Raw genomic sequence first — 57671 nt, 5'->3', positions numbered from 1 at the left:
GCATTATATATCATACCAGATCCTTCTTTGAATTTAAAAATTGCCGATAAAAGAATATCTTTTACGCTAGAATAAATAACTTCACTATGGTATTTTTCTTTGATTTCTTCTATCCACAGATAACCTTTTTTTATCAAATCATCAAGTGAGTTACTTCTTGAATGTATTTCTTGATAAAAATATTTTAGTAATTCAATTGTCGTCAGTAGTTCTTCTTTACTTGCTTCCAATATTCTCTATTTATTAATTGAGTAATACGGCACAATGAAAACATCATCTATATCCTTCTTTTGTCCAGACATGGTATCCAAAGTAGCTGGTATTTCATCTATAGTATTAAAATCTCTTCCGATTTTAGCCCCATCTTCATCTAAAACACGATATATAGTTTTCAAGATTTTCGTTTGCTTCATAATTGTAAAAGCTATACTAATATGACTTTCTGAAAAACCAAAGTTACTTGAGTAAAATGTATCCATAGAAATTGCATTTATTTTAGGATGGTTTTCAAACCACACTAAAACAGCGTCAAAAACATCCGAATATTCGGGAAATTCTTTAACTAAATTCTGCAATTTTTCTTTTGACATATCTATATTCTTGAGGTTTAATTTTTGCAGGAATTATTATCTTATTAATTGCTTCTTTTCCAATTATAACATTTATATCACTTTTCAGTTCTCCGTTTGACCCATCCGCTAAAAACTTAACAGCTATGCCATCTGCTCTTCCTCCGCCTTCTTTATATGCTTCTATCGCTTTTTTTCGGGAATCATCGGATAATAAGTCACTAGTTCCTTGATCATCATAACATCTAATAGATGCCTTACCAAATTCTGCATCTAATAAAGTAACATTTAGTAAAGTGTAAATTTTTCTATTCACTACTGAATTATCTAGGATATTATTGATACAAGAAGTTAAATCCAAAGGTGTAACTTCAGTATGCATATCAATACCGCTACCATTATTATAAATATTTTTTTTGATTAATTTTAGAGAAGATTCTAAACTTTTAGTTGAATCGAAAGAAGTACGGCTAATCTTTATCTCGAGTTGTTTTGCATCATTCCATTCGACCAAGTATATTAATCGACTTTCAATTGTTCTATATGTTACATAACGCTCACGGATTGCGCTGTTAATTTTTTCATCTGCTTTGATTTCACGAACTTTCTTGTCGTATATTTTTATTAGCCATGATCCTGAAATTCCTCTATAAGGATAGCGAAAATCTGCCCATTCAAAAGATGTTGGTTTAAGATTTAACTTTGGAAATCTAGACCGCACTGAAGGATGAATAATTGAATCGGCAATTTTAATACCATCATTATATTTATTAATTACCAAATTATCAATTGGCTTAAAAAAGAATATATATTGATCTCCAAATTCTTCTGAATCCTTAATCAATGATTGCACATCAAATTCGGTAATGATACCACCTTTAACTGCGTCTAAAAGATTATTTATCAGAAAAGTTTTATTTCCTGTTAATTTTATATCATCCTTGTTGTCCTCTTTATATTTTTTAAGTATTTCATGAATGTCAGATTGATTAACAGAATCAAGTAGAGTTATATAATTATTTTTTTGTTCTTCGGTCATTGGTTAATATTTCAGATATGATTAGTAATAAAGTGACAACAGTATTTAATTAGTTTATTTTGACAAACTTATGATTTTTAATATATATTTATTTCCAAGTTTCTCTATTTTTTAACTTACTCCTAACTATTGCTGAAATAGAATCAGTATCGAGATTTACTGACATGGCTTCACATAAAAGCCAATTTCTATCTTTTTTCCGGAATTTTATTTGATGCTCTTCTAAGCACTCTATTAATTCTTCTCTCCATAAAAGTTTAGCTATATATATCGATTCTCTATTTTGGTTTTTGATTGGTTTACGTAATTCGCTAATTGACTTAATCCCTTTTTTTTCCTCGCAAATCAAAATTCCAATCCATTCTGGCACAAAATCTAAAATTTTTTGACCATATTTTCCTTCTGTTACGATTGAAAGATAGTCAAAAACTTTTGTATAAGCTTCAATCTGCGCAGGTAATCTTTGAAGAGTATCAGAAGCACTTTTTATCTCATAACCATGTAGTGAACCATTAATAACTGCAACATCTATTCTAGCTTTCGCAACAGGCAAACTTAATTCTTCGACAATTTTCGAATCACTATCGTCGATATAATGCTTTAGTTCAGTAGTTTTAAGCAATTCACGAATACAAGGATCTTTCATTTTAATAGTAGTTTAGGAGTTACAAAAGTAAGTACTTTAAAGGGATTGAAGAGAATACAATCTTATAAAATAGAGGTTAATAAAGTTATATGGTGATTTTGTGAGATTTCGACCCAACTTCCAGCATTTCCAGTTTTTCTGTTTGGATCGGTAAGTAATTGTGACGCAAAGAAATCAATTCTTTCATCCCCCCAAGAAAATGTTATTCCGCTGTAATCCGCACTTGTAATTAGTTGACCTGCAAAAGTTATATATTGACCATTACCATCAGGGTGGTTACTTGATATTTCTCCTCGATAAATTACATACTCATTTGTAACTGTATATTTAATGCTACAGCTTCCTTGAAAACCAGCTTCACTGTAAATTGGATGTTTAGTTCCATAATCGCTATATTTAATTGTTCCCTTTATTTTAGATTGCATTTGTAAAGTCGACCATAGCTGCCACTCATATCTAGGGAGACGGTAAACTCTTCCCGCAGGATTAAGACTTCCTAAATTATCAAGGAAAGAGCCTGAAGAAATAATTACGTTTTCATAATCATCACGATTTGCAATAGAGTTGATCAAATTTATAGCAAACGCTTCAACTAAAGCATGATTTGTTGTCCTTAAAAATCCAAAATCCAAAAGTAAGGATACTTGGGAAGGAGTTGTTCCTAAAGTATTAATTAATGTTTCAATAGTCGTATTAATATTAAGAAACCCTCCACTTTCATTTGAAAAGCGTATACAGATTTTATCTATTTCTAAGTTATCTATTAAGTTTCCAATTAAAGTTAAATATCTCTGATTACTGTTTTCTTGAACGACCGGAACTACATTAACATTATTAGATTGTAAATGTTTTATAAGTTTTGAAACTGTTGTTGAATTAAAAGATTCAATTAAAGAAAAATCTAACAACAATTCATTGTCTTTGAAGTTCCAATGAGAATGAAAAGCTTCCACTTTAGATATTTGCTCAGATAAAACTTGGATAATTGGAGCAACTTCATTTTTTATATTTTGACTAAGTTTGGAAAGAGCTGAAAATTCTCCTGCTTTAGACAGAAGTATTGGGTAATATTTTTTCATTTTTTATTGTTTATGATTAATAGACAGCTAAAATCTATATTAAATTTTGAATTTATTTACGGATTTCCATAAATAGAAAACAAAAAGTAAACTTGACCAAAGCTATTCATTCAGAAATGATTAGAGTCACGTAGAATTACCTGTTTTAAGAGTTAAGACAGTATAAAAAAATTTACACAGAGTTTTCATTATAATAAAAACACCAAATAAAATATTAACAAAAAAGCCTATAAACATTGTGTTTAAAGGCTTTTTTTAAATATCACAGAATTGAAAATTGAGATATGTTTATTGTAAAATAAGTTTTGTCAGTTTTATTTTAAAAACAGTTATTTGAAAGATCCTATTTCTTACAAAAATCTATTTCACAATTAATATTATTCTGAGAAATCAGAACGTTAATCAACCTTAAAAATCCCTTTATGAACTGTATGTATTATTCTAACTTTAAAAATTTATTAAAATTTAATAAATCCGTTTCGTAGTACATATCTTCAGAAAAACCATAGTAATATGTGGAAATAAAAAATTGAATGATATTTTTAGATTTAAACTTTCTGATTGTTATAAATAAGGTCTTTTTAGTGTATGGCGTTGGATCCTTTATAACTGAATTTATTTCTTTTGCAATTACATTGTCACTTATGGTACTCAGATTAATGAAGTGTTTTTCATCATTTTGCAATAGCAGGATTTCAAATGTGTGAATAGAATCATCATTAATTTTTTTTAAATTTTCTAATTGATTTTTATCAAAGACATAGTATTTATAACTATTCGAATTTACCCAACCTTCTTGGATAGTTTCATATTTATAGAATCCATCTCGGTATTTCTCAATTAGGAGTGAATATGTGGTGTCATTAATTTTTACATCTTTTAATTGATATGAGATAAAATTTTGTCCAGAATTACCCAAAGAATAGACCTCGAAATTAATTAATGACTTGAATTGTTGCTCAATATCGTATGGAATTTTATTTTTAGCCGTTACCCATTTTCCATACTGGTTTTTTTTCCAACCATTTGCCGAAATAATTTGTCCTTTAATTTCTTTTGAAATTATTGGTAACTTATCATCCTGCCTATTTTGGCTAAATATAAATGCTGAACTAACTAATAGTAAGAGAGTAATTATTTTTTTCATGAATATTAAATACATTTTGATTATTCAGTTGTAAACTTTTACAATGTGAAATTGTGGCTTACATTCTTATTTTGATTTTTTGCTACTTTAACTTTATCAATATAAGTTTTTCCAGAAACGTCAGTTATTGTATACCCTTTTCTGTTTTTTGATTTTATATACACATAGTAAACTCCAGCAGGCACATTTATGCTATAATTACCGTTATTATCTATTGTAGTTTCTATAAAAGGCTCTTTTCCATTTTGAAATTGAAATAAAGTGGGAAACAACTCTTTATCTATATTTTTAAATTTTTCATCAGTTTCTGCATTATATTTTTCTAACTCTTTACTATACTTGTCAAGATCTTGCTGAGCGTTTTCCATATCTGCTTTGTACTTTTCTTTTTCACTTCCCTTTGATTTTTTGTATAAGAAAGAACAGTTATCGTACCTTGTCTTGGTCATTTCATAAATGTTTCTGTACGAACTTGCAAAATGATAATTTTTCCACAATTGGTAATCAAAATTTTTGACTTGTGCGGAATCTACAACTACGACAGTCGCTCCAAGATCAGGTTTATCACCTTGGTATTTATTAAAGTAATATGTGACTACTCCTTTTATAATGCTTGTAGCAAAATATGTCTCAACTGGATCTTTTGAGTAAGTAAAAGTTCCATTCTTATTCAAAATAACTTTTCTACCACTTTCAGTAGTTGCAATTTCTTGACTATAAATAAATGATGATGCCAAGAATAAAAACAAAGAAGCAACGTTTTTCATAATGATCATTTTTTACCGAATTTAATTAATCCGGATTGTTATATTTTATGGATTTCCGTAATTATCAGCAACAAATAACATTAATAAAATCATTATTACATTACGGAAAACCATAATAAGTAAAATAATTTCAACAATTCGATAGTAGGTAAAGGGTTTGAATTTCCCAACTATTCAAGATATAAAATGTAATTTCAATTTGACTACTTTTATAGATACGCAAATTATACCTCTTTAATATAAATATATCAACTATAAAAATATACTGTCAAAAAATTATTTATCTATGTTTATTTTTAAATGCTTAGGTAAACTTACATACCATTTTATTATACTAAAGCAAGCTTTATGCATAAATTTATTAAGTTGCGGTAGATCGTTTAAATCAACTTCATATCCTTTACTATCATAATTTGATTTTGCATGCACAATTGAGTTTCGTGTCTGGTATAAAGCCATTCCAAGCTCATTAATAATTTTATCCTTAGTTTCTGCTTTTGAATTATATTTTAGTTCATTTTGTTTTAATTTTTTATGTATAGACTTAGGCAATTCATCATATAAATCTACTAAATCAAAAGCACTATTAATTAAAGATTTAACAAGTTCACTATCTTTAATACTATGGTCGTAATTTCTTGCTAAATCAAAAATTGAAGAGATAAAATTTGCATCATGATTATAAACTTTAGACGAAGATAATTTGAGCTTCATAGATTGAAATGCCTCTATTCTCGCTTGAATTGGAGCAAAATATTCAAAAATTTTGTAGTAAGACATAAACTGAAGGTCTGAGCTCAACCGTTGATTTGCATTAATAAACAATTCCATTCCATAATTATAGTCTTCTAATGGTATATTATAAACAAAATCAGAAGCTTGCATAAAATCAATTTTTGCATCATCCAAATCGTATTCTTTCAATTTATATGTAGAAAATTCAAAACTTATATTATGAGCATGAGATAATTCGAACATAAAAATTTTAATTAATTCATCTTCTTTTAAATCTGAAAGACGAGAATTTGAATCTGGGTAAATAATCTCAATAGCAAGATGACTAGAACATGGCGGAGTGTAATGATCATAATTTTCAGATATTGAAGCTCCAATGCCTATTAACAAGGGATCATCAATAATTTTAATCATGAAGCCTTCTGGTGTTTCTTTCCAAAAAACACCTAACGATATTAAATGATTCAAATTTTTATTTGAAGAAATTTGAATTACTTTTTGAGTGATGCTATCAGTAGTAACCTTTGAGTAATCATCGTAGAATTTTAGTGAGCTTATCTCATTAAGGTATATTTGTAAATTTTCTGCCTCATATTCGATTCCTTCCAAGTCTTCATTAGGAAAATAAATATAAAAGGAATTATGGGTCTTATTGCATCGACAATCAAAATCTTCAATTTTCAACTCTTTTCTTAAATAATTTTTAAAATCTTCTCCTATTCTTTTTTCTTGTTGAGTCATATATCTAACTTATTTAATATAAGCTACATAATTAAAATAAAACATTATAATTCTAAGCTTAGAGATTTAGACAAATATAAACAATAAGCAGAAATAGATTTCTTGAAGAATGCATTACATATGATTATAAAAACATGTATCCTGTTTCGCTAAAATAAACTATTGCATTTTGATTACAAAATTAAATCAAGATGCGTGCAAAATAATATTGTAAAAATCCTCAACAAGATGTTAGATATTACTGTTTCGCGCTTCTACTTTTATATTGATTTAAGTAACCACGGTGGGATTTGAACCATAAAGTTGAATGAAATTTATTCTTTTTTAAATCATTTTGAAAATGGTTCAAGAATTGTTCTGTTATGGCTACTAAGATAAAGCTTCAGAGAAATCTGGAGCTTTTTTCGTTTTAAACTAAAACATAAAATCATAGAAAAATGGATAACACGAAAACCTGTGGAGCTACAAAAAATTAGATTATACACAATTAAATTTCCTAAAGATTGAAGAATACGGAAAACCGTATTTTAGTTCGAATCGAAAAGATTAGATTTGAAAATCAATAACTTTAAACCATTCACAAATGAAAAAGTATGTTTTTTTTCTCCTCATAATCATTTTTTTTATTAGTTTAAGCTCTTGCTCAAATGATCCTACTGACAAAGCAAAATCTGCAGCAAAATCTTATCTAAAAGAGAACTTAAAGAATTTAGATAGTTATGAACCAATTTCATTTTCTATTCTTGATACTTCAAAAATCGTTGATAAGAATACTAAGAAAAGTATATTAATTTACTCAATCACTCATTTTTATTCAATCAAAAATTCTGAAAATGAGGAAGTAAAAATGTCTATTCCTTTTTATTTTGATAAAAATTTTAAAGTCATTGAACCTACAACAAAAAGTTTAAACGGTGACTATGGCATTTTAACCGGTAGCGTCTATTGGAAATACAACAATTTTATTGGCAATAGAGCTGATGCCGGATCGAGAGTAATCTTGTACTCTCTTGATAGCATTCGAAATAAACTAAAATATGAAACAGAAGTTGATGTTCAAGGAAGTTATAAGATTGAAAAGGTTTTAGCCGGAAAATATTTTTTAGTAGTTAATTCCAAAAATACAACTGATTGCCCTGAAATACATCTTGCTAAACTTGAAAGTTATTCCTCATCAATAAAACAATTGTTTGGGTTTGATACAAAAAAATATAAAACACAATTGAATGAAATTCACAAATTAGACAGTCTTTACTTTAAAACTTTAAGTGAATTTCCAACTACAGGAACACTCAGTGAAATGAATAAAAATATTTCAAAAACAGAAACTTTACAAAAAGAAATTAGGGATAAATCCGAAAAACTTATAAGTATATTTCCTGAAAAATTTAGAAGCGAAATTGAATTGTACACAGGTTATAGCAAAGCTAATGATTTTTCAATTATCAATATTGAAGAAAAAAAATCAGCAAATCAAAATACTGATTTTGGTATTACTTGCATTTAAAAAACAGTAAAACTACTATTAACAAATATTAGTTTTTTTTAATCACATATCAAGATGCACATCTTAAAATTCTATTGTAATCTTGAATAAATTGGTTAGATATTTGAATGCTTCCCGCCGCTCGGTAATATCTCTCGTAATTATGATTATAATGTAAAAACAAGTAGTTTATATGTACTTTAAGGATATGTATCTTTTTAGTAGCGGGAAGCATTCAAATATCTAACCAGTTTGTTGAGGATTATTATGCGATTTTTGCATTAGCATCTTAAAATTAATAATGTAAAAAACTAATATATAAGACTTGATTCAAATCCCAGCGAGTGTTGGTAGCGGTGTTTTTTATAGTATTGGCTTTTCAAATCCATTGGTTAATTTTTCAAAATGCTGAGCGATTTCTAATAATTTTTTATCTGTCCATTTTTTGGAGTGTATTTGTATTTCTACCGGCATTCCGTTTTTCTTTTTCCCAATCGGAATAACAACTATTGGATGGCCTGAAAAGGCAGTCGTAAAATTAAACGAAGCGATGGCTTTAGTATATCCTATTTTTTTATCATTAACAGTAAATGGTTTTCCTGCATTTTGATGTTTATAAGCCTCAAAGGAACAAACAGGCGTAATCCAAACGTCATAAGTTGTCAAAAAAGAATTATAAATTTTAGAAAAATCATCTTTATAATCAATTGCTTTTGCATATTTAATGTTGGTCAAACGTTGCCCTAAAGCCATTCCTTTTGCCCACAAATGGTCTCTGTATTTCAGACGAATAAAGGCATACATAAAGCTGGCTAATAATGGCACTTTGGGATTGTTAATTCCTATTTCAAATCCAATAATTTTACTGCATTCTAAATAGGCTTTTTCTTCGTTATATTTTGGGTGATCAATAGTTAAAATGTGATTTTTATTTTTGGCTATAAAACTCCTGAATAATTCTAAATATTCTGCATCTACTTCTGTGCCATTTATGGTTTCAGAATAAGCAATTGTTAAATATTTTTTGTTCCATTCACTGTTGTTTAAGTTGATTGGAGGTAATTCACAGAGTTCATATTTCGTGTTATTTCCTAAAACCCCGCTTTCTCTGCAGCTGGCGCGAGCGTCTCGTTCGTGAACTTAACGATATGTTGACATGAGTGATTAAAAATATAATCATCGCTGTAGTACCAGAACGTTATTCGAAAGCTAACTGTAGACTAATCACAGAATGTTTGTTATTTAACAGTCAATGGCTTACATTTGAATTTTCCTTTACTAAAGAATATGGAGTCAATAGAAAAATCAAACGGTCTACAATTACATTACTATTTCGACGATGATAGTCATTCAATTAATTCTATTGTTAGAAATGAATGCGAAAAAGAAATATTATATATAATTAAAGAAATCTCTGAAACGTTAGGTTTACAACTTGATTTAGAAACGCTACCAACCAAGGAGGGTGGCTTTAAGGAAAAGTGGAAACTTTTAGGTAAAAATTCTACTCAAATTAGTTTAATAGTCGCCATTGCTTTAGGAGTACTTTCTAGATTTCCTGTAGAAAATGAAGAATTAACGACTTTGCAAATTGAAAACTTAAAATTAGATAATGAGATAAAAAGAAAGGAGTTGAAAAAACTAAATCTTGATCAATTAAAAGAAGAGAGTGAATTAGATCAAAAAATTATTTTAGATTCAGTTAACATAGTAAATAAAAATTATAAAGTTTCTTGGCGCAAATCTAATCTTTATAAGAAACTCCAAAACTATCCAAAAGTGGAATATATTGATGTGCTCCGATTACAGGATGATGAGCCTGTAGGAACACCAAGAACAGTACAAAAAAATCAATTTTCTATGTTTATATTACGCACAGATGATTTACCAAAACTTAAATTAGAAAGAGTAAAGATTGATGTTGCTACTCCTGCTATAAAGCGTAATTTCAGATGGAAAGGCTTTTATAATGAAAAGATTATTAATTTTTTAATGGAAGATAATGATTTTAATAACAAAGTATTTAATGGGAAGATGCATTTTTCAAATCGCTATTCTATTGAAGTGGAAATGACACAAGAGAGAAAGATTAACAGCGAAGGTGACATTATAGTTAAAGATTCAATAGTACATAAAGTATTTGCTTCAATAGACGGAGAAAGTAGAATTGAGTATTAATTTTATAAAGTCACCCACTACAACGGATTTGGGCATTTTGCTTAATGGAAAATTGATTTTGTATTTGAATGTTTTGGCAAATCCGAAGAATGGACTTAATTTAATCTCAAATCCGGTACTGCCAGAAAGTTATATGTCATTGCAAAAAAGACTTATTATCTAACGTAAACTATACAAATATGAATTTTTTAGCACAAACTATTTCAATCATAATTCAAGTCATATTATTGGTCTTGTCAATTGTTTGGTACAGACAGGATTATGAAATTGAACCTTTAATTGGGATAATTACTTTGTGTGGAAGTTCAATTATCAGCTTATTAATGAGATTTGTTAAACGTCCAAAAATGCAATTATATCATGTTAAGACACATTATGGAAGATGGACAACTGGTTTAACAAAGAATAATCCACAAGTGATCAGACTAGGGATTGATAAAATTGATCAATATTGGGATCTTGAATGGGATTATAATTTAGAAATACGAAATAATTCAAGTTTTACCGCATATAATATCGTTGTAGAATATAACAACATTCCTGAAAAAACAATTGTCAAAGGTGAAATTGGTAAAATTGAACCTGTTCAATCTCATGATATGAGAGAGTTTAAGATAAAAGTTACTCAAAGCGTTGAGGGAAATCATATTGAAGCAGATAATTATTTAAAGCAAAATGAAGGAGTATTAACTAAAGATTTTACGATAACTCTTAAATATACTGATGAAAATGGAATTCGTTTTCGAACAAAATATTTCTGGCTAAGTCAAAAAAATGAATTTCTAATATTTTAATAACATTACATACCCCCGCTATCCGAGGAGTTCTTATGAAACGCTGTGCGAATGTCTCCTGACTTCGTACCCGCAAACTAAATGTTTTAATTATAAAAACTAATATAAACAAAAAAAGCTCCAGATTTCTCTGAAGCTTTTCTCTTAGTAGCCCTAACAGGACAATTCTCGAACCGTTTTGTGGAAGATTTAAAGATATTGAAAGTGTATAATGATTAATTCAAAAATTTTATGTTTCCAAGAAGTGATGCAATAAAGGAGGATTTTTATCCTGCATTTATTGGCGAATTTTTGAAGGCACTCGCGCAGGCGATGCCCGTAATTTGTGACGAAAATTAAATAAGATATTAAAAGAATAATGAGTTCTTTGGCGTAAGTTTGAAAAGACAATATTTAGTTACTAATATTTTAGATATTAAAGAAAAAGAAAATAATTACGGATAACCGTAAGATATGCAGAAGTCCTTATGGACACTTTTTATTATTAATTTTTGTGTTGAACTTGTTTACGAACCATGTTAGGGGATTTGAAGAAAATTTCTTTAAAATAAATTAATATTTTCTTGGTTAGAGTCAAGTTCCCGCTAAAACAAGGCTGTAGATTTCTATAAAGTTCTTGTTTTATTTTTGCTTTTCAATTATTTTTTTTCAACATGCATTGTAAATTTAAACTTACTGTTTGTTGTTCGATTGAGGTTGAAATTTGTTTTACCTCTTACAGGAATTAATAAGACATAATAATAGCAAAACTACCGAAATTTATACCAATGTTAGTACCAAAAAGCATTCAACAAATTAAAAGTCTTTTTGATGATTTATAGGCTTATTATTATATATTTGATAATAAATAAACCCTGACCTTCATCAGACATATCTACCCAATATTGGGGTAATAAGTCTGATGTTGTCAGTAGTATATACGAGTTATGAGCAATCTTAAAACAAATCAGTAAATGAAGAAACATTTTATAGTAATAATGTTCACAATCTCTCTTTTTGGAAATTGCCAAATTGCAACTAATAAATCAACAAAACTTGAGAAAAAAGTTCAATCAAAAATTGACACTGTTGTTAGTTTTAAAGATTCTATCATATTTAAAAAAAACTCAATTGCAACAACAAAAATTTACCTTGAATCTCCAAAACAAGAAACTGATTATTTTAAATATATTTTTCCAATTATTACATTACTCCTTGGTATAGGTATCAATAAACTAATTGATTACAGAAACGATAATAAGAAAATTAAAAAATCTGGAAAAAGATGGCTCGCAGAATTGAGAGTTCTGAAAAATCCAATTGATAAGCAAATTGAAAATATAACCGAGTTTTTAACTGAGCATAACAATGAGGAAAATTATACATTTCCACGACCACAACTTGTGACAACTTTGGATTGTGAAGTGTTCGGAACTTTAGATAAAAGTGAGTTGGTTGAATATTTAGAAAAAATTAAAAAAAACAAGTTTACTGAAGCGGTTGAAAATTCTAGTGAGATTAATGGTTTTATAAGTATACTTAAAAGTACATATGATAATTTCAAAAGAGTTTTTGAAGAGTATAAGCAGAATACAACAAATCACACTACAAACGTTTCTAGAAACTTGCAAAGTTTCATGAAAGAATTTGGAAATTATAGTGTTTTCTTAGAGCAAGAACTTGGAAGAGATCCTATCGATGATCCAAGATATAGACCAATATTAGATTTAATGGACTCTCAAATTAAACCATATCTTGAAAATAACAAATACGACCTTTATAAACTTGAAAGAGCTTTTTTTAGACCACTTATTGTTGTGTTAAGTCATTTAAGACATGATGAAAGAATTTATGCGATGTTGGAACATGCGAGGAATTGTGTAACTGAAATTAAAGCAATACGAATGGAAAAACATTATCTTGATATAAACTTTAGAAATTTTCAAGATTCTTATAAAGAAAATAAGGAATCGTTACCAAAAGTTCTTAAAATAATAGAATAAAGACTGCCTCTAACACACGCTACAAGCATTTTGGGGATTTGGCTTAATGGAAAAATTGGTTTGTATTTGGAAGATTTGGCAAATCCGAAAGATAACGCTGATTTAGCCCCAAACTGCTTGTAGCGCAAGAACGTTATGCACAATATATAAAAAATGAAAGATAAAATATTAAAATTAAAAGAAAAATTAAAACTAGCAAATGTTCAATTTGAAGAATTTAAATCAGAAAGCACTGATTCATATTCTAAAATTAAATTTGAGGTTTTTGCAGGAAGAGAAAAAAATGAATGTCTTTTAATTTATACAGAAAAATATTTGGATTATGCTTTAGGTTGTGATTTCGAAAAATTTAAATTTGTACAAGGATACGAGGCTATTTGGTCAAAAGATAATAATTTAATTGAAGCTGAAATAACTAGTCCTGAAGCAAATAGATTTAATTTTTTAGAACGCTTAAACAATTTAATTAATAAACCAGAAGATAATGAAAATGAAGAATTTGATGATGACATATTAGACATTATGCTTCCAAATCATCAAGGTTTAGAGATTTCTCTTGGATATTGTTCACAACCCTTTTCTTTAATAACAGGTTCAAGAGAAAGAGGATTAAGACGATTTAATTCTAAAAAAATAACCCTTAAAATTACTAACTCAAAGAAAACCACACACGACAGTTCACGTGATTTATTAGAAAAAATTGCTAACTCAATTTTTTTTCAAATTGATTTAGCTTTTGAAATTCCTATTAGCCTTCAAAGTCAACGTGAAACATATATCGAAACTCGTATAAAAAGAAAGAGAAAATTAATGTTTATTGATAAAGATGCAACTATTTCTGAACCAAAGTACGAATACGATACAGAACCAATTTCATTGTATTGGTATGCTAAAGAGTCGTCAAATATGCCGATATTTCAATATTTAGCATTTTACCAAACACTTGAGTTTTATTTCCCAATTTATTCAAGTTATGAAGCTAAACAAAAAATACAAAGTATAATTAAAGATCCACGATTTAATCCTAACAAGGATAATGATATTACAAAAATAATATCTACAATAAAAAGTTCTTCCAATGGTAAGTCTTTTGGAAATGAAAGAGAACAATTAAAAGCCACTATTTCTGCTTGTACAAACAACATTGAATTAAGAAGTTTTTTTGAAGCAGATGAAAATAGAAAGATATTTTTTACTGAAAATAAAGGGAAACCTCTAATATCGCAAAAAATATCATTAAAAAATGAGACTACTGATTTAGTAGCTGAAGTTTCTGAAAGAATATATCAATTAAGATGTAGAATTGTTCATTCCAAAGGTTCTGAAGCTGATACAGATGTTTTATTACCTTATTCAGTTGAAGTAAAAAATTTAAATTTTGATATAGAATTAGTTGAATTTATTTCAAGAAAAGTTCTAATAACTAGTAGTAGACCAATAGCAATATGATACTGTGCATAATAGCTAGAGTTTCGTTGGGCTTGAAAAGCCAACAATGAAACTCTAGCTATTAGCAGTAGTTTTTATTATAGGTAAAACCCTTAATTTATACCTGCTATCATTCCAGGTATCCTTTTTATTTCTTCTTCGCCTAAATAATTCCTAAAATCACCACATTTATTAGGTTTAAATTTTCCTTTTGTAGAAATCCATTTATTAATGTAAGCTTTGTTTTTATCGATGTTTTTTAAATTAAACATTGAAATACAGTTATCACAAATAATCCACGGTGTAGGAGAAGATGAAATTTCTTTAAAATAATCTAATCGCTGTTGTAGCCCTTCTTTATCAATGCCATAACTATTTTTACTAAAAATGAACTTCCAGTATTTTTGTGATTGTATAATTTCATAGGTTCGTAATAAATGCCCTTCTGGTTCATTCATTGAAGTCAAACAAATATCACATACATATTTCATTTTTTCATCGACCGTATATGGTTTAACTTCATTATTAATATCCGATATCACAGATTTTCCAGCGTCAGAATTCCAAAATTTTTTAGAATTTTTGTTTATTTCAAATAAAATTTTTGCTTGTTCTTCCTCTGATATTCTGCTTAAAGCTAAGTTGAAAACTTTTTCAGCTCGGTCTAGGAAATAAAGAGATATTTTTCCATTGTCGATGTATTGTGCAAATGGAAATCTACTTTTCTCAAAATACACATTTGTTCCTCTAAAATTCTGTTTATTACTATTTAGTTCAGCAAAAACTAGAAATCTTGAAAATTTAGCAAATACAATTATGTCATCATCGATTTCCGCTATATTTGTGTCTGTTGCGCGAGTGAAATATCTATGAACAAATTCATTGGGCTGACTATCCTCTCCCCAAATATCTCCAAGAAATAATAAATGTATTTTGTCATTCTGAAGGACAGTTTTTTTATCTAAATATAATTTCCAATCATTAAATACTTTTTCAAAATATTCTTGACCATTTATTTTATTTAGGAGTAATCTTCTCCATAGAACAGATATAATAAAATTCCCTAAATTTTCATCATATTCGAGAAATCTGGAACTGTTCTGTAAATGAGGAAAAAAAATATTATCTGCAAACCATTTTTCATACTTGCTAAATTTTTGTTCACAAGCGAAACATAACAAATGATTCTTGAGACCATCTTGAATTCGTTGGTTTGGATTTAAAGCGGTTCTAAAATATTGTCCTCCAGTATTTTTCATCCAGCGATAAACAAATTTTGGGATAATATGGCTTTCAGCTAAGTCTTTTTCCTTGTCGCATAAGTGACAGATTCCTTTTCTCATTTTTCCCTCAAATTACTGTCAATGTTCTAGCGATTGGCGATGTTGGAGAATAAAGATGCGAGATTTTTCGGTTAAACACAAATTTTACAATACAAAGCAATCTTTAAATTAAGCCCAAAACAACAATCTCGCCAAACGGCTTATATGTCGTCTTTATTCCCTCAAGAATTTGTGGTCGTGGTGGCGGTGGAAGTACATACTTTGCACTTTCAATTTCAGTTCCTTTTTCTTATTTTTGACGCTTACATCTTACAATCTAAATACATATTAATTTAATACAAAAAACTTAACGCAGATAAAAAATACATTTGATGATTTACATTTTTAAAATTATATATTTGGAATCAGATATTGTGAGATACTTATTACAGATATAAATAAGTTAGGCGCAAGAAGATTAAACTACTATTATGAAAATTAGAAATATATCACGTTCCTCAATTCAGTATATTGTTATTCAGAGTGATTTCTCAATTAAAGATCCAATAAATTTTTCTGCAGATAAAAAGAATAATATCTTTCATTATTTACAAAGATTTCCACGCGATTTTATACAGCTTGAAGATCAACAAAAATATTTTACTTTATCCGAAAATCACACTTTGTTAAATCCTGCATTAAGCATATTAATATTTGAAGAAAAAGGGTTTAAATCAAGAATAAATCCGATAATAGGTTATAGTAAAATTTTGGATTTAGACTATCGCGTAGTTGTGTATATTGTTGATGTCAACTGTAAAAATAAAGATAATATAATCGCTTCTATAAAAAGTACAAACCAGAAGTACTTTTATTTCTGTTTTTTTGGTGAACCGACTTCCCCTCTCGAAATCTCGCTTGAAAAAGATCACTATTTTGAGTCACTTGCACACTTGTTAGCCTCTTTTAAAAGAGATTTTCCAGGTATAAAGCAAATGTTTGCTCAAAAATCACCTAGCTATAAAAACTTGACACTCAATTTAGATGAAAACGAAAACGCTTCTTCTGTTTTGGACTTCAATCCTCTAATACCAAACTTTCTAATATTAATGCAAACATTAAATAAGTTTTGGAAAGTAAAATATCCAGAGAATCGAGAAAATATTCCCGCTGAACGAAGTCATGCTCTCTATAAAATTATAACCGAAATTGACCAAGTTCATAAAAATCTAAGGCAAAACCAGAATGCGCCAATTCTAATTGCAACATTTCCATTCTTTAACCCTGCTATAAAATCTTATCTAAAAAATAAGGAATCCGAGCAGCTTCATAAACTTTTTACAGGGTTTTACGGGATGGAACAAAATCTAGAATATCGTCACGAGGGAGAGACAAAAACTGAAAATATTAATACTGAGCAAAAAATTGCTGAACTTGTATTAGAGGAGCTGGTAAAGCCAAAGCTACTATTCCTAGATGCAATCGCCTATTTGCAGTCCTCTTTTACATTCTCTCCAATATTTCGTGCGCCTCTAATTGGTTATTCTATATATAGAGAGTTATCGATGTTTAACCCCGCAAATGCAAATTTTCAAACGCAGAATTCGTTACGAAACATTTTTAAATCGTTGCTCAAGCTCGGTGAGAAATTATCAAATCATACACTTTCTGAAGAACTCAAAAACTATATAAAAGAAAGAGAAGGTCAATTGCTCGTAATTTCGGATCTTCCTATAGAATGGTTAACTATTGATAGCGTTCCACTTTGTTTTTCACACGATATATGTAGAATTCCTGAGGCAAATTATCAAGGAATTTTAAATAATTATTCCGCCAATAATCGATTAAATCTAGTAGTAACCGATGATGTTTTATCAAAAACCCTAATTATATTATCAGGTGATGCTAAGAATAATTTAGATCATGAGTTTAATAACAGTTATAAAATGATCACCGACAATGCAGAGAAATTGGGTTACAAGTACGTTTACTGCAATTCAATTAAAGAAATCGCAGTGGCTGTTCGTAAATATCAACCAACAATTTTAGTGTTTGACTGTCATGGAAATATTGATGCAAATAGTAAAGAGACTTTTCTAACAATAGGTAATCAGCGATTAACTGGGAGAGAAATTTCTAAACACAAGATTTCTGCACCAATTGTATTTCTTTCTTGCTGTAATACTTCTCCAAATTATGGGTATGTAAATCAAATACATGACGCATTTTTCGAAGTTGGTGCCATTACAGTAACGGGTACTTTTTTACCTATATCAATAAAACGAGGTACTGCATATTATATTCGCATTCTCTACCTTCTCCAGCAACAGTCTACGAAAAGGTTTTATGATAATTGGCTTTCTTTTATTTCTAATTCTATTCGAACGTCCTTAATACATGATGTAATAATTAAAGCAAGTGACAAATTAGGTCGGAGCCTCACAGAAGATGAAATTAATTTTCTAAGTGAATTGATAAATGATATTCAAATATTTTCGAAAAGGAGAGAAATTTTTTTAAAATTGATCAGTATAGGTATTGATATTGGTGAAAACTTAAATATTAAAATTCAAGATACAGATTGCGAATTTCTAATGTATACACACTATGGCAGACCCGACTTAATTACTTTCGAAACTGCCAACAGCTAAAAACTGCAACAATGGAATTTGCCTTAGGCTTAATGAAAAAGTTGGTTTGTATTTAAGATGATCTGGCAAATCCGAAGAATTGCGAGAACTGCTGTAGACAACACCAATATTCTCCTCAGCTCTTATGGCAATGCTACATCTTTGATTCACAATCATCCTTCAGGAAACTCACAGCCTATGAAGCAGATAAACAGAGAACACGAAAAAGAAGCCGGAACACTTGTTGATATCACACTACTGGATTCATTAATTATAACTACCGAATCTAATTACTCCTTTGCTGATGGAGGCGCTTTTCAAAGCGCCTTTATAACTATTGTTGTCTTTAAAAATTCCAAAATAGCTAAAGATTTTTCAATATCTATTTTAAGATGCAAGTGAAATAATCATGAAATAATCTTCAATAAAGTGGTTAGATAATTGAATGCTTCCCCCTACTAAGGTAAAAAGCTTTAGAGAAATCTAAAGCTTTTTTTAATTTTAACTATTTATGGCTTTTTGGTGTGTTCGCAAGACCTTCTAATTAGCTAAGATTAAGAACATTTTACAAAACTCAAAAAAAGAACAACGTAGGTTTTTAATTTGCATTATTCCAGTTTGTAATTATCCAATCTGCAATTTTCTTATGAGTTCTTATCTCCGGAGGGACTGCATAACGTATCATTCTTTCGATTTTATTGTATGTAGACGTATTCGCAGGGGCACTTGTCCAATGTTTTTTACCAATATGATTTATAAAATAAAGAACCTCATAACCTTCAGTTCTGTTTAATTGCGAATAATCAGTTCCTTTTGTGTAATAAGGATCGTCTTCATCCGCTTTTGCAGTCCATTTATAATGCTTCCCATCATCATAAAGCATTTGTGATTTTAAATAACTCATAGTTTGATTTAATTAAATTAATAATAACTTTCCAACCAAGAAAAGTATTAAAAACAAATAACATTAATAAAAACAAAACTTCATTACGGAAAACCATAATGTTAAATAAAAACATTCAAAGCTTTGAAGTATTGATACTCAAATTAAACTTTTCCTGCTAGAGCAAGCCTCTTTCTTATACATATACATGAAGAATCAATTAGTATAAGTTTCTAAAACAATTTTGCGTAAATATTTTGAACTTTTTAGAATAAGACGTTTTTACGTTCACTAGTGTCTGAAGCTTTTTCTTAGTAGCGGGAACAGGACTCGAACCATAGCTTTAAATTTGTTTAAAATCTTTACATAAACATGTATATTTTTCCAAAAGCTATCAAGCTTATTGGCACTTCTTTTTTGGAAGAAGCTTTAAAAATAAACCACCACGAATCAATAACAAAACACACAATTTTTTTCCAAACTGTAAAAATCACATTCCATTTTTATGAAATTTTTCGACTATTTGTCGATTATTTTTACGACATTTACAGAGGTTTAAAAACCCAATAATTTTAAGAGTGCCCTATTGGTGCCCTTCTTTTTTGAAAAAACATAACACCCAGTGTTTACTGGTACTTTCGATATAGGTTGCGGAGCCTCTTTCTCCGCCAGTATTCAAACCCTCAACAAATGTTGAGGGTTTTTCTTTTTTTATAGCTTATTCGTTATAAAAAAAACAAAAAAAATCCAAAGTAAACAAATTGTCAACTTTGGATTTTTAAATTCATTAGGATATCAAACCTCAACTATTCTTTTCTATTTTAAATCTGCTTCAAAAGGTGAAGCCGGTAAATTCTCTTTATTGCATAAATTTACCTCTACAGGATTATCAGCCCAGGCATATCTCACTTTAACAGGATCAATAATAACATCGCTCCAAACTATTACTTTATTACCTTCAATAGTTGTATTTGCCCAAACAAATTTTCCATCATTGCCTGCAATTGCAAATCCTTTTAAAGTTTTTGAATCTTTGGCTGTTAAACCTGATCCTACAGCTGTGAAGCTTAAAATCAATTTATTTTCTTTTTTCTCTATGTGTTTAAAAAGTGGTCCTGAAGCAATTAAATTCTTCTCCCCATACACCAGTTTTCTGGCTTGTAATGCCAGTCTTTTGCCAACATCGTATTTGTTTAGAGGATGAATATCGTTCCATTCTCCTAAGTCAATTGTAACTGCCATTCCGGTGTTGGGTATTTTTAGCATATTGAGTTGCTGCTGTCTTAATTCTGCCCAATTGCTTTCGACGGGTTCCGGTTTTGGTTCCATAAAATTAGTGAGCTGTACATACAAAAAAGGCAATTTTGGCTGTTGCCATTGTGATCGCCAATTTGTAATTAAGGATTCCATTAATCCAAAATACTCGTATGGCTTTTTAGTACTGGATTCTCCCTGATACCACAAAACGCCTTTTATCGAATAATTTTTTAAAGGTGCGATCATTGCATTATACAATCCAACTGGTTTCCATCGTACAAAAGTCTGTGACGGCAATGGCAGCATTTTGGCTCCTAATTGATATTTCCACAACCCTTTTAGGTCAAGCGTATCATTTCCTAGAACCAGCTCGTAAGGTTTGTCGATAACAAAACCTCCTTTACCTGAATTATTAATAATCCGAACGGCAATTTCATTTTTGCCTTCTTTTAAAATACTGGCATCAAAAGAATAAATTCTTGGCGGATATTGATATGAAGTTGTGCCTACAAAATGATTGTTTACAAAAACCGAATCGGCATCTACGATTCTCCCTAAAATAAGTTTTGCGGTTTTTTCTTTTACTTTCGGAATCGTAAATTCTTTTCTAAACCAGACTACTCCATTTATATTTCTTAAATCGTTATCCGCCCAATATCCCGGAACGTTCATTGTTTTCCAATTGGTATCGTCTAAATCCATATTTTTCCAGTTGTTCTTCAATCCTTGATCTGTAGCATTGGCTAATTTGTACCAATCATTGCTTATTTTTCGATCGTTCTCATCGATTTGTTTTTCGAGTGTTCCGTCTTTATATTTTAAAAATTCGGGATAATAATCGGGAAATTTCTTTACGCTTTCTTCGCTGATCCAGGATTCTGCAGGAGATCCTCCCAAAGCGGAATTTATCAAACCAATTGGAATTTTACACTTTTCATAGATTTCTAAGGCAAAAAAATAAGCCACGCCTGAAAACTGCAAAACGCTTACGGGATTTGCCGAAATCCATTCTCCTGAAGTAAAATCTTCTTTCTCATTGGCAAAATAATATTGATCCGGAACCAGAAATTGTCTGATATTTGAATTTTCTGCTTTAGCAATCACATCTTTGTATTTATCCTTCAAACGCTCCATAGGAAGTTCCATATTCGATTGTCCGGAACAAACCCAAACATCGCCAAAAAGAATATTCTTCAAGACAATTGTATTACTTGCTTTTAAAATCATTTCATATGGACCTCCAGCTTTTTGATACGAAAGAACAATCATCCACTTTCCTTCATTGGTAGTTACCGTTTTGTATGTTTTATTGTTGAAAGTAATTTCTATTTTTTCTTTGGCAGAAGCCCAACCCCAAATTTTGACTTTGGTATTACGCTGCAAGACCATACCGTCGCTTATTAAACGCGGCAGTTTTATTTGTGCGTTTATAGCAATACTCGCTAGTAATGCAATTAACAGTATTATTTTTCTCATTTGATATTGTTTTTTTTTGCCAGAGATTTTTTTTGCCCACTGATTGTGCGGATCGAACGGGTTTGAACGGATTTTTTTTAATCATTTTAATCCTCTTAATCTGTGGCTTTTTTTCTCTCGCAGATTTAGCAGATTTTTCTATTCACTTTATTTAAATAATTTGATTTTCTTTTTTTGTTACTAATTATTTTTGCCCACTGATGATACGGATAAAACGGATTTGCACCGGTTTTTTTAATCATTTTAATCCTTTAATCTGTGGCTGTTTTTTGTCTCGCAGATTTGGCAACTTTTTTTATTCTGATATGTAAAAATGCAATTCGTGAAAATTAGTGAAATTCGCGGTTAACTGTTTTTGAATTGATAATACCTAACAGGTTTTGAAAACCTGTTAGGATAATTTAATCGTAGGTGTATAATTTTACTTTTTGAATTTCATAATCGCCTACGGATATTCTAATATGTCTTCCCTGATGGGTTTGGTCTCCATTAAAATGTCGGATCGTTTTCCATTCTCCATTTTCGAATATTCCCTGATCTGTTTTTAAAATCCCTACATTCAGATTTGTATTTTTTAATGGCTTAAATGTGACTACAACTCCAGATCCTGCGATATAAAATTCATCAGTACCTGTTTGAATAATAATTGCACTTGACATTGGCCAGCTTTCTTCTTTTGCATCATCTGACCAATTTAAGGTATAATCGTGTTTGAATGTAAACTCATAATTAGCTAATTTAATGATTTCCAATTGGCTTTCTTTATCTAATAGAACGCCATCAATTTTGCCCTGGCCTTTATTGGCTTCGATAACAGGCGTTAATTGTCTGACCAGATCGTATATTTTTCCTAACGGCTCTTTTTTAGCATCGGTAACGGATTCAATAGAAAAAGGCGAAAAACCAAGCGCTTCGTAATGACCAATGGCGTACAATCCTTTGAAAGGTGCACTGGCATCAAAGCGATGTTCAGGTATAAATAACGGATCTCCCTGACGGATAAATAAATCATTCCAGTGCTTAAATGAAGGATTGTAAAAATCGGGGGCAAGAAAATCTATCGAATTTCCGGCAGCTTTCCAAACATCCATTAGATGAGGCAATGGTCCGGCGCTGGGATATTCTCCCGGTTTTTTCTCCGGTGCATTTAATGCTGCATTTACAAACATTGGGATTGGATAACTTTCTTTTCCGGCTTTGGCTACCTTATTGGTAAATTCAGCAAAATACCACGCCATAAAAACCTCATCGGTGTGCAATCCTTTTCCGAAAATTTGTTCCCAATTACCCGAGGTTCTAAAGCCATTCTTTTTCCATACTTCGAAAAATTCAGGAACTAAATTCTGTTTATTTTTCTGCATGTATTTTATTAATGCTTCGGGAACATTGTTTTTGAAGGCTGCATTTGCCAACGTATGATAATCTCTGGCGGTTGGCAACATACCAATTTCATTTTCGACCTGAACCATAATTACGGTTTGCTCTTTTTGATCGAATTCTTTTATATGCCCCATCAATTTCTGAAAAGCTTGTAAATCTGCCCGTAAATTATTTTCGCTAAATGGCGTTAAGATTTCATGGCTTTTATCTTTGTCGTCTTTTATTCTGGGATATTTTTTCTGGTTTAATTTTACCCATTCGGGAGCATGGCTTGACATACTATTTTTCCAGGATCCAAACCATAAAAAGACTAATTTCAGGTTTTCTTGTCTTGCTCTGAGAATTAAATCATCAACTAATGAAAAATCAAACTTCCCTTCCTCCTTTTCGATCAATTCCCAATAAACAGGAACTAAAACCGTGTTCAGGTTCATATCAGTCAATTTTTGCCAGATAGGTTCCATACTTTCCATACTTGTGGCCGAAGAATTTCCTAATTCGCCGCCAAGTATAATAAAAGGTTTCCCGTTAACGATCAATTGGGTCTTATCTCCTTTTTTCTGAAGGCTGGGTATTTTATCCTGAGAAAATCCAAACTGTACCACCAATAATAAGAGTAAAAACAATCTGTTTTTTGATTCAAACATTCTAATTCATTTATTATTAAAATCAATTATTATAATTTCAGCTTTAACTAAAGATTTAAACTGATTAACAAGGGTAAAAAATCCGTAGTACAAACCCATTTTGGATTCGTTCTACGGATTTATTTATAGAAATACTTTAAGGTTTTACCAATTCTCCTGAAAAGTCTTTACTAACATCTTTTCCGGCAAGTCCGTCAGCAGTTCCTTTGTAGGCATGTTTGCGAACATAGTTGGCATCCCAAAGATTTGGTGATTCATCAGGAAGCCAGAATTCATGTTCCTTAACACTATCTGACACGCCCCAAATAGTGATACCATATTGTTGTGGCGCAGGAATGTATTTTTTATACATATCAATTACAAACTGATACATCTCGGCCTGAGCAGCTTGTTGCGCTACAGTTGGTGCATTTGTTCCTAATCTTACATCTAATTCAGAAATTTTAATCAATTTTCCTGAAGCGGCTAATTTTTGAAACATCTGAACGATCTTGTCTTTATCTGTAGTCAGGCCAATATGCATTTGGGTTCCAATTCCGTCGACTGTTCCGCCCTGACTTTCTATATATTCTACATATTTAATCAAACCTTCGCATTTGTCTAATCTTGATTCGAGATTATAATCATTTATAAATAGCTTGTCTGTAGTATTCCCATTTTGACGAGCTAATTTAAATGCTGTTACGGCATAATCTTTCCCTAGATATTTTGCCCACGAAAAATAATCTGTCGCAGTATCGCCTTCATTACCGGTTCTTAATGTTCCGTCTTCTTTCATTGGTTCATTCACTACATCCCAGGCAAAAACGCTTGTTTTGTAATGAATCATCATTTTAGAAATCCAGTCTTTCATTGCATCTCCTATGATTTTTGTTTTTTCGGCATCGGTTTTTTCAATATTTATTGGCGCTGTTACACCTCCGCCGGAAATTTCTCCGGAAGTCGCTACTACATTATCAATATAATACGTTCCTGAGGCTGCTCCTAAATCAAAATTAAAACCTGTTTCTCCTCCTTTTGCAATAATTTCCCACTTAATTTGTTTCCAGGTTGTCGAAGTTGCCTGATCTCCCTGATAATTGGCTAATGCTTGTGGCGTGATAGAACATCTTACAGACCCAGGTGCTTCAGACCGAATCATATACGAAATTGTATAACTTTTTCCTGCTACTAAAGCTGAACTGAAAAGCCCATTAATTTGAGTTTTATATTGCTCTGTAGGTGTGCTCGTTGCATTTACTACTTTCATGGCACCACTTCCTTCATAAGCATTAGCGGCACTTGCAAGAGTTAATGAACCTGCTGCTCCATTCTGTTGACTCCAGCCTGTAATCCCTGAATTAAAAGTTCCGTTAGGAATTAAATTGACAACACCTGATACAGCATCAAGATCTACAACTGCTATTGTATTTACATCAATCAGATAAGTCACATTTGGAAGATATCCTAAATCCAGATTAAACTGAAAAGTGGTACTTCCTGCTTTAAAATCTCCCGGAGCTAATTTAATTTTAACTTGCTGCCAGACTGCTGTTGTTGCAAAAGCTTCCGTCCATGCTGCTTCGTTGCTAAACCAATCTTTATAAGGATACGGATTCGTTAAAGATGCATTAAAAGAAATCCTCCCTTTACCGGTGACATCTGATTTAATATAGAATGAAATTTCATAGTTATGTCCTGTTACAATTGGAATGTTTGGAGACGTTAGCTGCAAACTATAAGATTGCGCTGAAGCTGCACCAGATTCTAATTTAATGGCCTGCGAGTTACTTGCTAAACCGGAATTTGCTGCAATCGATATTCCTTTTCCCGGATTATTTCTTGCCCAATTGGTAAAAGCGCCACTTTTTAAACCTGCTACGTCAAGGATATTGGTTCCGCTGGAACCCGGAATTACAGTTGGGGCAATAAGACCATTTAAATAACTTGCGTTTTGGTTGGAATGCCAGACTAAAGTATGTCCGAAAACTGTTAGTCCTGCTTTTTTTGTTTCTGCAATAAAGGCATCGATAGTCGCAAAATTTATTTCGCCTTTGGCATTGACCATGGCGCCGTGTTTCATGGCGTAACCTGGTGTTACCTCATCAAAATTTTCGTTTACTATTTTTCTGTAGGCAGCATCACTCATGTATAAATCAGCTCCAATTCCGTTTCCTAAAACAAAATCAGTATACGTTTTTAAAGGTTGATATCTACTAATTTTTTCCACCAGTTCCAGCGGAAGTTCTGCGCCTGTTACTGCACCATGGTCCGGATCTTTTCCCCAGTCCATTTTGTTATCGTCGCATGACACTAAAGTCATTAAGGACGTGGCTATTATAGGAATTATATATTTACATTTCATTTTTATTTTATTTTTTTTAATTACACCATTTGCCTTTTTCTCAATTTAGTATTTGACTACTTTATTAATCAGGGAAAATCATTAGCAACTGGTGTATTTAGTGAAACAATTCTCCAGTTGTCTGTGTATACTTTTACAGCTGTTGCTTTTGCAGGAAATTCTACTTCGCTTGCAGTTCCTAAAACGTCTTTCATTTTTACATCAGAATTTTCAAAATAAATTCCAAAATTTTGATAAGTCTGTGCTTCACGATAGGCTAAAACGGTTTCGAAAGTAAATGCTTCTTTTGACCATGCATAGAATTTGTTTAACGGAATGGTAACTGTTGTCCAGCCTGTTGTTTGAAAAGCAACTGATTTTCCGTCTACTAACCACGGAATGTAATTGTAAACAGCACCTGTCCATTCTCCTCCATTAAAATTATTGACCATACACATTTTTAAGTATCCTGAATCTTTCCACGCATCAGGAACATAAATATCAAATTGAAGCGCTACTTTGTCAAGCGGTGTATTTGCAGGAATATAAGGTGTCAATTGAGTTCTCCAGTTATCAACGCCGGTTCCAGCTGTCCAAACTTCTGATTGACGAACTTTGGTGTCAAAAGCAGGAAGACGCGCTGGATGGTGAGGAACATATTTTCCCTGAGAAGTATTTCCTGTTCCTAACACTACCGATTCTAAATCTCCAGGCTGAATCATACTTGTACTGGTTCCCCAATATCCGTGCTGACCTTGTCCGTCGAAATTTATTAAAACACCTTTTTTGAAATTAAAATAAGCCGGGGAATAAGCACCTCCGTTTGAACTCTGAACAAATATTGAACCTCCGTTGTCTGAAATTCCGTTAGGAACTTTAACGGTGAAAAACTCACCATCAGGATCTGAAGTAATTCCGTTTGTAACATCAATATTACCAGGAAAAGTTACTTTGCTTACTTCTGTTAAACCTGTTCCGTAAACTGTTATGGTTTCTCCGGGATTTGGTAATGTATTTGAAATTCTGTCAATAACGGGATTTGATGAGCGAATTTCAAATGCGAATATGTTTTCATTACTGTCATTCACAAATCGAATAGTATTTCGAACGGAAGCATCGGCATCGATTGTAGGTGTATCTGCAGAAACATTGATAAGCATGGAATTGTCGCTTACAAAAACAACATTAAAATAAGTTGAATATCCATTGATATAAACTTTTCTTAATCCTGTAAATCCGGAACCTTCTATACGTAATGTTTGTCCTAATCTGGCAAAAGAAACTTCTCTATCGGGTACAGTCGAATTTACATCTTCGAGAAATACTCTGCTAATCGTTATTGCTTTACCATTAGAATCATTATTATCACAAGCAGTAAACAGCATACTAAAAACCATCATTCCAAGAAATGCGATGGGCGCCCAATACTTTTTATTTAAAATATATTTCATATAATCTTTCTTTTAGATTTATTATTCTTATGATTAGAAGAGGTCTTTTATTCTTTCCTCGGTAAACTGATACCGAACAGGATTTTCTCTCAATAACGGATTTTGAACGAGCTCAGATTCCGGATAAGGCAAAACAAATATGGTGGCATCAATTACGCCCACAGCACGGGAACTGGTACTTTTTGTGGCATCAACAGAAACTGCATTTGTGGCTGAATCATAAAGAATTGGTGTAATCGTTCCTCTGTTTTGTCCTGTTATATAGTTTACAACTTCTTGTTGTTTATAATAGGATCTTCTAACCAGATCATACCAATACTGACCTTCCATACACAGCTCTACTCTTCTTTCGTGAATAATATCTGTATAGGTAAGTGTTGTTTTAGGATCAAGACCTGCACGTACGCGAAGTTTGTTTACTCCGGATAAGGCAAGAGCGTCTGCGGTTGTTGTGTTATTTCCTAAGGCTGCTTCGGCATAATTTAAATACACTTCGCCTAAACGCAGCATATAGGTATTTAGAGCGGAGTTCATACGGGTAATTTTAGAATTGTCTTTTGTCGATCCTACTACTCCTTTTTTTACGGTAAGAAAATCATTTGCATGATCTACGGTGTAACCTCCATTTGCTTTATTAATTTCGGCATAATGGTCTTTATTTCCCATCCAGGTTGCTTTACGACGGGTATCTTTAGATTCATATTCCTGCAAAACATTATAAGAAGCCCTTGTCCAATATCCCCATGCGGCATCATCACCGGTAATATCAGAACCTAATGCAAAGTAGGCCTGTTGTGTATTGTTTACTCCAAAATCTCCGTTAGCAACCCATTGCAGTGCAAACATTGACTCAGTGTTATTGTTATTTTCTACCATAAATAAATCAGCATAGTTGGGCATCAGACTGTAGGGTCCTGCGGTAATTACTTTTTCTGCTGCTTTTTTGGCTAAATCAAGATATTCCTGAGTTCTTGTACCGCTATTAGGGTTGTCACTTACTCCGGAATATGATAAATATACTCGTGACAACATTCCAAAAGCACTGTATTTTGTTAATCGTCCTGACTGACCGGATGTTTCCGGAAGGTATTTGGCAGCGAATTCGAGATCGCGCATGGCGAATTCGTAAACATCTTTTAACGGATTTTTATTTACAATTGGATTTTTTACTAATTCTCTCGGATCTGTAGAAATAATTACGTCTCCCCACAATGATGCTAAATACCAATATGCGGTTCCTCTCATAAAACGTGCTTCGGCTATGTATTTATTTTTAAGGTTGTCGTTGACACTGCTGCCTGTAATACCAATAATAACATTATTAGATTGCTGCACGACATTATACAAAGATCCCCAGGCCGAAACTAAAGGTCCTGTTAATCCTGTTTCTGTCAGATCTGTAAACGGATAAACATAATCAGAAAAAGGAGCATATAGGTTTGCGGCACGACCATCGCCTAAACCATAATAGAATTTATCATTAAAGTCAAACCACACTTTGTTGTAAAGTGGTCCTGTTGCTGCCTGAAAATCAGATTCGGATTTATAAAAATTCTCTTTTGTAATTCTGTCTTCCGGTTCATTTTCTAAAAAATCACTACAACTCATCCAAATAAATGGCAACGTGATCATAAGAACCCTGTGAAATATATTTTTTGTTTTCATTGTTGGTAGTATTTTAGAAATTAACATTTAATCCAAGAGTTGTAATGATTGGCGATGGGTAACGTCCATTATCAATACCTGTTAAAAGGGCATTTTGATTAATAGATCCTACTTCGGGATCATATCCTTTGTACTTAGTGAATGTCAATACATTTTGTGCGTTCGAATAGACTTTGATATTAGAAATACCATATTTCGAGTACAATTTTTTAGGCAGATTGTATCCTATCGAAATATTTTTTACTCTTACATAAGATCCGTCTTCTACAAATCGATTGCTTAAACGAAAGTTAGAGGCTGATGATGCAGATGACGCTCCTATTCTTGGCATATAGGGATCTCCGCCTACAATTTGAACGTTGCGATAATCATTTGGCCCGTTTGGATCAATTAATTCGAGTTGTGCATATCCTAATGCTGTTTTTAATAAATTGGTGTTTTCTCGTGGATTTTCTAACCAGCGTCTTTGATAATTTAAGACATCATTACCATAAGATCCTGTCAGCAAAATATTAATATCAAACCCAAGAAATGAGAATGTGTTTCCGATACCAAAAGTAAAATCAGGTGACGGATTACCTATATAACCTAAATCTTTTTCGTTTATAACGCCATCTTTGTTTACATCTTCAAACATATAATCACCAATCCAAACCCCATTTTCGCCAATTACCATTCCTTCCGGTAAAGCAGTTGGTTTTACGGCTCCGTCTTTGTCTTTATAATAAAAATCTGTAGCTTTCTCAAAACGGCCAATTACTTTATATCCATAAAATTGCCCCATAGGCTGACCAACCGCAGTACGTGTAACGACAGTTACATCTGAACCTTGCTGAAGCGTTCTGTCATAAACTCCCGATTCTGTATTAAGGGACAGCACTTTATTTCTATTCATAGAAAAAACAAAACTGGATTTCCAGCTAAAGTCATTTCTTTGCATGTTTGTAGTATTCAGCGTAAATTCGATCCCTTTATTTTCAAGAGATCCTATATTGTATGTTGGCGGCGCAGTAGAACCTTGTCCTGATGTACCTGCATAGGCAGGAAGTGCGAGATCAAGTAATAATCCATCTGTTTTTTTATAATAAACATCTGCAACAAGTTCAATTCTGTTCTTAAAAAGACCAAGATCTAAACCAATGTTACTGGATTTTGTTTTCTCCCATCCTAAGTCCGGATTTGCAGTATTTGTTGCAATTTGTCCGCTTCCCCAATTTGTTGCCGATGTACCGTAAACAGAGGTATATGCATAATCAGGAACGCTTTGATTACCAACCATACCCCAGCCTAAGCGTAGTTTCAAATTGTTAATTGTCTGATTGTTTTTTAAGAAATTCTCATTAGAGACTTTCCAGGCTAAAGCAGCTGACGGGAACCAATCCCAACGATTTTCTTTGGCAAACTGAGATGATCCGTCTCTTCTTAATGTTGCTGTTAAAAGATATTTGTCATCAAAAGAGTAAAACATTCTTCCAAAATAAGAACTAAGTGATCTTGTAATGCTCCCGTTCGAATTTCTTGCTGTTGTAGGATCGCCCGCATTCAAATCAGTCGCTCCATTGGTAATGTAACCTGAACGGTAACCATACAAATTCTCCCAGTGTTGTTCCTGCATTTCTTCTCCTAACATGGCAGTAACATTATGTTTGCCAAATATTTTATTATAAGTCAATAAATTATTCCAAATCCAGTTGTCGCTTAACGTCTTAGTTCTGGTTCCTTCGCGAACATCATTTACAAGTGCTCCAAAAGTATAGGAAGGATTAAAGGTGTAATTGTTTCCAAAATTATAATCGATAGAATATTGTGATTTAAACTTTAATGCTTTCGAAAAACTGATTTCAGCATAAGTATTGGCTCTGATTCCATAATTTTCGCTGTGATTGTCTCTCATTAAAGCCAGACCCAGCGGATTATTTTGCACAAATTCAGTTGTATCAGGCCCGTCAAATGTACCATCAGCATTACGTGCCGCAACGTTTGGTGTTTGCTTAAGCGCTGTCAGTATCAATGAGCCATCTGTAAATGTGGTTACTTGCTCTGTTTTACTTAAAGCCATATTTACGCCCAATTTCAAAAAGCTTTTTACCTGAGAATCGATAACACCGCGAAGATTGAAACGGTTAAATGATGAACCAATTGCAATACCATCCTGATCTAAATATCCAAGTCCCAAAGCATATGTAGTAGTATCAGATCCTCCTGAAGCTGATAGATTATAACTTTGCATCATGGCGGTTGTAAATAATTCTTTTTGCCAATCTGTACCATTTCCCAACAAATCCGGACGAATAAAACTATTGTCACGTTGTACGATTCCTAAATCTGCACGGGTATTTTTTAATGTTCCGTATTCTCTAAGATTAAGAACCTGCAAGTACTTCGGAATTTCCTGCCATCCTACATAGCTGTCAAAATTTAAGGTAAGATCTCCTTTTTTTCCTGTTTTGGTTGTAATCATTATTACACCATTTGCTGCTCTTGATCCGTAAATGGCTGTTGCAGAAGCATCTTTTAGAACATCTATCGAAAGAATATCTGACGGATTTATACCTGCCAGCGGATTACTATTCATAGAACCTGTATTACCATCAATGACAACACCATCGATTACATAAATTGGTTCATTTGATCCGGTAATCGAACTTATACCACGAATACGAACGGAAGAACTGGAACCCGGAGCACCATTATTTTGCTGTATGTTTACACCTGCTGCACGTCCTTGCAAAACCTGATCTATAGTGGTGGCTACAGATTGTGATACTGCCGCACTGGTTACAGAAGAAACGGCACCGGTTAAATCTCCTCTTTTCATTGTGCCGTATCCTACTACTACAACTTCTTTTAGATTGTTGAGGTCTTCTTCGAGCGTTACATCTATATTGCTTTTATTAGCGATGGCAACTTCTTTTGGTTTGTAGCCTATAAAGCTGTAAACTAAAATTCCGTTAGAAGGTCCTTTAATAGTATAAGTACCGTCAAAATTTGAAATCGTATTAATGTTAGTGCCTTTTACAATAATATTTACTCCGGGTATTGGACCGCCACTATCCGAAACTGTTCCTGATACTGTTGTTTGCGCATTTACCACAGCAGAAAATACGAACATCAGAATCAGGAAACCCAGATTTTTAAAGTATTTCGATTTGCTTTTAGTAATTAAAAAGTTAGTCATAAATAATTGGTTTAATAAGTTAATAGTATGGTTTAGTTAGTTTTTTATTTTGAGACTTATTTACAGCATTTTTCTTTGCAGTTTTTATCTACTTTTTAAGCCTTTATCAAAACAAATATATATAAAAAACAACAACACACAATCGGTTGCGTTAATTATTTTTTCGAATTATTAAAAAATACTGTTTAAAAAAAACATTATACTTATCTAAAATTGTAAAAAACTAAACAAATCGCAAAATAACGAATATGACTTACGAAAACGTTAGAGATATCAAATGATTTGATCGGAAATCTTAAAAAAAACATAAAAAAAGAAAAACAGCTATTTTTTCTAAACTGCTTCATTTTAGTCAAAAATAAATTACAAAAAATGATACTAAAAGTTGCCTAAAACACTAATTAAAGCGTCTAAAAAAACCTTTTACCCTATTCAACGACAATGAATTAACTATAAAACGACTAACTTATCAAAAAAACCTAAATCAAACAATCGGTTGCTTATACTATAAAAAAAATCCTCTCAAATTAGCTTGAAAGGACTTTGTAATTTGTTACATAAAAATGTAACTATTTGCATGATTATATTTTGCTGCAAAAACTTATAATTTCATTTTTTTCGCATCTTCTATAAATTGATTTAAACCAATATCTGTGAGAGGATGTTTCAACAATCCTTTTATTGCAGAAAGCGGTCCTGTCATTACATCAGATCCTACTTTTGCACAATTTACAATGTGCATTGTGTGCCTGATCGAAGCCGAAAGTATTTGAGTTTGATAATCGTAGTTATCGTAAATTTCTCTGATCTCAGCAATCAAATGCATTCCGTCTGTCGAGATATCGTCGAGTCTTCCTAAAAAAGGAGAAACATAAGTCGCTCCGGCTTTTGCTGCCAGCAATGCCTGACCTGCTGAAAACACTAAGGTAACATTGGTTCTGATACCTTTTGAAGAGAAATATTTACAGGCTTTTACACCATCTGCAATCATAGGTAATTTTACCACAATCTGCGGATGCAAAGCTGCAAGCTCTTCGCCTTCTCTGATCATTCCTTCAAAATCGATCGAGATGACTTCTGCCGAAACATCGCCGTCTACAATACTGCAGATGTTCAGGTAATGTTTTAAAATATTGTCTTTTCCTGTAATTCCTTCTTTGGCCATCAAAGACGGATTTGTTGTAACGCCATCCAGGACTCCCAAAGCCTGAGCTTCTTTGATGTCTTCCAGATTAGCTGTATCTATAAAAAATTTCATGCTTTTTTTGTTTAAGGTTGGTTATAAAGAAAGAAATAAGATTCGCATAATTATCTTTGTCAAAGTGTAAAACTTTGACAAAGATTTCTTGTAAATTCCAGTAATCCAAGTAATGTTTTAGTGAGTAAAAATGTGCATTTTATATTTTATAACTTCTGTAGAAGTACGGTAAAGTTTATTTACAAATGTAGTTTCAGCATAATCTTGTCATCTTGACCAGGGAAAGATCACACTAGAATTTCCGCAACAAAAAGAGAGAATGTTTGTTAAGCTGCTTGTGTAATTTCTCCTCTTGTGAAATGACAAACTCATTTAGCTTTTCATGAAGTAACTTTTTCAGCTTATGAATTAGAAAACAGTAACTAAACCTTCAATCTGTTTTCTGAATCTCAAAGCTAAAAAACCCGTCATAATCATAATACACATTTCTCAATATTTCACTTTATGCAAATAACTTTATACGACTATCACATTAATTATTTTGGACAAGATTTCTTTTCCAGATTTTTAATGAGACCTAACTTGTTTTAAAAAAAACCTGTTAGGTCTTTCTATATATTAGATATATTGATTGATAATATTCTCAAACAATTCCTGTTTTCCGCTTTGCAAATTCAATTCTCCATTATCATGTGCGATAGCGTACAAATCTTTCAGGTTTAATTTTCCGTCAGCAAAATCTTTTCCTTTTCCTGTATCGAATGAGCTGTATCTTTCTTTTCTTAATTTGTCATAAGGCGAAGAGGTGATAATTTTATCAGCCGTTAATAAAGCTCTTGCAAAAGTATCAGCACCGCCAATATGCGCATGGAATACATCTTCAAGATCTGTTGAATTTCTTCTGATTTTTGCATCAAAATTAACTCCGCCGCCTTGTAATCCGCCTGCTTTTAAAAACACAAGCATCGCCTCTGTAGTTTCCTGAATGTTATTAGGGAATTGGTCTGTATCCCAACCATTTTGGTAATCTCCTCTATTGGCATCAATGCTTCCTAACATTCCTGCTTTTGCAGCAACTTCAAGCTCATGCTGAAAAGTATGTTGTGCCAACGTTGCGTGATTTACTTCGATATTGATTTTGAAATCTTTATCTAAACCATATTCTTTTAAGAATCCAATTGCAGTTGCCGAGTCAAAATCGTATTGGTGTTTTGATGGTTCCATAGGTTTTGGTTCTATAAAGAATGTTCCTTTAAAACCTTGTGCTCTTGCGTAATCTCTGGACATGGTTAAAAATTGTGCCATATGGTCTAATTCTCTTCCCATATCTGTGTTTAATAATGACATATATCCTTCACGCCCGCCCCAGAATACGTAGTTTTCTCCGTCTAAAGCAATTGTTGCATCCAGAGCCAGTTTTACTTGTCCTCCTGCTCTTGCTACCACATTAAAATCAGGATTTGTAGCTGCCCCGTTCATAAATCTCGGGTTCGAAAAACAGTTGGATGTTCCCCAAAGCAATTTAATTCCGGATGCTGCTTTTTTCTCTTTCAAGTATTCTGTAATCGTAACCAAACGTCTCTCTGATTCGGCAAAAGTTGGTCCTTCAGCCACTAAATCATAATCGTGAAAACAGAAATAATCAAAGCCCATTTTGCTTATGAATTCAAACGCTGCATCGGCTTTGTCTTTTGCTGCCTGAATTGGATCTGAAGATTGGTCCCAGGCAAAATTTTGTGTTCCCGGACCAAACGGATCACTTCCTTGTCCGCAGAACGTATGCCAGTACGCAATGGCGAATCTAAAATGTTCGCGCATGGTTTTTCCCGCTACAACCTGATCCGGATTATAATATTTAAATGCTAACGGATTATCTGATTCTTTTCCTTCAAATTTAATCTGACCAATACCTTTGTAGTATTCTTTATTGCCTAAAACTATCATTTTTTTATTTTTTATGTGTTAATATAAATTCTAATTCTTGTTTCCATTTTTGGTATGCCTCTTCATAAGGTGCTGCATTTTTTAGTGGTAAAAAAGTCATGACGTGATCGTTGGTCGTTATGCCTGAACCAAATTTATTATAATCACCATCTTTTAAACTTACTGCTCTTGCCGCTCCTACTGCTCCGGTTGTGTTGTAAATTTCGATTTCATGCCCGATTAAAGTTGCTACGGTATTCGAAAAAATCTCTGAGCGAAATAAATTATCGTTCCCTGCCCTAATTACATTTATTGTCGCATTATCCTCTTTGAGACATTCCATCCCGTAGACAAATGAAAAGGCGATTCCTTCCAGCGAAGCTCTGAACAAATGTGCACTGTTGTGAATATTTAAGTTGAGGTTTAGAAAATGTGTTCCTATATTTTTATTGTTAAACATACGCTCGGCTCCATTCCCAAACGGAATCACCACTACTCCATCTGAACCAATCGCAATTTTTGATGCTTTCCTGTTCATCGATTCGTAGGTTTCGTCGCCCATATTATTTCGCAGCCAACGGTACTGAATTCCAGCTCCGTTGATGTTTAATAGTTTACCAATTCTGGGTGTATCTAATTCGTAATTAACGTGCACGAAGTTGTTTACTCTGGTGCTTTTTCCGGATGACATTTCGCTCACTGCATAAAAAACTCCTGAAGTTCCTCCTGTTGCTGCAACTTCTCCCGGATTTAATACGTTTAATGACAATGCATTATTAGGCTGATCTCCGGCTCTGTACACCACCGGAATCCCTATAGGAAGTCCTGATTCGATTGAAGCTTTTTCGTTTAAAACACCCTGATTTGTAAAATTCTCTACAATATCCGGTGTTAACGACTGATCGATTCCGTAATAATCCAACAGCCAATTTGCTACTTTGTTTTCTTTATAATCCCAAAGCATACCTTCAGACAAACCGTTTTTTGTGGTTGTAATATCTCCGGTTAATTTGTAGGCGATATAATCTCCCGGCAACATGTATTTGTAAACCTGATTGTAAATTTCAGGTTCGTTTTCCTTCACCCATTTTAGTTTCGAAGCGGTAAAATTTCCAGGCGAATTCAATAAATGTTCCATACATTTTTCCTGCCCTATTTCGGCGAAAGCCGTATTGCCTATTTCGACCGCACGACTGTCACACCAGATGATTGCATTACGCAATGGGTTGCGTGTTTTATCCACAATAACGAGTCCGTGCATTTGATAAGAGATACCAATTCCCTGAATTTTAGAAGCCTCAATATTAGCTTCACGAATTGCCCGCCTTGTTGCCACACAAATGTGCTGCCACCAAATTTCAGGATCCTGCTCTGCCCAATCCGGATGCAATGACACAATTTCCATTTCGTTTTGCGGTTCATGCAAAACGATTATTTTTTTTCCTGTTTCGGCTTCAACCAAGGCAACCTTGACCGAAGAACTTCCAATATCATATCCTATATAATACATAACTTATAATGATTCTCTTACTATTAAATTCGTTGATACATAACTCTGAACAACCTCATCATGTGTGATAAATGCTGCCGCTTTTGTTCCTAATTCCTTAAAATCAGTCGACACAACTGATATTCCTTTGTATATAAATTTCTTCATTGGCGTTTCGTTATACGATAAAAATCCAACGTCTGTTCCGGGTTCTAAATCCTTCTCTTTGCATTGTTCTAAAAAATGTCCCAAAATTCTGTCACTCACACTTATATAGGCAATTCCTTTTTCGATGTTGAACTTTTTGGGGTCTGTAATAATTTTATATTCAAAATTAAAATCAGCACAAAATTTCTTAAAAAACTCCAATGTTTCCTTTGGATGATTTGTATAATCCGGATAAACAAAATGGATACTTTTATATTTTCGAAACAAATCAATTGCTTCTTTTAAAGCGCTGTAAAATGCTTTCCCAAAATCCTGAAAAATGTAATTATTCTCTTTTTTCGAATGAACATTCCAATCAATCAAAAGCAATTTTTCATTAGAAATTGATGATAATATTGGCAAAACTTCTTTGTGGTCAAAATTCATTACCACGTACTTATAATATTTTCCTACGCTATTATTAATTATCGCCTTAAAAACGTCTATGTTATAATGATGAAACTGAACATCTGTAATCACATTATCAGCCAGATTATTTACAAACGAATGGTATAAAACCTCTTTATAAGCCTTGAAAGTATCTAATACTAAAAGTACTTTTCTGGTTTCGCCCGAAACATAATATCCTTTATTTGGCACTGAATCAATAACTTTTTGATCCTTTAAAATAGAATACGCCTTAAAAACCGTATCCCTCGACAACTGATTGGTCTTGCAAATCGCATTTACAGAAGGAAGCAAATCTCCTTTTTGTAAAACATTCTCCGCAATCGCATTATTGATTCCGTTGACCAATTGCTGGTATTTCGGGATGTCACTATCGTGATTTATTGTAAAGACAAATTCTTCCTGTTCTTTGTTTTGCATACTGTTCTGTTCTGGTATGCTAATATAGGCAAATGTCTTTTATAAAAAAACACTTTTATAATAAAAATGTTAGCTTTCCACCATCATTTCATTTCTACGAAGGAGAAATCACATACAATATTCCCCAAAATATTTCTAAACATTGCGTTCTCAACTCATGTGATTTTCCTTCGTCGAAATAACATAAACGACAATTATGAACCCATAAAGATTTATAAATATGCCGTCCCGCTGGGGCTTCTCAAAATATCCCTTTTACATTTCTCCCGAAGCTTCGTGATCGAAATTGACATAATGAACGGAAACACGTTTTCTAAAAATGATTGCTCGACGTATACATCGCCAAATATGTACCCACAAATCCTCCTGCTTCTTTTGTGCTTAATATAATTCCGTCAACATCTTTGGCTAACAAAATCCATTGTGCTTTTTCTTCTGTTTTATAATAAAAATCATAATATCTCGCCTTTCCCTCTATTTTTAAGAAAAGCGATATGGCATTTCCTGCAAGTTCTTTTTTAGCTACTATCTCAGGCTTTCCATCATTAATTTTACTTGCTTTTTTTTCCAAAAAAACTTCCGGTTTTCCGTCCGCATTCAGTCGTTTCCCAAGTAGCAAATAATTTTTCTCGTTCTGAAAGGCGACAAACCCGGCAGTTTCTAAAGTAGTCTTTGGTGTAAATTCTAATTTTGTCGAAGCTTCAAATTTTAAATGCTGCTGTCTTCTTCCAATAAAAGAAAAATTCGTTTCGGTATGAATCGATTCTTTTCTTGGTTTCATTAATAATTTACCATCCTTCAAGTCATACCATTTTTCAGAAGGCGTTCTGATAAAATTCCATTTCAAATCTAATTTGCTTTTCTCAAAATCATCATGAGCAACAAAATTCCCATTCATTGGTTCGGTTTTTTCTTTTGAAAGAGGCAAATTAGGTCTCTTATGAATCATTGGGATTGCTTTATTTCCATCTACAATTGTTGGCCAGTCATTTTTCCATTCTACCGGCATCATAAACGTCTCCCTTCCTGTATTATACAAATCCATTCCGTATGGTCTGCAGCCTAAAAATACTGTCCACCAATCTCCGTTAGGTAATTCTACAAAATCAGCATGTCCCGTTGTCGAAACTTCATTTTTGCGATTCGGGTCTAAATGCGATTGTGTCATTATTGGGTTGTTACTGTAACTTTCGTAGGGTCCGTAAATATTTTTACTTCTAAAAACTACTTCAGAATGATTAAATCCGGTTCCGCCCTGAGCACAAATCATATAATAATATCCATTCTTTTTTATAATGTGCGGACCTTCTATCCAAACTGGCTTTATAGCCATATCCGTTCCTCCGTTAATCACCAGTTTTGGTTCGCCTGTAATCTTTTGCTTTGCTAAATCATATTCGAACATATAAATGGCTCTGTGTCCGTCATGAATCGAAATATTATTTGGCGGAGGGCCATTATGGGTGATATACACTTTTCCGTCATCATCAAAAAAGATATCCGGATCAATTCCGTCAACTCCCGGAATCACCATTGGATTTGACCATGGACCAGCTGGATTTTTAGCAGTAACAATAAAATTTCCTACTCCGCTTACATTGGTACAAATCACATAAAATGTTCCGTTATGATAACGAAGCGTTGGTGCGTACATTCCGCCTGATAATCTCGAATTCCCAAAATTAGCTTGTTCAGGACGGTCAATAATATTCCCTATTTGTTTCCAGTTTACCAAATCGGTACTTTCAAAAATGGGCAATCCCGGAAAATAACAAAATGAGGAATTCACCAGATAAAATTTATTACCTACTCTGCAAATAGTTGGATCAGGATAAAATCCAGCTAAAATTGGATTCAGATACTCGGCATCTGATTTGGATACATTCGTATAAGCATCATCTTTTCCTTGATAATCAAACCAGTCAAAGGCAGCATAATCTGAGTACACAATCGGTTGTGGTTTCTGGGAAATTTTTTTACACGAAGAAACGGCCATTATAATAATGACTACACTTGCTATTTTAAGATTTCTATTTTTTATTTTAAACATATCTGAAACCGTTCTTTAAAAATTAAAATTAATTTCTCTGTGTGATAACATTTCCTGGCCTTGCAGGTTTACACTATAAAACTTAGCAGCTCTGTGCGAAACGTCTTCTTCTTTTTCGTTAGAATCATGTATTAATCCCATTTGCAATATCTTTCTTCTAAAATTAGATTTGTTGATTTCGATTCCGAGGATTTCTTCATAAAGATGCATGACTTGCAATAATGTAAATTTGTCCGGCAACAGATTAAAACCTATAGCGCTTTTGCAAATATTCTTGCGCAATTCTTTTAAACTATAATCTAAAATTACTTTATGTTTTTCGTTCAAACCTGCTATTTCATTAATACTTACCCATTCAACATCCGGATTAAAAAGATCGTTTTCTAAATCATCATAATCTCTTTTTACCATTGCATAATATCCTATCGAAATATCTTCCTGACTGCTTGATTGAGACGGATAACCAAAGGCTTTTAATTGTTCCAGAAAAAAATTATCAAATCTTATATACTTTTGCAAAATGTTATGGGCTGTACTCAAAATAGTTTCACCATCTTTTATATAATCATTTGCCAGTTCTCTCTTTATATTTCCCTGATTGTCTTTCTTTTTTATGAGTAAAACTTTCAGGCTTTCCTCTTCAAAATTAAATATCACACAATCAATTGCTATTCTATTGGCACTATATTGATTGCTGGTATTTTTGCTGTTTTCATCTCCTTTTTCCATAGAAAATAAAATTTAAACCTATTACTACTATTTTCAATAAACAAAAATTTTAGTCTCCTAATCTTCGAATTCCATAAGGATCTATGGTTACGATTGTGCCGTCTTCGAGATAATCGATTTTAGTCACTTTCATACTTCTTAAATGTGTTACTCCTTTTGATAAACTTGAATCGTGATAAAACAAATACCATTCGTTCTCGACTTTGCATATCGAATGATGTGAAGTCCATCCTACAACCGGATTCAGGATTCGCCCCTGATAGGTAAATGGTCCGTATGGATTATCGCCTATTGCATAGCAAATAAAATGTGTGTCGCCTGTAGAATAGGAAAAGTAATATTTGTCATTGTATTTGTGTACCCAGGACGCTTCAAAAAAACGACGATCATTATCATTTGCCAGCAAGACTTGTCCGTTTTCATCCAGGATTTTGATTTCTTTGGGATCTTCGGCAAATTCTAACATATCTTCTCTCAACATCGCAACGATAGGTCCTAAGGCCGACTCTTCGTCAATGGGCTCTTCGTGATTGGGATCGTATTGATTGCTTCGGTATTTTTGAAGTTGTCCTCCCCAAATTCCGCCAAAATAAATGTAATGTTTACCATCTTCATCTTCAAAAACAGCCGGATCAATACTGTAACTTCCTTTTATGGCATCTGGCTCAGGCAAAAATGGCCCTACCGGAGAATCGCTTATCGCAACTCCAATCTGGAAAATTCCGTTGGCACGTTTTGCAGGGAAATACAAATAATACTTCCCGTTTTTGTGTGCGGCATCAGGAGCCCACATTTGTTTTTCGGCCCATGCAACTTCGCTTACATGCAAAGCAACTCCGTTATCTACCACTTCTGACTGAATGTTTTCCATCGAAAAAACATGATAATCCTCCATACCAAAATGATCTCCATTATCATTAAACGGGATTCCGGCATCAATATCGTGTGAAGGATAAATATATATTTTACCGTTGAATACATGCGCTGACGGATCTGCCGTGTACATGTGCGAAACTAAAGGTTTCGAAATGGCTAATTTATTAATTTGTTCAAAATTAATTTGTTCAATACTATCTTCAGGCATAGTCTTTTTTATGTTTTATTTTAAATAATTAAGTTCTTCTTTCTTTTAAATCGGCTTCAATCTGTACTTCCATCTTTTTATTGATTTTATAGAAAAACAATAAGGCAACACCAACTAAAAATGGAATGGAAGGAAAAATACTCACCAATAATTTTATTCCGTTTATTGCTGTATCTGTTTGTGTTAAGGAGTTTGGGACATAATGAAAATATCCTAAAAATAAAGTTGTCAGGGATCCGCCAATACTTAAACCTGCTTTTAAACCTACCATCATAGCCGAAAATATAATAGCTGTGGCACGACGGTTGTTCAGCCATTCAGAGTAATCTGCAACATCTGCTATCATCGCCCAAAGGATTGGGATCGTGATGCCGTAGAAAAATCCGTGAAAGATCTGTGAGAAAAATATTAGACCAATAGATGTTGGCGGAAAGAAATAGAATGCCATAATAAACAAGGTCGAAATGAATAAAAACAATCCAAAAATGTTTCGTTTTCCGTGTTTATCAGCAAGACTTTTAGATAACGTGATTCCTACGATCATAAAGATGATTCCGCCCGCATTAAACAATCCAAATCCAGCTGAAACAGGATCATTCCCAAAATGGTTTAATCCTATATTCGACAATACATCCAAAATAGGCTGGATAAAAACTGCCAATTGTTCTTTGTTGACATAATTTTCAAAATAATACACATATGCACCGCCTTTCATCGCCAGTGTTATAAAAACCAGTGTTGTCAAAGTCAGCATAATAACCCACGGCTTATTCTTCGTTAAATCGCCTAAATCTTCTTTAATGCTGGATTTTTGTTCCGGTTTTGGAATAATACGCTCTTTTGTGGTCAAAAAAGTGATTAACAACATAATGGTTCCAATGATAGCAAGTGCAGTCATTACTTTTTCGATCCCAATTGCTTTATCTCCGTTTCCTGCACTTTTGATAATTCCGAGCATAAAAACCTGGACAAAAAATTGTGCAAACATTACTGCTACAAAACGGTAGGATGACAAACTGTTTCTCTCGCGCATATCGCCGGTAATTACCCCGCTTAAAGCTGAATAAGGCAAATTATTACTGGCATAAAAAAGCAATAATAAAGTATAGGTTACTACGGCATAAATTACTTTTCCGTGGTAAGAGAAATTAGGCGTAGAAAAAGCCAATAAAGCAATAACCCCCAGTGGTATTGCGGTAATTAAAATCCAGGGTCTGAATTTCCCCCATTTAGTATTGGTTCTGTCGGCCAGAACGCCAATAATTGGATTAAAAATAAAGGCAGCAATTAATCCCACAACCAACATAATAATCGAAGAATCTGTAGGCGACAATCCGTAGATATCAGTATAAAAATAAGCCAGATACGTCATTAGTGTCTGAAAAACTAAATTTGCTGCTAAGTCACCTAAACTGTATCCGATTTTTTCTTTAATGGACAATTTTTGAGAAATGTAATTCATTATTGGTTGGTGGTATTTTGGTTAGATTTAATTATCCTGCACAGTTTTAGTTTTTTGTCATTTTGATGAAGGAGAAATCACATGCGCTAAATCCTCAATGTATGTCACTGTCCGGATGTGATTTGTCCTTCGTCGAAAAGAAAAAGTTGTTATAAATGCTTTTAAACAATCGGTTGTGTAAAATTAGCTAAAAAAACATATTATACAAATTTACTTTACTATATTTCAATAATAAACAACAAACAACCGATTGTAAAATAATACATAAAAAGAAGTTCTTTTTTGCCTTAAATTTTATTGCTTTGCTTCTTTTAATTGCACAACACTTTCATAGGCTTTTTTAGGTCGCAATTGAGCATCGAACAATAACGGATAATTTGTCCTGCCTTTTATTGGCCAATCATTTAGCCATGACTGCCCGTCGTGAACTCCCCAGAAAGTTACCCGGCTAATTTTGTCCTTGTGTTTTAGAAACAATTTAAAAATATCAGCATAACGTTGTGCCAGTTGAGTCTGTATTGAATCGGGAAGTGATTTAGGGTATGGATTCATCTTAGGATTTCCTTCAAAATTCTGGTTCACATCTGCTCCTTTTAAATCCCAGGGATTTGGCAAAACGGTAATATCCAATTCTGTAAAAGCTACTTTAACTCCTAAGGCTGAATATGCCAAGATGCTTTTTTCAATTTCTTCTAATGATGGACTATTCAATTTCCAGTGTCCCTGACTTCCCACTCCGTCAATTTTCCCTCCGGCAGCTTTAATTTTTTTCACTAATCTAATCACACCTTCTCTTTTTGCCGGATCTTCAAGGTTATAATCATTATAATACAAATCAACTTTTGGATCTGCTGCTGCCGCTAATTTAAAAGCATCAATCAGATAACTTTCGCCAAGTGTTTTCAAAAAAACGGATTGACGCAAAGTTCCATCTTCGTTTAGAGCTTCATTAACGACATCCCACGAATTGATTCTTCCTTTGTATTTAGAAACAATTGTCGTGATATGATCTTTCATAAAAGATTTCATTTCTGTACTGTCTTTAATTTTTTCCATCCAAGGTGCTAATTGGCTGTGCCAAATCAAAGTATGACCGTGAATGAACATTTTGTTTTTCTCGCCATACGCGACAAACTTATCCGCCAAAGCAAAATCATATTTGTCTTTTTGCGGATGTACAAACATCGATTTCATGATGTTTTCGGCTGTAATTGCATTGAATTCTTTACAAATCAATGAATCAACTTTACTGTCTTTTTCTTCAATTTGATCTGCACTTAAAGCTGTTCCGATATAAAAATCGTCTTTGTAACTGTTTTTTAAAGAAGTAACTTCTTTTTTAGGAGAACAATTCACCAACAGCAATGTGGTAATTGCCAGCAAATAAGGGTTAATAATTTTCATGTTTTTGGTTTATAGTTAATAGTTATTTTTTTAAATACACTTAGCTTTGTTTGGCGAGACGTAACAGGTTTTTAAAACCTGTTACGTCAAATCTACGTACAACTTCATTCCTTTTATCATTTTGTTCTAAAGCTTTCCGGTGGTCCTAAGTACGTTTTCAATACTTGTCCCGATGCTGTTTCGATTACTATTTTCTGAAGCACCAAAGCAGGATCTATTCCATAAATTTTCAACACATGGTTTCCTGCATTTTCAATTTTGTGCGAAGAGGTTATAATTTTAATATTATCAGCAACGGATTCGTTCCAGTTCTTCTCAGAATTATCAGCATTCAGATTCATTATTTGAGGATTTTCAACATCAAAAGCAACTCCGTATTTTAATCCGTCGCGAACACTAAAATTAATCGTCGGAGAAAAATAAGCATGAACTTTCACCTCTTCTTTACTAAAAAAATGAACGTCATATTCTACTCTTGGCGATTGTTCAGAAATTGCAACAGGCAAGATATTCGAAGGTTTTAACGTGATTCCGGATCCTGTTTTACCGATATTCGGAATCGTAGTCCATTGAATATTAGATTCGTTTATAGCTCTTGAATAATTTTGGGCATCTATCGCAATATATCCGTTATTTTCAACAAAACCCTTAACGTCATTTAATTCTTCATTTTTGACATTTACAATAACATTAAACTTTTGTTTATTTGCTGTAACAACCAATTTACTTTTTAGGTTTCCTTTTGGAGCTTTTTTCCAATCGATACCTATTACAATTCTTTCTTCTTTAGCAATCGTTCCGTTTGACTTCGAGAACGTAATCCAATTGTTTTTTGCATTTATTGTAAAGTCGAAAGTTTTTGTTCCGCGATTAAACAAATCAAGATAAGTTGTTTTATTTCTGAATGCATTTAAGACGGGCAAAACTATTTCCTGTTTGTTGTTTGTCCAATAGTTTTCAGAACCTTCAATAGCAATTCCAGCTTCCGCTTTATTGGGTAATGCGATTACTTTTGTTTCGGGAATTACATTTGTCTTAGGTTCCTGCCATGAAGTATAGCCAATGTGTGTTTGCGCCATCATATGATTCCACTTTCCTCCGGCTAATTTTGTATGATAATCATTTGTCAATAAACTGTCTTTCTCAAAAAGTACTTTTACCTGTTTTGCATAATCATTTGCTGCAGCTCTGCCTTGATTTGCATACAACTGATTCTTCGCTGTTGCTACATACAATTCATTTATATTAGAACTTGCCAAAACAGGAAATAAAACCAATTGATAAAAAGCATCTTTATATTCCGGCGCTATTTTATCGCTAATTTGATTCGCTTTCTCAACCACCTTTTTATAATCAGCCAAAACATTTTCGGCTTCATTATAATGGGTAATACTATACGTTTTAGCGTTTAGTAATTCCGGCTTTCTTCGGGCATTGTATTTAGTATATAATTTCATGATCTCCGCAATTTCTTCGGGATACTGATTCCCAAAAGTTTCCATTGCCCATCGCACATAATATTGCTCCAGATTATTAGCATTAAAAACTTCCGGATTCCAGGCCATATCAAGAAAAAACTCAATCGGAAATTCCATTGGTTTGATATCGCCTACATTCACAATCCATATTTTATCAACACCATATTGATATGCCAGATCCATTTGCTCCCATGTACGCTCGATTTGATTGGTATTAATCCATTTGTAATTTCTTGGACCGCCAACATAATCATAATGGTAATAAATGCCGTAACCGCCTTTTCTTGGTTTTGCATCAAGTTCTGGTAATTTCCTGATATTTCCCCAATTATCATCGCATAACAAAAGTGTAATATCATCCGGAACCCGCATTCCTTTATCATAATAATCCTGAACTTCTTTGTAAAGCGCCCACATTTGTGGTGTTTCTTCAATTGGCTTTTTGGTTACTTCTGCAATAATATTTCTTTGCGTTTTTACGATATTTTCTAATAAATCTATTGCTGTTCCTTGTGTCATAGGTTCGTCGCCATCGCCACGCATCCCAACAGTTACAATCGTTTCCTTATTTCCCATTCTCTTCATTCCGTCTTTCCAGAACGAAGTCAGATTATCTGAATTGGTATTAAAATCCCATTTTCCTTTTCCTAAAGCCGACCATTCGGCGTGTGCTCTCGTTAAAGGTTCATGGTGCGAAGTTCCCATCACGATTCCGTATTCATCAGCTAAAACTGCATTTTGAGGATCATCGACATAAAACATTCTTCCCCACATCGATGGCCACAAATAATTACCTTTCATCCTCAGAATCAATTCAAAAACCGTATCATAGAATTTAGCATTAAATCCGCCATATTTTTCAAACGCCCAGCCTGATAATGCCGGAGCTTCATCATTGATAAAGATACCTCTGTATTTTACTTTTGGCTCGCCCTGAGAATAAATTCCAGGCAAAACATGTAATTCTGACTGTTTCTTAACGGGAACATCTGCCCAGAAATACCACGGAGAAACTCCTATTTGACTCGACAAATCGTAAATTCCGTAAATTGTTCCCCGCTTATCAGAACCTGCAATTACCAATGCTTTTTTAACTCCTTTTACAGGATTATCTACGATTTGAGTTGTAAATTTTTCCCATTTCCCCTTAAGTTGATTGGTATCAATTTTACCTTCTTTTGCCAATTGATCTATAATTTCGCTTTTACCTAAAGTTCCAATAATGACCACATAATCCGCCTCTGAAATTTTATTAATTTGTTTTGCGTGCAAATCTGAAACCTTAAAAAGATCATTTTCTAAATGGCCTGTAACACGTAAAACTCCCTGAAAATCATTTTTACTTACTAAAATGGAAGCTATTTTTCCTTTTGAAACTAAAGGAAAATTCTCAGAAGAAGCTTTGTTTACAACATATTTCTCTTCATTAATGGCATAAGATTGCATACTAATTCCGAAGAAAAAAAGCAGCAACATTCTAAATATAAATTGGGGTTTTAGGTTCCTCATTTAATTTTTTTATTAGTTAATGTGAATGTTTAAACACATAGAAACATAGTTTTTCTTTGTGCTGAAAAAGGCATTTCATTCTAAATAAATCACAAACCATTATGTAAAATTCAAGCTTCTTCAACGTTTAAAACTTTGACAAGGCCAATCTTAACTTAGACCTGACAGGTTTTAAAAACTTGTCAGGTCTAAACCACAGACTTATATTAAACCTTGATTCAGCTTATAAGCAATTCCCATTTCTAAACCTCTTAATTCAGCAAGGCCTTTCAATCTTCCCACAAGAGAATATCCGGGATAAATTTCTTTTGTTTCATCAACAGCGTGCAAAAAACCATGATCCGGACGCATGGGTAAACTCACATTTGTTTTGTTCATTAACAAAAGAAGTTTCTCTACAATAACTTCCATTTTAGTATCACCTTTTAAATGTTCTGATTCCCTGAAAATAGTTTCGCTTTCGCGGAAGGTATTTCGCAGATGCAAAAAGTGAATTCGGTCTCCATAATCTTCTATAATTTTCTCCAGATTATTTTTAGGATTTGCCCCTAAAGAACCGGTACAATAACACAAGCCGTTTAAATTGAATGGCACAGCCTCAAAAATAGCTTTCAGATCATCTTCGGTAGAAACTATTCTGGGTAAACCCAGAACTGAAAACGGCGGATCATCAGGATGAATTGCCAATTTTGCGCCATATTCTGAAGCAATTGGAGCTATTTGTGTTAAAAAATAAATTAGGTTGTCTCTTAGTTTTGCATTATCAATATGAGCATAATCTTCTAATAACGAAAGAATCTGTTCAGCAGTAAAATTGATTTTACTTCCCGGTAATCCTAATAATACATTTTTAAAAAGCAGTGCTTTTTCTTCTTCTGAAAGCTGGCTGCCAAATTTCAGTGCATTCTCTTTTTCTGTTTCTGAATAATCAATTTCAGCGTTTGGTCTTTTTAAAAGATACACATCAAAATACGTAAAAGCATTCTGATCGTATAAAAGAGCTTTACTTCCGTCTTCATTAATAAAATTATGATTCGTGCGAACCCAGTCTAAAATGGGCATAAAATTATACGTGATGATTGTAATACCGCAATCTGAAAGGTTTTTTATACTCGCTTTATAATTTTCAATGTATTGCAAATAGTTGCCTGTCGCTCTTTTTATTTCTTCATGAACCGGCAAACTTTCTACGACTATCCACTCTAATCCTGCATCTTTTATTATTTGCTGTCTTTCCTTAATATCAGCAACAGTCCAGATTTCTCCCACAGGAATTTGATGCAAAGCCGTAACGATTCCTGTAGCTCCGGCTTGCTTAATATCTAATAATTTTACAGAATCCTGAGAACCAAACCATCGCATTGTTTGCTGCATTTTTATCATAATACTTACAATTAAGGTTAGAATCCGATACTATTCCCGCCATCGACAGGCAAAACAGTTCCAGTTGTATATTTTGATTCGTTTAGAGCGAAATAATAAACAGCATCAGCAATGTCTGACGGTTCTCCTAAAAATCCCATTGGTGTTCTGGAAAGTACTTTATTTTTTCTTTCAGGATCGTTATCAAGTGCTGTAGAAGACATTTTTGTTTTGATAAAACCAGGTGCAATACAGTTGACACGAACACCAAACGGTGCCAATTCTACGGCCATTGCTCGGGTCATGGATTCGATTGCGCCTTTACTTGCTGAATAGGCAATAACTTTTGGGATACCATATTGTGATGCCATTGAGCTAATGTTGACAATACTTCCGCCTCCATTTTCTTTCATGTTTTTTACAACTTCTCTGCTTACCGCAAAAACACTAAGAAGATTGGTATGTATTACAGATAAAAAATCCTCATCAGTAACATCCAAAAATTCCTTTTTCAGATTAATCCCTGCATTATTTACTAAAATATCAATTGGGTTTTCCTGCGTTATTTTTTCTATCATCGCAGAAATTCCTCCAATATCATTTAAATCGTATAAAACCGGAATGGCATTATCGCCAATTTCCTTACATGCTTCTTCTGTCTTTTCTTTTGATCTGCCAATGATATAGGTTTTGATTCCGTTATCACATAATTTCTTTGCGGTTGCGAAACCTAAACCCGAATTTCCTCCGGTTACAATTGCCGTTTTTGTATTCATGTTTTTTATTTTCTAAAATTAATTTCCGGGTGCATATGGAAATTTTAATGATTTGAAATATTCTAATGTTTGTGTTGGCTTCTCTACTCCTACAGGTAATTCTTTACCTGAATATTGCTGAAAATAAAGCAAACAAGCATCCCGCCACCAATTTGCCTCTTTATATTGAATTTCTAACAACATCTGAACTTCCTTAAAACGATCCTTGTCAATATACTTATCCATATTATTCCAGGTATTTTGCATTTCCTGAACCTGATTTACACCTTCTTGATATTTTAAGGCTAATCCGTTCCAAAGTGTCTGACCATTTTTCAATTTAAAATCCCAGGAAACATGATGAAACCATAATAAATCCTGCTCAGGACAAGTCTCAGGATTATCAAATATTTTTGCTGCTTCTAATGCATATTGTGCGGTAGCATTTGTTCCTGTTTTTGACCGGTCGAAACCAATTCCGTTTTTATCAGCCTTATGATAATAAGTCGGATTCCATTCCGGCCTTGATAAATTACTAACCCAAGGACCCGGCCCATAATGATGTCCCGTATCCATAATATGGTGCAAACCAAGCGGTGTCATGTAGTTAACTACAGCTTCTCTTGATTGTATCATCATTTCTTTTACCGGTTTAATAAAGTTTTCATTGTTCGAAAAAGTACATCGCAACCATTCATCAGCAATACTTTCAGAATCTAAATACGGATTCCATGCCAATCTCCCGAAGCCGTACCAATTTGCCTGCGCAAAAGGATGTCCCGTCCAGTTTATATCATTACCTATATTTGCAACTCCAGCAATTCCGGTTAACTTGTGCGGATTGAAAGAGCCATCAATTACTTTGGCAACCGTGGTACCTTTTCCTTTTTGATAGGTATCTGATTCTAAAACTTCCTGAAATAATTTTGGCAGATAAACCAAATGCGTGCTAAAACCCAAATATTCCTGCGTAATCTGAAACTCCATCATTAAAGGTGTTTTTGGCATCGCACCAAATAACGGATGAAAAGGTTCTCTGGGCTGAAAATCGATCGCTCCATTTTTTACCTGAACAATTACATTGTCTTTAAATTTTCCATCATAAGGCTGAAATTCAGCATACGCTTGTTTCGCTCTGTCATTTGCATCATGTTCAGAATACACAAACGCTCTCCACATAATTACTCCTCCAAAAGGAGCTACGGCGTCCGCAAGCATATTAGCGCCATCAACATGGTCTCTTCCGTAATTTTGCGGTCCCGGCTGACCCTCAGAATTTGCTTTTACAAGAAATCCTCCAAAATCAGGAATTTTTTTATAGATTTCTTTTGCTTTATCTTTCCACCAATTCGCAACGGTAACATCTTTTGGATCTGCTGTTTTTAAACCGCCAATTTCAATTGGTGCCGAAAAACGCGCTGTTAAATATACTTTTATTCCGTAAGGTCTGAATACATTGGCCAATGCTTCGACCTTTTCTAAATATTGTGGTGTCAGGATCAAAGCATTTGCATTTACATTGGTTAAAACCGTTCCGTTAATCCCAATTGAAGCATTCGCCCTTGCATAATCAATATAACGCTGATCTACAAAATCAGGTAATTTCTGCCAGTTCCATAAAGAAAAACCTGCATAACCGCGCTCGATAGTTCTGTCTAAATTATCCCAATGATTCAAGATTCTAATGTTAATTTTTGGCGAATCAACTATGCTAAGATTTGTGATCGGTTTATTAGTCTGCAGTAATCTTAAAAAACTATAAACACCATATAAAACAGCCACATCATTATTTCCCGTAATGATTATTTGCTGTTTATTCTTTAATAAAACAGACTTAATGATAAAACCCTCGTCATTTATTTTTCCGAAATCAGATGCTACAACTTTTTGAGCATCTGAGTTTAAAGATAACTTAGAACCAATTATAATATTATTTCCTCCTTCTATTCTGGATTTGATTTCTATTTTTTTATCTCCCATCATATTTCTCAAAGCCGATTCCAACTCACTCAAAGAAATTTTTGAAGTTGGAGAACTTCCCATAGAAACTATTCCTTCAATAGCCGAATTATATTGCTGAAAGACCTCAGGATTTGTAATCTTATCATATTGAAGCCACAATTTGTAATCCTTCTGAGCAAAAGCTGAAAAGGAAATCAAAAGAAACGAGAAAATAAATCTTAATGAAGTCATTTTATTTAAATTTTTATTCTTTGAAATCTCATTTTGAAAGAATTAGTATTTTACGTTTTGACAAAGCATTTAATAAAATTTTAATCTAAAAAATACATTATTGCAAATAAAACAACAATTGCAATCGGTTGCGTAAAAATATAGGATTGTTATTTAAGAAAAAAATTTTAGTTGACTTTTTTTCAGAAAAAATATTTTTATAACAAATAAAAGCAGGATAATTTAAAAAACTATCCTGCTTTAGCATGGTGAAATCCAAGATTGAAACACCTTGAAACTATATCATTTAAAATTTAAATTTTCATCTTTTGTAATAAGCCACGATACTCGCTTTCGCTAATGTCTGATTCCAAAGATTAAACCCTACTACTGCAGGATTTGTATTTTCATCCGTTCCCAGTTTATCTGTTTTAAGTGCATAAACCGTTATGATATACGCATGAAATCCATGACCTACCGGCGGGCAAGGTCCTCCAAATCCTTTAATACCGTAATCTGTAATACTTTGAACAGCTCCTTTAGGAATTAAATTACTCTTTGTTCCCGCATTGGTGACCAATTCATTTACATTTGAAGGAATATCAAATACGACCCAATGCCAAAATCCGCTTCCGGTTGGCGCATCAGGATCATACATAGTTATAGCAAAACTTTTTGTTCCTTCCGGAGCATTTTTCCATGACAACTGCGGCGATTGATTTTCGCCTGAACAGCCAAATCCGTTGAATTCCTGAACCTTAGAAGCTTCTCCTCCTAAATCTTTGCTCGTTAAGGTAAATGTTTTTTGACCAAAAATTGTGGTGGTAAAAATTAAGGATAGTACCAAAATTAAATTTACTTTTTTCATTTTATTTTGAATTAAAATTTTAAGCAAATTTAGATCTGGCAGGATAAAATAATCTGTAGAGAAAGGATCAAAAAGTATGGCTGGAAGCTCAATTTTTCTGGTGATGTTTTGGCGTTACACCGTACTTTAATTTATAAGCCTGTGTAAAGCTTGATAAATTTTCGTAACCAACTTCAAAATAAACTTCAGATGGATTTTTTTGTTCCTGTTGTAATAAATAATGTGCAAATTCCAATCTTTTATTCTGAAACCATTTTATCGGCGATTCTGAATAATGTTTTTCAAATTCTCTCTTGAATGTCGACACACTCATATTACACAAAAAAGCCAATTCTTTTAAAGTTAATTTACTCAAATGGCTATTCTCAATAATGTGAATAAACTTTTGCGCGGCATTATCGCTATTTACAGTTAAAGAATAAAGAAATTCCATTCCGTATTTTTCCGTTAGATATAGCATAATTTCTTCAAACTTAACTTCCAGAATCTTCTTTTGAAGATCTTTTGACAGTTTCGTAATATCAATCAAACTGTACACAAAACGCTTTAGAAATTCATCATATTCAAAAGCATAAACTGATTTATATTCGAATGATTCGATTTTACCCAATTCAATTTTCCGAATGAATTTTGACAGTATTTCATTTGTAAAAAATAAAACTACGCTTCTGTAATCGGAACCACTCGAAAGTTTTTCGGTCATCAGGCAATTCCCTGATTTCATCACAAGAAACCTCGAATTATCTATTGATAGCGCCGAATCATCAAAAATAACCTCTTTTGTTCCTTCAATTAGAAAACTAAAAATATTTTGATTTAAAATGATTTGCTGCCTAGAAATTTCTTTTGAACTGCTGTAATCAAAAACATGAACCAACTGCGAATTTTCTAAATTCAATTCATCAGGAAGTGTGATTGTATGCATAATATTACTTTACTTCAGTTCCTAAAGACTTCTTTTTATCAGAAGATTCCCTGGCAAGTACTTCTGTATTTAAAAAAGTAATTTCCTTAGCATCGTCACTTTTTTGGGATTTCAGATTTTTGATAATAATTTCAGCCGCAGCTTTTCCCATTTTTTCAGCAGGATGTGTAATAGTCGAAATATTAGGATCAATAATTTGTGATATTGGGTCATTATTAAAACCAATAATAGCGATTTCATCCGGTACTTTGATCCCTCTCTTTTTTGCCGTTTGTACAGCACTAACCGCAATAATATCTCCCGGAGCAAAAAGTCCGTCCGGAATTGGATCTAAATCAAATAGTTGATTACTCGCCTTTACCCCTTCTTCGTATGTTACAGTCTTTAAATTAATGATTAGTTCTTCATCAATCGGTAAATTATGATCTTTTAGAGCTTCTATATAACCTCTTTTTCGTTCGTTATAAAGATTTCCAAATTCTGATCCTGCAGTTAAATGTGCAATACGAATACAACCTTGTTCGATAAGATGTTTAGTAGCCTTATAACCAGCAGTATAATTATCGATAACAACTCTAAAAGTATTATAATCCTTTGGAACCCTGTCTACAAATACAAGGGGAATATTATTATTAGAAAATTGCTGAAAGTGAGATGTATCTCTCGTTTCCATAGCCAGGGAGCAAATTACTCCGCTCACACGATTACTATATAACGACTTAGCCATATTGACCTCTTCGTAATAAGAATCATGTGATTGCATGATAATTACTGTATAATCCGATTTTTGAGCTGTAATTTCGATACCGCTAATTAAAGAAGATAAAAAAGGCTGGGTAACAGTTGGAATTAAAACACCAATAGTTTTTGTTTTATTTCCACGCAGACCTGCTGCTAAGGTATTGGGCACAAAACCCATTTCTTCAGCCGCTTTTTTTACTTTCTTTATCGTTTTATCACTTATAGTGTGGTGATCTTTCAAAGCTCGCGAAATAGTCGATGTAGCCAGATTTAATCGCTCAGCAATATCGTAAATCGTTACATGTTTATTTTCTTCCATGAAATCAATAATAAGAGATGTAAATATAAACTATTTTCCCACAAGATGATCTTTCTAAAATTTACATTGCTTTTTATTAATTATTAGAATCCTAAGATCTAATCTCAAAAATAATTTCAGTAAAAAACATTACATATTCGATAATTTCTAAAATATTTATTTTTTGCTTTATATAAATTTGCCCTCTTTAGTAAACTCTAAATCGATATCATTTGCAAAATTGGCATCAAGATCTTTATAACCATAATCGATATGCGTTATTTTTTCATCAGGATAATTTTTAGCTATATAAATATTTAAATTAAGGCTATTCTTTTGCTAATTAACAACAAAGAAAATCATTCAAACTTATTTAAAAAACCTCTATTATTTTTAAAAACAGATTGATTACCTTGTAATGACCTATAAATAATAAACTTATGCAAAAATCTATTTCTATAAAAACTGCAACCCCTGACGATTTAGACGGAATAATAAAACTTCAGGAAGCAAATCAAACTTCGCAAGGCGGTACATTATCAGGAGGATTATCGGCAAAACAAATTGAAGAAATGATGACCGATATGCCTCAGATAATTGCTGTTATTAATGATGAAATTGTAGGTTTTCTATTAACAACATCTCAGCAAGTTAATAACAAAAGAGATGTGCCAATTGTCAATGCAATGTCAGCATCTTACACCGGAACTGAAAATTCTTATATTTACGGACCTATTTGTGTTAGCAAAAATCAACGAGGAAAAGGATTAGCACAACTCTTATTTAAAGAACTATTACGTTTAGAACCAAATCGCGAAGGAATTTTATTTATCAAAAATGACAACGAAGCTTCTTTAAAAGCTCATGAAAAAATGGGAATGCACAAGGTTAGCAACTTTCATTTTAATAATGCAGATTTTGATGTCTTTGCTTATTCTTTTCCTTGAGAAAAAAAAATAATACAACTGATTTAGCTGAATACAAATTCATAACCATTTAAAAAACAATATGAAATACTTCATCATCATTATGGTTTCGTTGCTAACATTTTCCTGTAAAAATGAAACAAAATCAACGACACTCTCCAATTATTTTACCTATCAACAAAGTAGCAAAGTAGAATCGGCAGGTGTGAAAATGATTCCAATAAAAACACCCATCGGAGAATTTAACGTTTGGACCAAACGTTTTGGTACAAATCCCAAGATAAAAGTATTATTGTTGCATGGCGGCCCCGCTATGACACATGAGTATATGGAATGTTTTGAAACTTTTTTTCAACGTGAAGGTTTTGAATTTTACGAATATGATCAATTAGGATCTTACTATAGTGATCAGCCTAAAGATAGCAGCTTATGGACAACGGAACGTTTTGTAGAAGAAGTAGAACAAGTACGTAAAGCCATTGGTGCTGATAAAAATAATTTTTATGTATTAGGTAACTCCTGGGGCGGAATTCTCGCTATGGAATATGCACTAAAATATCAGCAAAATATGAAAGCTTTACTAGTCGCAAACATGATGGCAAGCGCACCAGATTACGGAAAATATGCAGACGAAGTATTAGCGAAACAAATGAAACCTGAAATTTTAGCCGAAATTAGGGCTTTAGAAGCTAAAAAAGATTTCAGCAATCCCAAATATATGGAATTACTGATTCCAAACTATTACCAACAACATCTTTGCCGATTAAAAGAATGGCCTGATGGGTTAAATCGTGCCAGCAAACATATTAATAATGAGATTTATACCATAATGCAGGGACCAAGCGAATTTGGTATTAGTGGACGCTTAGCCAAATGGGATATTAAAAATCGTCTACACGAAATTACAATCCCAACCCTAATGATTGGAGCCAAGTATGACACAATGGACCCAAAAGCAATGGAAGAGCAGAGTAAATTAGTTAAAAAAGGACGTTATTTATACTGCCCAAACGGAAGTCATTTAGCAATGTGGGACGATCAAAAAGTTTTTATGAATGGTGTAATTCAGTTTATAAACGATGTTGACAAAGAAAAATTTTAAGATTCATAAAAACACATCAAATAGATCCAATCAATCGAAGAATATGGGCGTTTCCCTACGGGTCGGGCTGTACGTTATATCTTTTGCGAGATGACATTTTAGTGTTTACAGAAAATCTAATGTCTCCCAAAAGGATATCACTCCCATCCCTAACGCAAGCAGAGATCAATAGAACCACCGTTTTCAGAAATCATCAACTTTAACGTTTGATCCCACTTTTGGTTAATCCTCAACTTTTTCGTTTGATCGTCTATTTGCATCGATCTCCAAATTTTCATTTTTAAGCAAAAAAAAAACTTCAATTAGCAAAGCCAATTGAAGTTTTTAGTACTCAGAGCGGGACTTGAACCCGCACGAACATTGCTGTTCACTGGATTTTAAGTCCAGCGTGTCTACCAATTTCACCATCCGAGCATTA

General features: G+C 32.9%; 42 protein-coding genes and 1 tRNA gene (1 of these 43 running past the window's edge). 9 read left to right on the top strand and 34 right to left on the bottom strand.

The genetic code is table 11. The features are described from left to right. The 8 genes from ACQKCJ_RS08845 to ACQKCJ_RS08810 form a co-directional block, all read right to left on the bottom strand. Nucleotides 1-230, bottom strand: the 5' portion of a protein-coding gene (locus ACQKCJ_RS08845) for a patatin-like phospholipase family protein (RefSeq protein WP_427401855.1). It extends 958 nt beyond the left edge of the window; 230 of the gene's 1188 nt are visible here — the first part of the coding sequence; its start codon is at nt 228-230; its stop codon lies off the left edge, out of view. A gap of 6 nt (nt 231-236) precedes the next feature. After that, nucleotides 237-590, bottom strand: coding sequence for a hypothetical protein (locus tag ACQKCJ_RS08840; protein WP_427401854.1), 354 nt, complete (start codon nt 588-590; stop codon nt 237-239). Continuing rightward, complete coding sequence (locus ACQKCJ_RS08835; protein WP_427401853.1) at nt 559-1608, bottom strand: hypothetical protein; 1050 nt, start codon at nt 1606-1608, stop codon at nt 559-561. Before ACQKCJ_RS08835 ends, ACQKCJ_RS08840 begins: the two co-directional genes overlap by 32 nt. An 88-nt stretch (nt 1609-1696) precedes the next feature. After that, complete coding sequence (locus ACQKCJ_RS08830; protein ID WP_427401852.1) at nt 1697-2254, bottom strand: sce7726 family protein; 558 nt, start codon at nt 2252-2254, stop codon at nt 1697-1699. A gap of 62 nt (nt 2255-2316) precedes the next feature. Beyond that, a complete protein-coding gene (locus tag ACQKCJ_RS08825) occupies nt 2317-3333 on the bottom strand; it encodes a beta family protein (RefSeq protein ID WP_427401851.1) in 1017 nt (338 codons plus the stop codon). Nucleotides 3334-3769: 436 nt separating this feature from the next. After that, entirely contained in the window at nt 3770-4480 is a 711-nt protein-coding gene (locus ACQKCJ_RS08820) for a hypothetical protein (RefSeq protein WP_427401850.1), read from the bottom strand. Between the two features lie 38 nt (nt 4481-4518). Then, entirely contained in the window at nt 4519-5247 is a 729-nt protein-coding gene (locus tag ACQKCJ_RS08815) for a hypothetical protein (protein WP_427401849.1), read from the bottom strand. A 276-nt stretch (nt 5248-5523) separates the two neighbouring features. Further along, nucleotides 5524-6723, bottom strand: coding sequence for a hypothetical protein (locus tag ACQKCJ_RS08810; protein WP_427401848.1), 1200 nt, complete (start codon nt 6721-6723; stop codon nt 5524-5526). A gap of 583 nt (nt 6724-7306) precedes the next feature. On the opposite strand from ACQKCJ_RS08810, the gene ACQKCJ_RS08805 reads away from it, so the two are divergent. Further along, nucleotides 7307-8230, top strand: coding sequence for a hypothetical protein (locus ACQKCJ_RS08805; RefSeq protein WP_427401847.1), 924 nt, complete (start codon nt 7307-7309; stop codon nt 8228-8230). Nucleotides 8231-8572: 342 nt separating this feature from the next. On the opposite strand, the gene ACQKCJ_RS08800 is transcribed toward ACQKCJ_RS08805, so the two are convergent. Beyond that, nucleotides 8573-9262, bottom strand: a complete 690-nt coding sequence (locus ACQKCJ_RS08800) for an amidase family protein (protein WP_427401904.1) — start codon at nt 9260-9262, stop codon at nt 8573-8575. Nucleotides 9263-9496: 234 nt separating this feature from the next. On the opposite strand from ACQKCJ_RS08800, the gene ACQKCJ_RS08795 reads away from it, so the two are divergent. From ACQKCJ_RS08795 to ACQKCJ_RS08780, 4 genes are all read left to right on the top strand, one after another. Next, nucleotides 9497-10387 (top strand): hypothetical protein, encoded by an 891-nt coding sequence (locus tag ACQKCJ_RS08795; RefSeq protein WP_427401846.1) that lies wholly within the window; start codon nt 9497-9499, stop codon nt 10385-10387. A 179-nt stretch (nt 10388-10566) separates the two neighbouring features. Then, the gene (locus ACQKCJ_RS08790) at nt 10567-11181 is read left to right on the top strand and encodes a hypothetical protein (RefSeq protein ID WP_427401845.1); all 615 of its coding nucleotides are present in this window, start codon (nt 10567-10569) and stop codon (nt 11179-11181) included. Between the two features lie 953 nt (nt 11182-12134). After that, complete coding sequence (locus ACQKCJ_RS08785) at nt 12135-13163, top strand: hypothetical protein (RefSeq protein WP_427401844.1); 1029 nt, start codon at nt 12135-12137, stop codon at nt 13161-13163. Between the two features lie 153 nt (nt 13164-13316). Continuing rightward, the gene (locus ACQKCJ_RS08780; RefSeq protein WP_427401843.1) at nt 13317-14612 is read left to right on the top strand and encodes a hypothetical protein; all 1296 of its coding nucleotides are present in this window, start codon (nt 13317-13319) and stop codon (nt 14610-14612) included. Between the two features lie 92 nt (nt 14613-14704). Here the strand turns inward: ACQKCJ_RS08780 and ACQKCJ_RS08775 are convergent, their stop codons facing one another. Then, nucleotides 14705-15934, bottom strand: coding sequence for a hypothetical protein (locus ACQKCJ_RS08775; RefSeq protein ID WP_427401842.1), 1230 nt, complete (start codon nt 15932-15934; stop codon nt 14705-14707). Between the two features lie 410 nt (nt 15935-16344). On the opposite strand from ACQKCJ_RS08775, the gene ACQKCJ_RS08770 reads away from it, so the two are divergent. Together ACQKCJ_RS08770 and ACQKCJ_RS08765 are read left to right on the top strand one after the other, a co-directional pair. Next, nucleotides 16345-18504, top strand: a complete 2160-nt coding sequence (locus tag ACQKCJ_RS08770) for a hypothetical protein (RefSeq protein WP_427401841.1) — start codon at nt 16345-16347, stop codon at nt 18502-18504. 57 nt (nt 18505-18561) lie between these two features. Further along, entirely contained in the window at nt 18562-18885 is a 324-nt protein-coding gene (locus ACQKCJ_RS08765) for a JAB domain-containing protein (protein WP_427401840.1), read from the top strand. A 196-nt stretch (nt 18886-19081) separates the two neighbouring features. Here ACQKCJ_RS08765 and ACQKCJ_RS08760 read toward each other — a convergent pair whose 3' ends face one another. From ACQKCJ_RS08760 to ACQKCJ_RS08650, 23 genes are all read right to left on the bottom strand, one after another. Next, complete coding sequence (locus ACQKCJ_RS08760) at nt 19082-19387, bottom strand: hypothetical protein (protein ID WP_393047525.1); 306 nt, start codon at nt 19385-19387, stop codon at nt 19082-19084. 795 nt (nt 19388-20182) lie between these two features. Further along, nucleotides 20183-22099 carry a sialate O-acetylesterase gene (locus tag ACQKCJ_RS08755; RefSeq protein ID WP_427401839.1) on the bottom strand — a complete coding sequence of 639 codons (1917 nt, stop codon included), beginning with the start codon at nt 22097-22099 and terminating at the stop codon, nt 20183-20185. Between the two features lie 401 nt (nt 22100-22500). Then, nucleotides 22501-24126: a DUF5597 domain-containing protein gene (locus ACQKCJ_RS08750; RefSeq protein ID WP_427401838.1), complete on the bottom strand. Its 1626-nt coding sequence runs from the start codon at nt 24124-24126 to the stop codon at nt 22501-22503. A 136-nt stretch (nt 24127-24262) separates the two neighbouring features. Next, nucleotides 24263-26470, bottom strand: a complete 2208-nt coding sequence (locus ACQKCJ_RS08745) for an endo-1,4-beta-xylanase (RefSeq protein ID WP_427401837.1) — start codon at nt 26468-26470, stop codon at nt 24263-24265. 68 nt (nt 26471-26538) lie between these two features. Continuing rightward, the gene (locus ACQKCJ_RS08740) at nt 26539-27900 is read right to left on the bottom strand and encodes a glycan-binding surface protein (protein ID WP_427401836.1); all 1362 of its coding nucleotides are present in this window, start codon (nt 27898-27900) and stop codon (nt 26539-26541) included. Between the two features lie 33 nt (nt 27901-27933). Then, nucleotides 27934-29565 carry a RagB/SusD family nutrient uptake outer membrane protein gene (locus tag ACQKCJ_RS08735; RefSeq protein WP_427401835.1) on the bottom strand — a complete coding sequence of 544 codons (1632 nt, stop codon included), beginning with the start codon at nt 29563-29565 and terminating at the stop codon, nt 27934-27936. 13 nt (nt 29566-29578) lie between these two features. Beyond that, nucleotides 29579-32743: a SusC/RagA family TonB-linked outer membrane protein gene (locus ACQKCJ_RS08730; RefSeq protein ID WP_427401834.1), complete on the bottom strand. Its 3165-nt coding sequence runs from the start codon at nt 32741-32743 to the stop codon at nt 29579-29581. A 601-nt stretch (nt 32744-33344) separates the two neighbouring features. Continuing rightward, a complete protein-coding gene (fsa, locus tag ACQKCJ_RS08725; protein ID WP_427401833.1) occupies nt 33345-34001 on the bottom strand; it encodes a fructose-6-phosphate aldolase in 657 nt (218 codons plus the stop codon). 558 nt (nt 34002-34559) lie between these two features. Continuing rightward, nucleotides 34560-35885, bottom strand: coding sequence for a xylose isomerase (xylA, locus tag ACQKCJ_RS08720; RefSeq protein ID WP_427401832.1), 1326 nt, complete (start codon nt 35883-35885; stop codon nt 34560-34562). A 4-nt stretch (nt 35886-35889) separates the two neighbouring features. Next, on the bottom strand, nt 35890-37374 hold the full coding sequence (locus ACQKCJ_RS08715) for a xylulokinase (RefSeq protein WP_427401831.1): 1485 nt from the start codon (nt 37372-37374) through the stop codon (nt 35890-35892). Nucleotides 37375-37377: 3 nt separating this feature from the next. After that, entirely contained in the window at nt 37378-38388 is a 1011-nt protein-coding gene (locus ACQKCJ_RS08710) for a GntR family transcriptional regulator (RefSeq protein WP_427401830.1), read from the bottom strand. Between the two features lie 313 nt (nt 38389-38701). After that, nucleotides 38702-40438 carry a glycoside hydrolase family 43 protein gene (locus ACQKCJ_RS08705; protein WP_427401829.1) on the bottom strand — a complete coding sequence of 579 codons (1737 nt, stop codon included), beginning with the start codon at nt 40436-40438 and terminating at the stop codon, nt 38702-38704. A 15-nt stretch (nt 40439-40453) separates the two neighbouring features. Further along, nucleotides 40454-41167 (bottom strand): NUDIX hydrolase, encoded by a 714-nt coding sequence (locus ACQKCJ_RS08700; protein WP_427401828.1) that lies wholly within the window; start codon nt 41165-41167, stop codon nt 40454-40456. Nucleotides 41168-41216: 49 nt separating this feature from the next. After that, on the bottom strand, nt 41217-42251 hold the full coding sequence (locus ACQKCJ_RS08695) for a glycoside hydrolase family 43 protein (RefSeq protein WP_427401827.1): 1035 nt from the start codon (nt 42249-42251) through the stop codon (nt 41217-41219). A 28-nt stretch (nt 42252-42279) separates the two neighbouring features. Then, entirely contained in the window at nt 42280-43713 is a 1434-nt protein-coding gene (locus tag ACQKCJ_RS08690; RefSeq protein WP_427401826.1) for an MFS transporter, read from the bottom strand. A gap of 294 nt (nt 43714-44007) precedes the next feature. Then, nucleotides 44008-45117: an endo-1,4-beta-xylanase gene (locus ACQKCJ_RS08685; protein WP_427401825.1), complete on the bottom strand. Its 1110-nt coding sequence runs from the start codon at nt 45115-45117 to the stop codon at nt 44008-44010. Between the two features lie 116 nt (nt 45118-45233). Then, nucleotides 45234-48104 (bottom strand): glycosyl hydrolase 115 family protein, encoded by a 2871-nt coding sequence (locus ACQKCJ_RS08680; protein ID WP_427401824.1) that lies wholly within the window; start codon nt 48102-48104, stop codon nt 45234-45236. Between the two features lie 201 nt (nt 48105-48305). Beyond that, nucleotides 48306-49478, bottom strand: coding sequence for a mannonate dehydratase (gene uxuA, locus ACQKCJ_RS08675; protein ID WP_427401903.1), 1173 nt, complete (start codon nt 49476-49478; stop codon nt 48306-48308). Nucleotides 49479-49504: 26 nt separating this feature from the next. Further along, nucleotides 49505-50242 carry an SDR family NAD(P)-dependent oxidoreductase gene (locus ACQKCJ_RS08670; RefSeq protein WP_427401823.1) on the bottom strand — a complete coding sequence of 246 codons (738 nt, stop codon included), beginning with the start codon at nt 50240-50242 and terminating at the stop codon, nt 49505-49507. A gap of 18 nt (nt 50243-50260) precedes the next feature. Beyond that, nucleotides 50261-52414: an alpha-glucuronidase family glycosyl hydrolase gene (locus ACQKCJ_RS08665; RefSeq protein ID WP_427401822.1), complete on the bottom strand. Its 2154-nt coding sequence runs from the start codon at nt 52412-52414 to the stop codon at nt 50261-50263. 301 nt (nt 52415-52715) lie between these two features. Continuing rightward, the gene (locus ACQKCJ_RS08660; RefSeq protein WP_427401821.1) at nt 52716-53261 is read right to left on the bottom strand and encodes a YbhB/YbcL family Raf kinase inhibitor-like protein; all 546 of its coding nucleotides are present in this window, start codon (nt 53259-53261) and stop codon (nt 52716-52718) included. 88 nt (nt 53262-53349) lie between these two features. Beyond that, entirely contained in the window at nt 53350-54186 is an 837-nt protein-coding gene (locus ACQKCJ_RS08655) for a helix-turn-helix domain-containing protein (RefSeq protein ID WP_427401820.1), read from the bottom strand. 4 nt (nt 54187-54190) lie between these two features. Further along, entirely contained in the window at nt 54191-55246 is a 1056-nt protein-coding gene (locus tag ACQKCJ_RS08650; RefSeq protein WP_427401819.1) for a LacI family DNA-binding transcriptional regulator, read from the bottom strand. Between the two features lie 419 nt (nt 55247-55665). On the opposite strand from ACQKCJ_RS08650, the gene ACQKCJ_RS08645 reads away from it, so the two are divergent. Both ACQKCJ_RS08645 and ACQKCJ_RS08640 read left to right on the top strand, forming a co-directional pair. After that, complete coding sequence (locus ACQKCJ_RS08645; RefSeq protein WP_427401818.1) at nt 55666-56172, top strand: N-acetyltransferase family protein; 507 nt, start codon at nt 55666-55668, stop codon at nt 56170-56172. Between the two features lie 61 nt (nt 56173-56233). After that, complete coding sequence (locus tag ACQKCJ_RS08640; RefSeq protein ID WP_427401817.1) at nt 56234-57253, top strand: proline iminopeptidase-family hydrolase; 1020 nt, start codon at nt 56234-56236, stop codon at nt 57251-57253. Between the two features lie 328 nt (nt 57254-57581). Here the strand turns inward: ACQKCJ_RS08640 and ACQKCJ_RS08635 are convergent. Further along, nucleotides 57582-57667 (bottom strand) — tRNA-Leu (locus tag ACQKCJ_RS08635). Nucleotides 57668-57671 lie beyond the last annotated feature (4 nt).

It is taken from the genome of Flavobacterium sp. NPDC079362, assembly GCF_050267765.1.
GTDB classification, from domain to species: domain Bacteria; phylum Bacteroidota; class Bacteroidia; order Flavobacteriales; family Flavobacteriaceae; genus Flavobacterium; species Flavobacterium azizsancarii.
The sequence above is the reverse complement of the archived record's forward strand: the minus strand, read 5'-3'. Positions and strand labels throughout refer to the sequence as shown.

Excerpts from the sequence above, each read along its gene's own strand:
- ACQKCJ_RS08755 (WP_427401839.1), bottom strand. The coding sequence starts at position 22,099 with ATGAGAAAAATAATACTGTTAATTGCATTACTAGCGAGTATTGCTATA.
- ACQKCJ_RS08730 (WP_427401834.1), bottom strand. The coding sequence starts at position 32,743 with ATGACTAACTTTTTAATTACTAAAAGCAAATCGAAATACTTTAAAAAT.
- ACQKCJ_RS08685 (WP_427401825.1), bottom strand. The coding sequence starts at position 45,117 with ATGAAAATTATTAACCCTTATTTGCTGGCAATTACCACATTGCTGTTG.
- ACQKCJ_RS08785 (WP_427401844.1), top strand. The coding sequence starts at position 12,135 with ATGAAGAAACATTTTATAGTAATAATGTTCACAATCTCTCTTTTTGGA.
- ACQKCJ_RS08655 (WP_427401820.1), bottom strand. The coding sequence starts at position 54,186 with ATGCATACAATCACACTTCCTGATGAATTGAATTTAGAAAATTCGCAG.
- ACQKCJ_RS08745 (WP_427401837.1), bottom strand. The coding sequence starts at position 26,470 with ATGAAATGTAAATATATAATTCCTATAATAGCCACGTCCTTAATGACT.
- ACQKCJ_RS08670 (WP_427401823.1), bottom strand. The coding sequence starts at position 50,242 with ATGAATACAAAAACGGCAATTGTAACCGGAGGAAATTCGGGTTTAGGT.
- ACQKCJ_RS08710 (WP_427401830.1), bottom strand. The coding sequence starts at position 38,388 with ATGCAAAACAAAGAACAGGAAGAATTTGTCTTTACAATAAATCACGAT.
- ACQKCJ_RS08660 (WP_427401821.1), bottom strand. The coding sequence starts at position 53,261 with ATGAAAAAAGTAAATTTAATTTTGGTACTATCCTTAATTTTTACCACC.
- ACQKCJ_RS08640 (WP_427401817.1), top strand. The coding sequence starts at position 56,234 with ATGAAATACTTCATCATCATTATGGTTTCGTTGCTAACATTTTCCTGT.
- ACQKCJ_RS08775 (WP_427401842.1), bottom strand. The coding sequence starts at position 15,934 with ATGAGAAAAGGAATCTGTCACTTATGCGACAAGGAAAAAGACTTAGCT.
- ACQKCJ_RS08770 (WP_427401841.1), top strand. The coding sequence starts at position 16,345 with ATGAAAATTAGAAATATATCACGTTCCTCAATTCAGTATATTGTTATT.
- ACQKCJ_RS08780 (WP_427401843.1), top strand. The coding sequence starts at position 13,317 with ATGAAAGATAAAATATTAAAATTAAAAGAAAAATTAAAACTAGCAAAT.
- ACQKCJ_RS08735 (WP_427401835.1), bottom strand. The coding sequence starts at position 29,565 with ATGAAAACAAAAAATATATTTCACAGGGTTCTTATGATCACGTTGCCA.
- ACQKCJ_RS08765 (WP_427401840.1), top strand. The coding sequence starts at position 18,562 with ATGATCTGGCAAATCCGAAGAATTGCGAGAACTGCTGTAGACAACACC.
- ACQKCJ_RS08705 (WP_427401829.1), bottom strand. The coding sequence starts at position 40,438 with ATGTTTAAAATAAAAAATAGAAATCTTAAAATAGCAAGTGTAGTCATT.
- ACQKCJ_RS08700 (WP_427401828.1), bottom strand. The coding sequence starts at position 41,167 with ATGGAAAAAGGAGATGAAAACAGCAAAAATACCAGCAATCAATATAGT.
- ACQKCJ_RS08835 (WP_427401853.1), bottom strand. The coding sequence starts at position 1,608 with ATGACCGAAGAACAAAAAAATAATTATATAACTCTACTTGATTCTGTT.
- ACQKCJ_RS08795 (WP_427401846.1), top strand. The coding sequence starts at position 9,497 with ATGGAGTCAATAGAAAAATCAAACGGTCTACAATTACATTACTATTTC.
- ACQKCJ_RS08805 (WP_427401847.1), top strand. The coding sequence starts at position 7,307 with ATGAAAAAGTATGTTTTTTTTCTCCTCATAATCATTTTTTTTATTAGT.
- ACQKCJ_RS08750 (WP_427401838.1), bottom strand. The coding sequence starts at position 24,126 with ATGTTTGAATCAAAAAACAGATTGTTTTTACTCTTATTATTGGTGGTA.
- ACQKCJ_RS08740 (WP_427401836.1), bottom strand. The coding sequence starts at position 27,900 with ATGAAATATATTTTAAATAAAAAGTATTGGGCGCCCATCGCATTTCTT.
- fsa (WP_427401833.1), bottom strand. The coding sequence starts at position 34,001 with ATGAAATTTTTTATAGATACAGCTAATCTGGAAGACATCAAAGAAGCT.
- ACQKCJ_RS08840 (WP_427401854.1), bottom strand. The coding sequence starts at position 590 with ATGTCAAAAGAAAAATTGCAGAATTTAGTTAAAGAATTTCCCGAATAT.
- ACQKCJ_RS08820 (WP_427401850.1), bottom strand. The coding sequence starts at position 4,480 with ATGAAAAAAATAATTACTCTCTTACTATTAGTTAGTTCAGCATTTATA.
- uxuA (WP_427401903.1), bottom strand. The coding sequence starts at position 49,478 with ATGCAGCAAACAATGCGATGGTTTGGTTCTCAGGATTCTGTAAAATTA.
- ACQKCJ_RS08645 (WP_427401818.1), top strand. The coding sequence starts at position 55,666 with ATGCAAAAATCTATTTCTATAAAAACTGCAACCCCTGACGATTTAGAC.
- ACQKCJ_RS08690 (WP_427401826.1), bottom strand. The coding sequence starts at position 43,713 with ATGAATTACATTTCTCAAAAATTGTCCATTAAAGAAAAAATCGGATAC.
- ACQKCJ_RS08680 (WP_427401824.1), bottom strand. The coding sequence starts at position 48,104 with ATGAGGAACCTAAAACCCCAATTTATATTTAGAATGTTGCTGCTTTTT.
- ACQKCJ_RS08695 (WP_427401827.1), bottom strand. The coding sequence starts at position 42,251 with ATGCCTGAAGATAGTATTGAACAAATTAATTTTGAACAAATTAATAAA.
- ACQKCJ_RS08760 (WP_393047525.1), bottom strand. The coding sequence starts at position 19,387 with ATGAGTTATTTAAAATCACAAATGCTTTATGATGATGGGAAGCATTAT.
- ACQKCJ_RS08790 (WP_427401845.1), top strand. The coding sequence starts at position 10,567 with ATGAATTTTTTAGCACAAACTATTTCAATCATAATTCAAGTCATATTA.
- ACQKCJ_RS08650 (WP_427401819.1), bottom strand. The coding sequence starts at position 55,246 with ATGGAAGAAAATAAACATGTAACGATTTACGATATTGCTGAGCGATTA.
- ACQKCJ_RS08830 (WP_427401852.1), bottom strand. The coding sequence starts at position 2,254 with ATGAAAGATCCTTGTATTCGTGAATTGCTTAAAACTACTGAACTAAAG.
- ACQKCJ_RS08665 (WP_427401822.1), bottom strand. The coding sequence starts at position 52,414 with ATGACTTCATTAAGATTTATTTTCTCGTTTCTTTTGATTTCCTTTTCA.
- ACQKCJ_RS08715 (WP_427401831.1), bottom strand. The coding sequence starts at position 37,374 with ATGTATTATATAGGATATGATATTGGAAGTTCTTCGGTCAAGGTTGCC.
- ACQKCJ_RS08810 (WP_427401848.1), bottom strand. The coding sequence starts at position 6,723 with ATGACTCAACAAGAAAAAAGAATAGGAGAAGATTTTAAAAATTATTTA.
- ACQKCJ_RS08825 (WP_427401851.1), bottom strand. The coding sequence starts at position 3,333 with ATGAAAAAATATTACCCAATACTTCTGTCTAAAGCAGGAGAATTTTCA.
- xylA (WP_427401832.1), bottom strand. The coding sequence starts at position 35,885 with ATGATAGTTTTAGGCAATAAAGAATACTACAAAGGTATTGGTCAGATT.
- ACQKCJ_RS08815 (WP_427401849.1), bottom strand. The coding sequence starts at position 5,247 with ATGAAAAACGTTGCTTCTTTGTTTTTATTCTTGGCATCATCATTTATT.